At 34.2% G+C, this 57,671-nt stretch carries 60 protein-coding genes, 2 tRNA genes and 2 other annotated features (1 of these 64 cut by a window edge); of the genes, 16 read left to right on the forward strand and 46 right to left on the reverse strand.

The window, feature by feature from the left end:
* Positions 1-260: transposase (locus tag FC80_RS09670; protein ID WP_235807250.1), on the forward strand; the 260-nt coding region annotated here is incomplete at its 5' end.
* Positions 261-358: 98 nt separating this feature from the next.
* A complete protein-coding gene (locus tag FC80_RS09675; RefSeq protein WP_235807257.1) occupies positions 359-793 on the forward strand; it encodes a transposase in 435 nt (144 codons plus the stop codon).
* Positions 794-909: 116 nt separating this feature from the next.
* Here the strand turns inward: FC80_RS09675 and pyrE are convergent, their stop codons facing one another.
* From pyrE to lspA, 11 genes are all read right to left on the reverse strand, one after another.
* Positions 910-1,530 carry an orotate phosphoribosyltransferase gene (gene pyrE, locus FC80_RS06655; protein ID WP_057829368.1) on the reverse strand — a complete coding sequence of 207 codons (621 nt, stop codon included), beginning with the start codon at positions 1,528-1,530 and terminating at the stop codon, positions 910-912.
* Positions 1,530-2,246, reverse strand: coding sequence for an orotidine-5'-phosphate decarboxylase (gene pyrF, locus FC80_RS06660; RefSeq protein ID WP_057829369.1), 717 nt, complete (start codon positions 2,244-2,246; stop codon positions 1,530-1,532). Before pyrF ends, pyrE begins: the two co-directional genes overlap by 1 nt.
* The gene (locus tag FC80_RS06665; protein WP_057829370.1) at positions 2,246-3,178 is read right to left on the reverse strand and encodes a dihydroorotate dehydrogenase; all 933 of its coding nucleotides are present in this window, start codon (positions 3,176-3,178) and stop codon (positions 2,246-2,248) included. Before FC80_RS06665 ends, pyrF begins: the two co-directional genes overlap by 1 nt.
* Positions 3,179-3,243: 65 nt before the next feature.
* The gene (carB, locus tag FC80_RS06670) at positions 3,244-6,432 is read right to left on the reverse strand and encodes a carbamoyl-phosphate synthase large subunit (protein WP_057829371.1); all 3,189 of its coding nucleotides are present in this window, start codon (positions 6,430-6,432) and stop codon (positions 3,244-3,246) included.
* Entirely contained in the window at positions 6,425-7,510 is a 1,086-nt protein-coding gene (locus FC80_RS06675) for a carbamoyl phosphate synthase small subunit (RefSeq protein ID WP_057829372.1), read from the reverse strand. The genes carB and FC80_RS06675 overlap by 8 nt, the downstream gene beginning before the upstream one ends.
* A gap of 2 nt (positions 7,511-7,512) precedes the next feature.
* Positions 7,513-8,796, reverse strand: coding sequence for a dihydroorotase (locus FC80_RS06680; protein WP_057829373.1), 1,284 nt, complete (start codon positions 8,794-8,796; stop codon positions 7,513-7,515).
* 1 nt (position 8,797) lies between these two features.
* Complete coding sequence (locus FC80_RS06685) at positions 8,798-9,751, reverse strand: aspartate carbamoyltransferase catalytic subunit (RefSeq protein WP_057829374.1); 954 nt, start codon at positions 9,749-9,751, stop codon at positions 8,798-8,800.
* Between the two features lie 9 nt (positions 9,752-9,760).
* Positions 9,761-11,047 carry a solute carrier family 23 protein gene (locus tag FC80_RS06690; RefSeq protein ID WP_057829375.1) on the reverse strand — a complete coding sequence of 429 codons (1,287 nt, stop codon included), beginning with the start codon at positions 11,045-11,047 and terminating at the stop codon, positions 9,761-9,763.
* Positions 11,048-11,192: 145 nt separating this feature from the next.
* The gene (pyrR, locus tag FC80_RS06695; RefSeq protein WP_057829376.1) at positions 11,193-11,729 is read right to left on the reverse strand and encodes a bifunctional pyr operon transcriptional regulator/uracil phosphoribosyltransferase PyrR; all 537 of its coding nucleotides are present in this window, start codon (positions 11,727-11,729) and stop codon (positions 11,193-11,195) included.
* Positions 11,730-11,882: 153 nt separating this feature from the next.
* Positions 11,883-12,785, reverse strand: coding sequence for an RluA family pseudouridine synthase (locus FC80_RS06700; protein WP_057829608.1), 903 nt, complete (start codon positions 12,783-12,785; stop codon positions 11,883-11,885).
* Positions 12,778-13,224, reverse strand: a complete 447-nt coding sequence (lspA, locus tag FC80_RS06705) for a signal peptidase II (RefSeq protein ID WP_057829377.1) — start codon at positions 13,222-13,224, stop codon at positions 12,778-12,780. Before lspA ends, FC80_RS06700 begins: the two co-directional genes overlap by 8 nt.
* A 298-nt stretch (positions 13,225-13,522) precedes the next feature.
* Positions 13,523-13,761, forward strand: a binding site (T-box leader).
* A 62-nt stretch (positions 13,762-13,823) separates the two neighbouring features.
* Here lspA and FC80_RS06710 point away from each other — a divergent pair.
* From FC80_RS06710 to FC80_RS06720, 3 genes are read left to right on the forward strand one after another with little or no spacing between them, the layout of a single operon-like run.
* Positions 13,824-14,633: a homoserine O-acetyltransferase/O-succinyltransferase family protein gene (locus tag FC80_RS06710; RefSeq protein ID WP_057829378.1), complete on the forward strand. Its 810-nt coding sequence runs from the start codon at positions 13,824-13,826 to the stop codon at positions 14,631-14,633.
* A 5-nt stretch (positions 14,634-14,638) separates the two neighbouring features.
* Entirely contained in the window at positions 14,639-15,760 is a 1,122-nt protein-coding gene (locus FC80_RS06715; RefSeq protein ID WP_083486944.1) for a PLP-dependent transferase, read from the forward strand.
* Positions 15,761-15,776: 16 nt separating this feature from the next.
* Positions 15,777-16,922 carry a trans-sulfuration enzyme family protein gene (locus FC80_RS06720; protein WP_057829380.1) on the forward strand — a complete coding sequence of 382 codons (1,146 nt, stop codon included), beginning with the start codon at positions 15,777-15,779 and terminating at the stop codon, positions 16,920-16,922.
* A 177-nt stretch (positions 16,923-17,099) separates the two neighbouring features.
* Here FC80_RS06720 and FC80_RS06725 read toward each other — a convergent pair whose 3' ends face one another.
* Positions 17,100-17,678 (reverse strand): NADPH-dependent F420 reductase, encoded by a 579-nt coding sequence (locus tag FC80_RS06725; protein WP_187327442.1) that lies wholly within the window; start codon positions 17,676-17,678, stop codon positions 17,100-17,102.
* 102 nt (positions 17,679-17,780) lie between these two features.
* Positions 17,781-18,668 (reverse strand): GNAT family N-acetyltransferase, encoded by an 888-nt coding sequence (locus FC80_RS06730; protein WP_057829381.1) that lies wholly within the window; start codon positions 18,666-18,668, stop codon positions 17,781-17,783.
* Positions 18,669-18,866: 198 nt separating this feature from the next.
* Here FC80_RS06730 and FC80_RS06735 point away from each other — a divergent pair, with 198 nt between their 5' ends.
* From FC80_RS06735 to FC80_RS06755, 4 genes are all read left to right on the forward strand, one after another.
* Complete coding sequence (locus tag FC80_RS06735) at positions 18,867-19,541, forward strand: GIY-YIG nuclease family protein (RefSeq protein WP_057829610.1); 675 nt, start codon at positions 18,867-18,869, stop codon at positions 19,539-19,541.
* A gap of 33 nt (positions 19,542-19,574) precedes the next feature.
* On the forward strand, positions 19,575-20,156 hold the full coding sequence (locus FC80_RS06740) for a YiiX/YebB-like N1pC/P60 family cysteine hydrolase (protein WP_057829382.1): 582 nt from the start codon (positions 19,575-19,577) through the stop codon (positions 20,154-20,156).
* Between the two features lie 944 nt (positions 20,157-21,100).
* Positions 21,101-21,919 carry a nicotinamide riboside transporter PnuC gene (pnuC, locus tag FC80_RS06750; protein WP_057829384.1) on the forward strand — a complete coding sequence of 273 codons (819 nt, stop codon included), beginning with the start codon at positions 21,101-21,103 and terminating at the stop codon, positions 21,917-21,919.
* Positions 21,920-22,423: 504 nt separating this feature from the next.
* Positions 22,424-22,762 (forward strand): hypothetical protein, encoded by a 339-nt coding sequence (locus tag FC80_RS06755; protein WP_057829385.1) that lies wholly within the window; start codon positions 22,424-22,426, stop codon positions 22,760-22,762.
* Between the two features lie 191 nt (positions 22,763-22,953).
* Here FC80_RS06755 and FC80_RS06760 read toward each other — a convergent pair whose 3' ends face one another.
* Positions 22,954-23,391, reverse strand: coding sequence for an NUDIX hydrolase (locus FC80_RS06760; RefSeq protein WP_157055599.1), 438 nt, complete (start codon positions 23,389-23,391; stop codon positions 22,954-22,956).
* A 136-nt stretch (positions 23,392-23,527) separates the two neighbouring features.
* On the opposite strand from FC80_RS06760, the gene rpsN reads away from it, so the two are divergent.
* A complete protein-coding gene (gene rpsN, locus FC80_RS06765; protein ID WP_057829386.1) occupies positions 23,528-23,797 on the forward strand; it encodes a 30S ribosomal protein S14 in 270 nt (89 codons plus the stop codon).
* 88 nt (positions 23,798-23,885) lie between these two features.
* On the opposite strand, the gene map is transcribed toward rpsN, so the two are convergent.
* Both map and FC80_RS06775 read right to left on the reverse strand, forming a co-directional pair.
* Positions 23,886-24,686: a type I methionyl aminopeptidase gene (gene map / locus FC80_RS06770; RefSeq protein WP_057829387.1), complete on the reverse strand. Its 801-nt coding sequence runs from the start codon at positions 24,684-24,686 to the stop codon at positions 23,886-23,888.
* 5 nt (positions 24,687-24,691) lie between these two features.
* A complete protein-coding gene (locus tag FC80_RS06775) occupies positions 24,692-25,234 on the reverse strand; it encodes a GNAT family N-acetyltransferase (RefSeq protein ID WP_057829388.1) in 543 nt (180 codons plus the stop codon).
* A gap of 391 nt (positions 25,235-25,625) precedes the next feature.
* Between FC80_RS06775 and FC80_RS06780 the strand changes: the two genes are divergently transcribed.
* From FC80_RS06780 to FC80_RS09685, 4 genes are all read left to right on the forward strand, one after another.
* Positions 25,626-25,871 (forward strand): hypothetical protein, encoded by a 246-nt coding sequence (locus tag FC80_RS06780; protein WP_057829389.1) that lies wholly within the window; start codon positions 25,626-25,628, stop codon positions 25,869-25,871.
* 308 nt (positions 25,872-26,179) lie between these two features.
* On the forward strand, positions 26,180-26,929 hold the full coding sequence (locus tag FC80_RS06785) for a hypothetical protein (RefSeq protein ID WP_057829390.1): 750 nt from the start codon (positions 26,180-26,182) through the stop codon (positions 26,927-26,929).
* A gap of 60 nt (positions 26,930-26,989) precedes the next feature.
* On the forward strand, positions 26,990-27,961 hold the full coding sequence (locus FC80_RS06790) for a DUF3644 domain-containing protein (RefSeq protein WP_057829391.1): 972 nt from the start codon (positions 26,990-26,992) through the stop codon (positions 27,959-27,961).
* Positions 27,962-28,924: 963 nt separating this feature from the next.
* Positions 28,925-29,086: a hypothetical protein gene (locus FC80_RS09685; protein WP_235807262.1), complete on the forward strand. Its 162-nt coding sequence runs from the start codon at positions 28,925-28,927 to the stop codon at positions 29,084-29,086.
* 150 nt (positions 29,087-29,236) lie between these two features.
* Here FC80_RS09685 and FC80_RS06800 read toward each other — a convergent pair.
* The 4 genes from FC80_RS06800 to FC80_RS06815 all read right to left on the reverse strand — a co-directional run bounded on the left by FC80_RS06800 (position 29,237) and on the right by FC80_RS06815 (position 30,876).
* Positions 29,237-29,309 (reverse strand) — tRNA-Gln (locus FC80_RS06800).
* A 129-nt stretch (positions 29,310-29,438) separates the two neighbouring features.
* A tRNA-Glu gene (locus FC80_RS06805) sits at positions 29,439-29,511 on the reverse strand.
* A 238-nt stretch (positions 29,512-29,749) separates the two neighbouring features.
* Positions 29,750-30,277 carry a metallophosphoesterase gene (locus tag FC80_RS06810; protein ID WP_057829393.1) on the reverse strand — a complete coding sequence of 176 codons (528 nt, stop codon included), beginning with the start codon at positions 30,275-30,277 and terminating at the stop codon, positions 29,750-29,752.
* On the reverse strand, positions 30,277-30,876 hold the full coding sequence (locus tag FC80_RS06815) for an XTP/dITP diphosphatase (RefSeq protein ID WP_057829394.1): 600 nt from the start codon (positions 30,874-30,876) through the stop codon (positions 30,277-30,279). Before FC80_RS06815 ends, FC80_RS06810 begins: the two co-directional genes overlap by 1 nt.
* Positions 30,877-31,033: 157 nt before the next feature.
* On the opposite strand from FC80_RS06815, the gene FC80_RS06820 reads away from it, so the two are divergent.
* The gene (locus FC80_RS06820; RefSeq protein WP_057829395.1) at positions 31,034-31,522 is read left to right on the forward strand and encodes a YslB family protein; all 489 of its coding nucleotides are present in this window, start codon (positions 31,034-31,036) and stop codon (positions 31,520-31,522) included.
* Positions 31,523-31,651: 129 nt separating this feature from the next.
* On the opposite strand, the gene dltD is transcribed toward FC80_RS06820, so the two are convergent.
* From dltD to FC80_RS06910, 19 genes are all read right to left on the reverse strand, one after another.
* The gene (gene dltD, locus FC80_RS06825) at positions 31,652-32,899 is read right to left on the reverse strand and encodes a D-alanyl-lipoteichoic acid biosynthesis protein DltD (RefSeq protein ID WP_057829396.1); all 1,248 of its coding nucleotides are present in this window, start codon (positions 32,897-32,899) and stop codon (positions 31,652-31,654) included.
* Positions 32,896-33,129: a D-alanine--poly(phosphoribitol) ligase subunit DltC gene (dltC, locus tag FC80_RS06830; RefSeq protein ID WP_057829397.1), complete on the reverse strand. Its 234-nt coding sequence runs from the start codon at positions 33,127-33,129 to the stop codon at positions 32,896-32,898. The genes dltD and dltC overlap by 4 nt, the downstream gene beginning before the upstream one ends.
* A gap of 13 nt (positions 33,130-33,142) precedes the next feature.
* A complete protein-coding gene (gene dltB / locus FC80_RS06835) occupies positions 33,143-34,351 on the reverse strand; it encodes a D-alanyl-lipoteichoic acid biosynthesis protein DltB (RefSeq protein WP_057829398.1) in 1,209 nt (402 codons plus the stop codon).
* Positions 34,351-35,886: a D-alanine--poly(phosphoribitol) ligase subunit DltA gene (dltA, locus tag FC80_RS06840; protein ID WP_057829399.1), complete on the reverse strand. Its 1,536-nt coding sequence runs from the start codon at positions 35,884-35,886 to the stop codon at positions 34,351-34,353. Before dltA ends, dltB begins: the two co-directional genes overlap by 1 nt.
* A 9-nt stretch (positions 35,887-35,895) precedes the next feature.
* The gene (locus FC80_RS09420; RefSeq protein WP_083486945.1) at positions 35,896-36,045 is read right to left on the reverse strand and encodes a teichoic acid D-Ala incorporation-associated protein DltX; all 150 of its coding nucleotides are present in this window, start codon (positions 36,043-36,045) and stop codon (positions 35,896-35,898) included.
* A gap of 275 nt (positions 36,046-36,320) precedes the next feature.
* A complete protein-coding gene (locus FC80_RS06845) occupies positions 36,321-36,572 on the reverse strand; it encodes a PspC domain-containing protein (RefSeq protein WP_057829400.1) in 252 nt (83 codons plus the stop codon).
* A 14-nt stretch (positions 36,573-36,586) separates the two neighbouring features.
* Positions 36,587-37,519, reverse strand: a complete 933-nt coding sequence (locus FC80_RS06850) for a DUF4097 family beta strand repeat-containing protein (RefSeq protein WP_057829401.1) — start codon at positions 37,517-37,519, stop codon at positions 36,587-36,589.
* Complete coding sequence (locus tag FC80_RS06855) at positions 37,516-38,121, reverse strand: DUF1700 domain-containing protein (protein WP_057829402.1); 606 nt, start codon at positions 38,119-38,121, stop codon at positions 37,516-37,518. The genes FC80_RS06850 and FC80_RS06855 overlap by 4 nt, the downstream gene beginning before the upstream one ends.
* A 1-nt stretch (position 38,122) precedes the next feature.
* On the reverse strand, positions 38,123-38,443 hold the full coding sequence (locus FC80_RS06860) for a PadR family transcriptional regulator (protein WP_057829403.1): 321 nt from the start codon (positions 38,441-38,443) through the stop codon (positions 38,123-38,125).
* A 159-nt stretch (positions 38,444-38,602) separates the two neighbouring features.
* Positions 38,603-38,914 carry a thioredoxin gene (gene trxA / locus FC80_RS06865; protein ID WP_057829404.1) on the reverse strand — a complete coding sequence of 104 codons (312 nt, stop codon included), beginning with the start codon at positions 38,912-38,914 and terminating at the stop codon, positions 38,603-38,605.
* A 73-nt stretch (positions 38,915-38,987) separates the two neighbouring features.
* Positions 38,988-41,348, reverse strand: a complete 2,361-nt coding sequence (locus FC80_RS06870) for an endonuclease MutS2 (protein WP_057829405.1) — start codon at positions 41,346-41,348, stop codon at positions 38,988-38,990.
* Between the two features lie 12 nt (positions 41,349-41,360).
* A complete protein-coding gene (locus FC80_RS06875; RefSeq protein WP_083486947.1) occupies positions 41,361-41,906 on the reverse strand; it encodes a CvpA family protein in 546 nt (181 codons plus the stop codon).
* A gap of 10 nt (positions 41,907-41,916) precedes the next feature.
* Entirely contained in the window at positions 41,917-42,174 is a 258-nt protein-coding gene (zapA, locus tag FC80_RS06880) for a cell division protein ZapA (protein WP_057829406.1), read from the reverse strand.
* A gap of 242 nt (positions 42,175-42,416) precedes the next feature.
* On the reverse strand, positions 42,417-42,704 hold the full coding sequence (locus FC80_RS06885) for a DUF1292 domain-containing protein (protein ID WP_057829407.1): 288 nt from the start codon (positions 42,702-42,704) through the stop codon (positions 42,417-42,419).
* Positions 42,705-42,730: 26 nt separating this feature from the next.
* A complete protein-coding gene (ruvX, locus tag FC80_RS06890; RefSeq protein WP_187327443.1) occupies positions 42,731-43,156 on the reverse strand; it encodes a Holliday junction resolvase RuvX in 426 nt (141 codons plus the stop codon).
* Between the two features lie 11 nt (positions 43,157-43,167).
* Positions 43,168-43,428, reverse strand: a complete 261-nt coding sequence (locus FC80_RS06895; RefSeq protein WP_057829409.1) for an IreB family regulatory phosphoprotein — start codon at positions 43,426-43,428, stop codon at positions 43,168-43,170.
* Positions 43,429-43,700: 272 nt separating this feature from the next.
* Positions 43,701-44,402: a methionine ABC transporter permease gene (locus FC80_RS06900; protein WP_057829410.1), complete on the reverse strand. Its 702-nt coding sequence runs from the start codon at positions 44,400-44,402 to the stop codon at positions 43,701-43,703.
* Positions 44,395-45,474, reverse strand: coding sequence for a methionine ABC transporter ATP-binding protein (locus FC80_RS06905; RefSeq protein ID WP_057829411.1), 1,080 nt, complete (start codon positions 45,472-45,474; stop codon positions 44,395-44,397). The genes FC80_RS06900 and FC80_RS06905 overlap by 8 nt, the downstream gene beginning before the upstream one ends.
* A gap of 33 nt (positions 45,475-45,507) precedes the next feature.
* Positions 45,508-46,350, reverse strand: coding sequence for a MetQ/NlpA family ABC transporter substrate-binding protein (locus FC80_RS06910; protein ID WP_057829412.1), 843 nt, complete (start codon positions 46,348-46,350; stop codon positions 45,508-45,510).
* Between the two features lie 79 nt (positions 46,351-46,429).
* Positions 46,430-46,680: a binding site (T-box leader), on the reverse strand.
* A gap of 198 nt (positions 46,681-46,878) precedes the next feature.
* Between FC80_RS06910 and FC80_RS06915 the strand changes: the two genes are divergently transcribed.
* Entirely contained in the window at positions 46,879-47,997 is a 1,119-nt protein-coding gene (locus tag FC80_RS06915) for an alpha-hydroxy-acid oxidizing protein (protein WP_057829413.1), read from the forward strand.
* Between the two features lie 182 nt (positions 47,998-48,179).
* Here the strand turns inward: FC80_RS06915 and alaS are convergent, their stop codons facing one another.
* The 7 genes from alaS to fabI all read right to left on the reverse strand — a co-directional run.
* Positions 48,180-50,822, reverse strand: coding sequence for an alanine--tRNA ligase (gene alaS, locus FC80_RS06920; RefSeq protein ID WP_057829414.1), 2,643 nt, complete (start codon positions 50,820-50,822; stop codon positions 48,180-48,182).
* A 265-nt stretch (positions 50,823-51,087) separates the two neighbouring features.
* Positions 51,088-52,428: a DEAD/DEAH box helicase gene (locus FC80_RS06925; protein ID WP_057829415.1), complete on the reverse strand. Its 1,341-nt coding sequence runs from the start codon at positions 52,426-52,428 to the stop codon at positions 51,088-51,090.
* Positions 52,428-53,378 (reverse strand): DHH family phosphoesterase, encoded by a 951-nt coding sequence (locus FC80_RS06930; RefSeq protein WP_057829416.1) that lies wholly within the window; start codon positions 53,376-53,378, stop codon positions 52,428-52,430. The genes FC80_RS06925 and FC80_RS06930 overlap by 1 nt, the downstream gene beginning before the upstream one ends.
* An 11-nt stretch (positions 53,379-53,389) precedes the next feature.
* Positions 53,390-54,073 (reverse strand): metal-dependent hydrolase, encoded by a 684-nt coding sequence (locus tag FC80_RS06935; RefSeq protein ID WP_057829417.1) that lies wholly within the window; start codon positions 54,071-54,073, stop codon positions 53,390-53,392.
* Between the two features lie 73 nt (positions 54,074-54,146).
* Positions 54,147-55,232: a DNA polymerase IV gene (gene dinB, locus FC80_RS06940; protein WP_057829418.1), complete on the reverse strand. Its 1,086-nt coding sequence runs from the start codon at positions 55,230-55,232 to the stop codon at positions 54,147-54,149.
* A gap of 226 nt (positions 55,233-55,458) precedes the next feature.
* Positions 55,459-56,913, reverse strand: coding sequence for a glucose-6-phosphate dehydrogenase (gene zwf, locus FC80_RS06945; RefSeq protein ID WP_057829419.1), 1,455 nt, complete (start codon positions 56,911-56,913; stop codon positions 55,459-55,461).
* A 109-nt stretch (positions 56,914-57,022) separates the two neighbouring features.
* On the reverse strand, positions 57,023-57,671 hold the 3' portion of the coding sequence (gene fabI / locus FC80_RS06950) for an enoyl-ACP reductase FabI (RefSeq protein WP_083486948.1). It continues 110 nt past the right edge of the window; the window shows 649 of its 759 coding nt (coding positions 111-759); its start codon lies beyond the right edge, outside the window — the gene reads right to left on this strand; the stop codon is at positions 57,023-57,025.

Below are 57,671 nucleotides of genomic sequence, written 5' to 3' on the forward strand. Positions count from 1 at the left end.
TTAATCAAATAGTTGAAGACCTTAAAATTAATGATCCTTACATCTTTGGACGACCGCGTAAGTATGATCTGCGTGTACTTTTAAAATTAATTTTGTTTGCGTACACAAAAGGTATCTTTAGTAGTCGCCGTATTAATACGTTGGCAGAAGAGAATTTGGCAGCCCGTTGGCTGACACAAGAACAGGTTCCAGCCTACCAAACAATTTGTCGTTTTAGAATTTCAGATGAAGTTGAGAACTTGATTAATCATGTATTCTAAAACTAACCAAATATCTAAAACAAAACAATTTTATTGATCCACACGGAGTTAGATTTAGTTTTTATGCTTTCCATAAGCACAAAGACAAGTACGAGTTTATACGTGAATTTAAAGAGTATCAGGCAAACAAATACGATAACGATTTTCAGGTTGATAACTGGGCATTCACTAAAAGCGGAAAACCTCGTAAAATAAGTATTAATGGCACATGGGAATATTTCAAAGCTAAGGAACGAAAATTGCTTTCAAATCACCAAACCGGTTCAATTTACGGACGACGTAAAATAGACGTTGAATCAGTTTTTGGTGGATTGAAGGCTTGTTTGGGTTTCAAAAGATTTTCAGTTAGAGGCCTTGAAAAGGTAAAAAAAGAAGCTGGAATTGCCTTGATGGCAATGAACATTAGAAAATTGGTGGCGAAGGTTACCAACTATAACTGGTTTATAAACAAAAAGAAGAGATTAGTGAAAATCAAAGAACAATTTTCGCTAATCTCTTTTATTTTGAAGGACTTATGGCACAGCCCCAAATGACCTATAAATTATTTTACCACGCGTTAATTAATCTTCCATAATACCAAATTTTTCAAAGAGGTGTTTTCACATGAATTGGTCATTTAGAGGCAGTTACAGTTCAAAAAAATTACTTTCTAATCCAACCAATCTTTTGGATCTTCACGCCACTTATGTAATAAGTTACGATCTTCCTCAGTAATTTGGTTGTTTTGTGCAGCAACTTCAATCAATTCACTATAATTAGTCAATGTTACAAATGGAATATTAACCGCAGCAAAATTTATTTTTGCGGCCTCTAACTGATAACTAAAAATTCCGCAAACACCGATTACATCGGCACCTTCTTTTTGTGCAGCCTCAACCGCCTTTAACACACTGCCACCCGTTGATATTAGATCATCAATCAAAATCGTTTTTTGACCTTTTTCAACAACTCCTTCGATTTGTCGTCCTTGACCATGGTCTTTAGGCTTTGACCGAACATAAATCATTGGTAGATTCAATTCAGCAGCAATCCATGCAGCATGGGGGATACCTGCAGTCGCAGTTCCTGCAATTACCTGTGCTTCTGGGAAAAGATCTCGAATCAAATTAGCAATCCCCTGCGCAATTTCTTTTCGAATTTTTGGATAACTAATTGTTAGACGATTATCACAATAAATTGGGCTCTTAATACCACTCGCCCACGTAAATGGCTTATTAGGTGATAAGGTCACAGCATTGATTTCTAGTAAGTCCTTTGCTACTTGTTTCATTACTTTGCATCCTCCCATAACTTCTTAACCGTTTGATATGCACTAACTCGATCTTTAGCTTGCGTAATTGTTCTGCCTACAACAATTGCACTACTTTGATTTCTAGCAGCTTCATCTGGTGTCATTACACGTTTTTGATCCCCAACTTCTCCACCGGCTAGCCTTATTCCTGGTGTAACTCTTAAAAAATCATTACCTGTTTCTGCAAAAATTTCTTTGGATTCAAAGGCTGAACAAACAACACCATCCATTTCAGCTTTTTTCGCTATTTTTGCATAATGCAAAACACTTTTTTTCAATGGTACATCCACAAGTTGTTCATCTTTAAGCATCTTTTGATCTATCGATGTAAGCTGAGTAATTGCAAGTATTTTGGCACTTTCTTTTCCACTACTACCATCTAATAGTCCGTTTTTCGCGGCGCACATCATCTCAGTTCCTCCACTAGCATGAAGAGTAGTCAAATCTACTCCAATTTTGCCCAAAACACGCATTGCACTTTCAACAGTATGTGGAATATCATGACATTTTAAGTCTAAGAATACATCATGCCCTAACGATTTGATCTCACGTACCATATCCGCACCTTCACTATAATATAGCTCCATTCCGATTTTCACAAATAAATGTTCATCTTGTGGAAATGCAGCTAAAAATTTCATTGTTTCAATACGGTTTGGAAAATCCAACGCAATAATTGGTCGGTTAATTTTCATTAATGAGCACTCCTAACTTCTTTTATCAAATCTTGAAGACTACTGATTCCTAGCTCGTCCATCTTTGCAGGCAATTCATTAATAATATCAAGGCAAGCAGTTGGGTTACTAAAATGTGCTGTCCCGACTGAAACACAATGGGCACCTGCTAAGTACATCTCAATAACATCTTCAGGAGTTGTAATCCCACCTGAAGCAATAATTGGCAAGTCAACAACATGACTAACTTGATAAATCATTCTAACAGCGAGTGCTCTGATTGCTTTTCCGGACAAACCGCCAGTTCCATTACCCAAAACCGGTTGGCGAGTTTTTACATCAATTTTCATCCCAAGAACTGTATTAATCATACTTAATCCGTCGGCCCCAGCTGCTGCAACAGCCTGAGCCACCTCAACAATATCTGTGACATTAGGAGTTAGCTTTACATACACCGGAACATTTGTAACTGCCTTAACTGCTCTTGTTAGTTCACTTGCAACTTTAGGATTAGTTCCAAACAGCATCCCACCTTCATGTACATTAGGGCAAGAAATATTCAATTCTAGTGCATTAACTAAGCCTGAATCGCTTAGAGACTTAGCAACTGTAACATATTCTTCTTTAGTTGAACCCGCTATGCTTGCAATAAGCGGTAATGTTGGAACTTTAGCACGTAACGTTGGAATTTTTTCATCCAGAATAACCTTTAGTCCTGGATTTTTTAATCCTACCGAATTTAGCGCTCCATCTTCTAAAACATTTATTATGGGTGCTGGATTTCCAATTCGTTCATCCAGTGTTGCAGATTTTAAAATAATAGCACCTAGTAGATTTAAATCATATTTTGTCGCAAAACTATTATCGCCAAACCCAAAACAACCACTTGCAGGCATCACCGGATTTTTAAGTTCCAATCCCGGTAATGAAACAGCCAATCGCGCATCCACCATAGCAATACCACCCATTCATTTATTTTTTTTATTTTAAATTCTGTAATTTTAAAATAAATCTTGTTCTATCTAATTACATCAGTCGCAAACGTTCTGTTTTCCATCGCCCGTCCCAAAGCATCTGCCGTATTTAAAGAAGTTAGTAATGGAACATTATGTTCAATCGCGGTTTGTCTAATTGTAAATCCATCAGAAGTAACTTCTTGATCATGACTCATTGTATTAATCACAAGTTGTATCTTCCCTGCTTTAATAATATCAAGAATATCTAATTTTGAAGTTCCTTCTTGACCTATCTTATTGACAGTCATTACATGTAGTCCATTTTCTTTCAAGAATGCCGCCGTTCCATTTGTAGCGAAGAGTCGATAACCCACACGACTAAATCTTTGTGCCACAGGCAATACAATTTCTTTATCATTACTATCAATTGTTAATAAGACGTTACCATTCATTGGCAATTCCATTTTTGCACCCGCAAAAGCCTTCAATAGTGCTTTTTCAAAAGTATGGTCACTTCCCATTACCTCTCCTGTCGATTTCATTTCAGGTCCTAGATAACTGTCAACATCTTCAAGCTTACTAAATGAGAATACTGGAGCCTTCACATGTATTGTTTTACTTTCAGGATACAGGCCAGATTCAAATCCAAGTTCTTTAAGCGATTTGCCCAAAATTACTTTTGTGGCTACCTGTGCCATTTCAATCCCAGTAATTTTGCTTAAAAAAGGTACTGTTCGACTAGCTCTTGGATTAACTTCCAAAACATATGCTTCATTATCATGAATAATAAATTGAATATTCATAATTCCAACACACTTCAATGCAACTGCTAATTTTTTTGTTGCAGCAACAATTTGTTGTTTAATGCCATCACTGAATGATTGTGGAGGATACACTGCCATAGAATCTCCTGAATGGACACCTGCATGTTCAATATGTTCCATAATACCTGGCAATAAGACATCTGTTCCATCACAGATTGCGTCAACTTCACATTCAAGTCCTTCAAGGTAAGCATCAACTAAAATAGGATGATCAATTTCTGCCTTAGCATTATGCTCAAGATAGTTGCTAAGCTCAACTTCATTATTAACAATTTCCATTGCTCGTCCACCCAAAACATAGCTAGGTCTTACCAGCACTGGATAGCCGATTTCAGCCGCCGTCTTCACTACACCTTCTTGGGTTGTTGCAGTTTTTCCAACTGGTTGTTTAAGTTCTAAGTTATTAATAACCTGATCAAATAATTCTCGATCTTCTGCCCTGTCCAAATCTTCCACAGTTGTTCCAAGAATTTTAACACCATTTTCAACCAATCCTGCTGCCAAATTAATTGCTGTTTGTCCCCCAAATTGAACAATCACACCTAATGGTTTTTCTAATTCGATTACATTCAAAACATCTTCTAAGGTGAGTGGTTCAAAGTACAATTTGTCAGATACAGAAAAGTCTGTAGAAACCGTTTCTGGATTGCTGTTCATAACAATAGCTTCATATCCAAGCTTTTGAATAGCTTTGACACTGTGAACTGTCGCGTAATCAAATTCTACCCCTTGTCCGATTCGAATTGGCCCCGAACCAATTACAAGAATTGATTTTTTATCGGATGGGATACTCTCATTTTCCATATCATAGCTGCTATAAAAATATGGGGTATGTGATTCAAATTCTGCGGCACATGTATCTACCATTTTATACGTTGGTATTAATTTGCTAGCCTTACGAAAAGCTCTAACTTTTGCTTCGTTTGAATTCCACAATTTTGCAATTGTCATATCGCTAAACCCATAACGTTTTGCACTTTCTAAGACATCAATATTTTCAGGATTCTTGCAAATTTCAACCTCAAGTTCTGTGATATGTTTTAACAAATCAAGAAAGTAAATATTAATCTTAGTTAGTTCATGTAACTCTTCAAGCGAATAACCTCGTCTTAATGCTTCAGTTAGATAAAAAAGGCGATCGTCTTGAGCATGCATAATTTTTTCTTCAAGTTTCTGATCACTGGCAGTTCTTGCCTCATCAGAGAATAAATCTTTTTCGTCAATTTCAAGTGAACGTACAGCTTTTTGTAATGCCTCTTCAGCAGTCCGGCCAATTGCCATAACTTCTCCGGTTGCCTTCATCTGGGTGCCTAATTTACGATTTGCACGTGCAAACTTATCAAATGGCCAGCGTGGAATCTTTGCTACAACATAGTCTAATGCAGGTTCAAATTGTGCAAACGTTGTTCCAGTTACTGGATTTTTTATTTCATCAAGTGTTAATCCTACCGCAATTTTGGCAGCCATCTTAGCTATTGGGTAACCAGTCGCCTTTGATGCTAGTGCTGAGGAACGACTCACACGTGGATTAACTTCAATTACATTATAGTTAAAACTATTTGGATCTAAAGCTAATTGAACATTACACCCACCTTCGATTTTTAAAGCACTGATTAAACGCAAGGATACATCACGTAAAATTTGATATTCACGATCTGCTAATGTCTGCGTAGGTGCAAAAACAATTGAATCACCAGTATGAATTCCAACAGGATCAAAGTTTTCCATACTGCAAACGACCATTGTATTATCAGCATGGTCTCGCATAACCTCAAATTCAACTTCTTTGTATCCCATAATACTTTTTTCAATCAAACATTGTGTCACTGGTGACAAATCTAATCCATTTGCTGCAATCTGTGATAATTGTTCTTTGTTGTCACAAAGCCCTCCACCTGTTCCACCCATTGTAAATGCAGGTCGAACAATTACAGGATAACCAATTTTTTCAGCAAATTCCAAAGCTTCTTGCGTTGTATTAACTGTCTTTGAAGGTGGAATTGGTTCATTCAAATCATTCATTAATTTCTTAAAAAGTTCACGATCTTCTGCTTGATTGATAGCTGATAATTTTGTTCCTAGTAATTCGATTCCTAATTCATCCAAAATTCCATTTTCTGAAAGAGACATTGCCATATTAAGTCCCGTCTGTCCCCCAAGAGTAGGCAAAATTGCATCTGGGTATTCTTGTCGAATGATTCGTGAAACTGAATCTGTTGTAAGCGGTTCGATGTATACACGATCAGCAATTTCTGTATCGGTCATAATTGTTGCTGGATTGGAGTTAACTAAGACCACTTCGTAACCCTCTTCGCGCAGAGCCATACATGCTTGTGTTCCGGAATAATCAAACTCAGCTGCTTGACCAATAATAATTGGGCCAGAGCCAATTACCATGATTTTGTGAATATCGGTTCTCTTAGGCATTGTGTTCATCCTTTCTTGTATCAATCATATGCATAAAATCATCAAAAATGTCGACTGCATCATGTGGACCAGGTGCTGCATCTGGATGGAATTGAACACTAAACGCAGGATAATTCTTATGACGCAAACCTTCAACAGTCTCATCATTAATCTCGCGGTAAGTGATGTTCATTACATCATTATCAACTGATTTAGGATCAACTGCATAACCGTGATTTTGTGAGGTAAATGAAATTCTACCACTTGCGATTTCTCTAACAGGGTGATTGAATCCACGATGTCCAAACTTCATTTTGAAAGTATCAGCACCGTTTGCGAGTGCAAACAATTGATGTCCTAAACAGATTCCAAACAATGGCAATCTTTGTTCAACTTCTTTAATCATCTCAATTGCAGCAGGAAGTGACTTTGGATCTCCAGGTCCATTCGATAGCAACACTCCATCTGGATTTAACCTGAAAATATCTGTAGCAGTAGCATTATATGGCAATACAATTGTATTACAATCACGCTTTGCAAGCTCACGTAAAATACTATGTTTCAAGCCAAAGTCAATCACAACCACATTTCTTTTACTTCCGGGATTAGGATAAGGTTTGCTCGTTGAAACCTGTGCAACCAGATTTTCATTGACAACTGTTGCATTTAACTGTGAGAAAGAATGTTCAATATCTTCCACAGAATCAATTATTCGTCCCTTCATTGTGCCAGCATTACGTAATTTCTTGGTAAGTGCTCTAGTATCAATTCCAGTAATACCTGGAATATTCATCTGTGTTAAAAAATCTGCAAAACTACTTTGTTGTCTCCAATTACTTGATGTCCGTGCTAATTGATGACAAATAACGCCCTTACATCCTGGTTCGATTGATTCATAATCATCCAGATTCACTCCATAGTTACCAATCAATGGGTTTGTAAAAACCAATATCTGATTTGCAAATGATTGATCTGTAACAGCTTCTTGATAGCCTGTCATCCCTGTTGTGAAGACGACCTCACCTGTAGTGATAACATTTGCACCAAATCCTTCTCCTTTGAAGATACTACCATCTTCTAAAATCAAATAACGTTTCAAGTTCAGTCCTCCCTTTGATAAACACATTTACCATTAACAAATGTCATGATTGTTTTCCCATATACTTTTTCGCCTGTAAACGGCGTATTGGTACCCTTCGAAAGATAATCTTCTTCCTTTAGTTCATATTCCTGATTTAGATCAAAAACTACAATATCTGCTGGCTTGCCAATTAATAATTGCCCAGCATCGCTTATTTTGAAAGCTTTGGCTGGCTCAACACTCATTTTATCCAATAACTGTTCTAGTGACATTTTCCCTGTTTTTACAAAATGCGTGTATAACAATGTAAACGCAGTCTCACTACCGGTAATTCCAAATGAAGCTTGACACATTCCACCAATCTTTTCATCATGGCTATGAGGTGCATGATCAGTCGCAATCATATCGATTGTTCCATCTAGCAAACCTTTTAGTAACGCTTTTTTATCTTCTTTATCTCGTAGTGGTGGATTCATCTTGAAGTACGCATCATCTTTTGGAATATCTTCGTCGCTTAACAATAAATGGTGTGGAGCAACTTCACAAGTTACGTTAATTCCTTTTGACTTAGCAAGACGCATCAGTTCAACACTTTCTTTAGTTGATAAATGACAAGCATGATAGTGAACCCCTGTTTTTTGTGCAAGAATTAAATCTCTTGCTAATTGTGATGATTCACTCAAACCAAGCATTCCAGGTAGTTTCAGTTCGTGTGCACGTTCGCCTTCATTCATAACTCCTCCATAAAGTAAGGAATTATCTTCAATATGTTCAACCAAAGGCATATCAAGGCTTGCAGCTAGTTTCATTGCCTGATACATTGTACCTGCCGTTTGAACACCACTTCCATCGTTACTAAATGCAAATGCACCTGCAGCTTTCAAAGCAAGTAAATCATTGATTTTCTCACTTTTCAAGCCTTCCGTAATTGCTGCATATTGCTTAATGTTTACTACTCCATCTTTTTTATTTTTTTCAATTACTTTGGCTAACTTATCTGGTGTGTCGGGAACCGGGTCAAGATTTGCCATTGCACAAACTGTTGTAAAGCCACCATGAGCAGCCGCCTGGCTTCCAGTTTTAATTGTTTCTTTATACGTGAATCCAGGTTCTCTATAATGAACATGAACATCCACTAATCCAGGTGAAACGAGTTTTCCAGTAAGATCAAACTTTTTAATATCGCTAAGGAACATCCCTAATTCATGGCCAAAAGCTGCAATCTTCCCATCTTTGATAAGCAAATCCATTTTTTGGAGCTGACCCGCTTGATATACAAGCCCATTCTCAAGTAATAAATCCATTCTAGAACCCTCCTAAATGTCTACCTAAGATTACTGTTTCTAGCATTGCCATTCGCATATAGACGCCATTTTGCATTTGTTTAAAAAATCTTGACTTTGGTGCTTCAACCAACTCAGATGCCAATTCAACATCCCGATTAATTGGACCTGGGTGCATAATAATTGCATCTTCTTTCATTCGTTGATAACGATCAATTGTTAATCCGTACTGTTCATGGTATTTAACTGTACTAAAATTACTTTCCGTTTCATGTTCATGGCGTTCATGTTGAACGCGCAATAACATCACAACATCCATTTCATTTATAAGATCATCAATTGCCAAGTGTTGCCCATATTTTTCAAATTCATTGGTGTACCAATAATCAGGACCTGCAAAGAAAATCTGTGCACCAAGCTTTTTTAATAATTGCATATTGCTACGTGCAACTCGGGAATTAACTAAGTCGCCAATAATTGCAACTTTTAGCCCTTCAAAAGTTCCAAATTGCTCATAAATCGTCATCATATCAAGTAATGATTGCGATGGATGTTGCCCACTACCATCTCCTGCATTCACAATTCCCATATCCAGCTTTTGTGTTGAATTGAGTTTGATTAGTTCTTGATAATATTCATTTTTTTGGTGACGTATCACTGCTAAATTAACTCCAATAGCATCTAAAGAAAGTAAAGTGTCATAGAGAGTCTCGCCTTTTTTTACTGAACTTGTTGCTGGATCAAATGGAATTGTTCGTAATCCAAGCTTCCTTTCAGCCATTTCAAAGCTACAATGTGTTCTTGTACTATTTTCAAAAAACATATTGACTGCATAAATTGGTTGCGTAAAATGTGGTATCTGCCCACCATTTTTAAAATAAATTGCACGTTCAATCAATGTTTTAACTTGATCATTTTGTAGATCTTTGACTGTCACAAAGTGCTGTAACTTAACATGACTCCCGACCTCTAACATTCTTATCTCCTACCTTTCACTCAATGCTTTATCAGGAAGAACCAAATTCAAAACAATTCCAAAAACTGTTGCTAATGCGATACTTGTTAATTGGAATGTACCTAATTGTAAATAAGTACCACCAATGCCGATTACCAAGATTACTGAAGTAATAATTAAATTTCTTTTTAGCTCATAGTTTACTTTGTTATCTACCAAAATTCGCAAACCGTTTGAAGCAATCATTCCAAATAGCAAAAAGCTGATTCCGCCAATTACAGGGCTAGGGATAGAGTGAATCAAAGCACTTATTTTGCCTACAAAACTAAACAATACTGCAAAAATAGCAGCACCACCCAACACCCAGACACTGTGAACCCTTGTCATTGCAAGTACGCCAATATTTTCACCATAAGAAGTTGTTGGCGGACCCCCAAAAAAACCTGCGATAATAGATGAAAGTCCATCCCCGAATAATGTTCGATGTAATCCTGGATCTTTAAAAAAGTTGCGCTTCGTTAATTTATTTAATACCATCACATGACCCATATGTTCAGTCATCGTAACAAATGCGATTGGTGCCATTCCAATAATTGCTGCTGGGTACCATTTAAAATTATAATTGATAAACATTGCATCAAATGCTGGTAAAGAGAACCATTTTGCTTGTGCAACTGGTGTTAAATCGACTATTCCAGCTACAAGTGCCATGAGATAGCCACAAATAATTCCTAGCAACACGGGTATCATACTTGGAAACCCTTTAAGAAACATATTGAAGATAATCGTAATTAATAGTGTGAAAATGGCTACCAAAAAATATTTCAAATCATAATGAGTCCCATTCATCATTGCATCGGTTGCCGCAGTTGTTGCAATTGAGAGCCCAATCACAACAATAATGGGGCCAACAACAACAGGTGGTAAAACTCTGTCTACCCATTTGCTACCAAACCGGCTAACAATTAACGACACCACTAAGTAGACTAATCCTGCTGAAATCGCACCTTGAGCGACTGCTGGGTATCCAGCTGATTTCATTAAAACTTGCATAGTCCCAATAAATGCAAAACTTGAGCCTAAGTATGCTGGAATTTTTGCTTTAGTACATAATATATATATAAGTGTTCCAACACCTGAACTAAATAGTGCAATGCTTGGATTTATACCAACCAAAAGTGGTACGAGAACTGTCGCTCCAAACATCGTAAATAGATGTTGAATTGATAAAACAAGCCAATGACCAAATGCTGGCCGATCTTTTATATCTAGTAATGCTTCATCATTTCTAAACTCTTTTTGCTTATTTGAATCCATCTTTATTCTCCCCTTTTATACAAAAAAACCTGAATCTTGATTGATCCAGGTCGGCATAAGGTTAGGCCAAATCCATAAAAATTGTTATGGCTTTGACACTTCAACCTTTTTGCTCTCTCTGGAGTCAATTAAATGGTTGTCGCTATTAAATTTTTTCGATTTTGATTGAGTCTTTTTCATCAATTTCTTCAACTTCAACCGAAATCTGTTCATCAAGTGAAGTTGGAATATTCTTACCAACAAAATCTGCACGAATCGGTAATTCACGGTGTCCACGATCAACTAAAACAGCTAAATTAATTTTCTTTGGGCGTCCCTGATCCATCAATGCATCAAGTGCTGCACGAATTGTTCGTCCTGTAAATAAAACATCATCAATCAAGATAACCTGTTTTTCAGTGATATCAAAACCTAATTTAGCCGAATTAACAATTGGTTCATTCGTATTAGCAGCATCATGGCGATCATCACGGTATAGTGAAATATCAAGTTCACCAACAGGAACTGTGGCACCTTCAAGTTGCTGTAAACGTTGTGCAATTCTTTTTGCAAGGTAAATTCCTCGAGTCTTAATTCCAATAATCACTAAATCTTCGATACCTTTGTTTTTTTCAATAATCTCATAGGTCATTCGAGTCAGTGCACGTTTCATTGCCATTGAATCAACAACTTCTTTAGCCATTTTATCTTCTCCTTTTTGTTATTTGTCCAATAAAAAACCACCTAGCTACATAAGCTAAGTGGTAGACTTTGGTCTTTTTCCGAGTTCAATCAAGACACTGCCTTCTTAGCCTCACGGGACTATGTTTAAAGGACCTTTCTTTATATTAATCTACTAGAGCCCATCTTGTTTGTCAAGACGTTCTAATGTTTTTTTGAATATTTCTGGTAGTGGAACTTCAAAAACCAATTCTTTACCTGTTTTAGGGTGCTTGAATCCCAGTTTAGCTGCATGTAAAAATTGCCCATTGCCCTTAATTGTTTTTGCTGGTCCATACAATGGATCTCCTACTAGCGGATGGCCAATATACTTTAAGTGTACCCTAATTTGGTGGGTTCTCCCTGTTTCAAGAATGCACTTAATCAATGTATAATTTTGATATCGTTTAAGGACAGTAAAACGTGTCACTGCATTTCGTCCGCCAGCCACAACTGCTTGTTTTTTCCGATCCTTTGGTGAACGACCCAGTGGGGCATCAATTTTACCGCTATCTTCTTTAATAACCCCATGAACTAAAGCTGTATATTCCCTAATATTTGACTTTGCTTTTAGTTGTGCAGCCAAACTATGGTGTGCCTTGTCATTTTTTGCAACCATCAATAACCCAGAGGTATCCTTATCGATTCGGTGAACGATACCTGGTCGAAATTCACCATTAATTGTAGAGAGTGGGCTATGCGCTAAAAGTGCATTGACTAGTGTCTTATTGGGGTGACCAGGTGATGGATGTACTACCATGCCTTGTGGCTTATTAACTACCAAAACATCATCATCTTCATAAACAATGTCCAACAAAATATCTTCTGCTTGAACACTTATTTCTTTGACTGGTGGAATAATTAATTCAATTTGATCATTTTTCTTTACTTTGTAGTTAGGCTTTTCTATATTTTCATTAATTAAAATCGCACCATTAAGCAACCACTGTTTTAATTGCGATCTGGAATATTCAGGAAAAAGCAGAGTTAACACCTTATCCAACCTACCATTTTCGTCATTAATAATTTTCTTAGTCATTCTTTTCATCCCGCAACATTCCAATGATAATAATAACAACCCCAACTGAAAGAGCTGAGTCTGCTACATTAAAAATTGGAAAATTAATAAAATCAAGTTGTAACATATCAACAACGTAGCCTATTCTAATTCTGTCAACAAAATTGCCGAGTGTCCCACCTATCATTAAACTAATTCCAAGTGCATAAATCCAATTTTTCCTTAATTTTAAAAAAAGATATCCTAAAATACCCAAAGCTACAAGAGTAATCAAAAATAAAAACCATTTTTGACCAGTAAAGATATTCCAAGCAGCCCCATAATTTCTAATATGAGCAATTGATAAAATTGATGGAATAAACTGAACGCTATGGTCTAGCGGTATACTATTGACCACCAATAATTTTACCAATTGATCTAATAAAACAACTGCAAAAATCAAAAAGATATAAAGCGCCATTACATGTATCCTCGCTTTCGCTATGCTTCTGACATTTGCAGAAACAGTATATATAATCCTAAGCATTTATTATACAGCATTTAAACGAAACCTTAAACAGGTGTTTACTCAAAAATTGCTATCTAGTTTAGTTTTTCTTTTTTCGCTTTCTTATGTTATCAAACAATTAGTATAACTGTTATCAAAATACAATTAACTCCTCAAAATTTAACCTTCAATCGCAAAAAATATTTATTTTGAACTTTTTCTCAAAAAATCACTTGACCTTTTTTTAATTTAGTTTTAATCTAGATACTAATAAATGACGTTGAAAAGATAAGTAATATTTCAAGTGATATACAGAAAAGCCGATTATGTTGAGATTCGGTTATCATGCGGATACGAATATGGTCTTGGAGTTAAGGTAAGATGAGCATTTTGAGTTGTAAATCTTGCACGGGTACACCCGTTATAGTGTTCACGTATAGAATTCATTTTGTACGGTTGAGAGCTTCTTAGCTAAATCCGGGTGGTACCACGATAACTATCGTCCCGCAGTCTATTTTTTAGGCTGCGGGACTTTTTTTATAAAATTATAATCGATAAGGAGATTGTCAAACATGAGTAAAATTTTTATTTATAACGGATATTCTAAAAATACAAATGTCTCCCACCCCGAGGCACTGCAAGTATTATTACTCAATTTAATGCCAAATCGTGCAGAAACAGAACTCCAATTTATCTCATTATTGAAACAATCGCAAAGAGATATTGCACTTACCTTTTGTTTACCAAATACACATAACTTGAAAAATAATGCCGCAGAATCTCTTGAAAAATATTCAATGTTTAATGAAATACATGAAAATTATTATGATGCGTTAATTGTTACAGGTGCACCATTAGACCGTTTAGATTTTTCAGCTGTTGATTTTTGGAATGAATTTACTGAAATTTTAACTTGGCGTAAAACCCATGTGAGCCAAAGCCTTTTTGTTTGTTGGGGAGCTTATGCCGCGGGAAAAATTGATGGTATTTTCGAAGGAAAGCAACTTATCCAAAAAATTTCAGGGGTGTTCACCACTAATAACTTAACTATTCCACATTCTCGTTATTTTATCATTCCAATGAGTAATTCAATTGATGGAGATGTTATTGCTGGTAACGATGAGATTGGAGCTGCTTTGATAATAAACAAAGAATTAAATTCTACTTATTTAACTGGACACTTAGAATACCAAACAGAAACTCTCGCTCAAGAATATCAGCGTGATGTTGCTGCTAAACTTAACCCCCCAAAACCAAAAAATTATTTTAATACACAAAATCAACCTATCAATACTTGGAAAAAAACAGCAATCACTTTGTATCAACAGTGGATTAATAATGTCACCATCTTACAAACCTCATCTGTATCAGGAAAGGAATAAAAATTTTGGAAAAATATGAAATCGAAACACTTTTAGCTCAAGCTGGAAATCATAGCCAAGAAGACCCATATGGAACTGTCTCTACCCCCATTTATCTCTCATCTAACTTTCGACATGGCAAGTTATCCGATGTAGATCACTTTGATTATGAAAAACAATATGCATATTCAAGAATGGCAAATCCAACAAGAAAGGTTTTAGAACAAACACTTGCTTTGCTAGAAGAAGGTACACGAGCATTTGCACTTAGTTCAGGAATGGCAGCAATTCAATTAGTCTTTTCACTTTTTAAAAGTGGCGATGAAATCATCTCCACAGATGATTTGTATGGTGGCACATTTCGCTACTTTGATCACCTAAATGACCATTTTGGCCTTAACTTTTCTCAATGGAATGGTAAAGACATTGCTGATCTTAAAAAGCTAATTACTGCTAAAACTGTCGCAATTTGGATTGAAACTCCTTCAAATCCAACTATGAAAGAAGTTGATCTCGTAGCAATTGCAACTTTTATCCATAACATAAATTCTAATATCAAAATCATCGTGGATAATACTTTTTATACCCCAATTTATCAAAAGCCACTCACCTTAGGGGCTGACATTGTGGTTCATAGTGCAACAAAATATCTTTCTGGCCACAATGACCTTCTAGGTGGAGCAGTTGTTTGTAAAGGAACAGAACTTACTGAAAAACTGATTTTTAACTTCAACACAACAGGAGCAGTTCTTGATCCCTTTGATTCGTGGCTCCTATTACGAAGTCTTAAAACACTCCCATTAAGAATGCGACAACATACTGAAAATGCACAAGCTATTTTCAAGTTCTTGTCAACCTCTCCTGCAGTTTCTAAAGTGTTGTACCCTGGAGTTGGCGGTATGATTAGTTTTTATTTGAAAGATTCATCTAAATTAGCTACCTTCTTTGACAATTTAAAAATAATTTCATTTGCTGAAAGCCTCGGTGGTGTGGAATCACTAGTTACCTTACCCGCAAAACAGACCCATCATGATATGCCTATTGAACAAAGAGAGCATTTAGGAATTACTGATAATTTATTACGTCTTTCAGTAGGTTTAGAAAACAGCAAGGATTTAATCACAGAATTAAAAAAAGCATTGGAATAAAGGAGTCTTCTTAATAATGAGTAATTTCAATACACAACTAGTGCATGGGAAATCATGTAATGAAAATAAAACCGGATCAGTAAACCCACCTATCTATAATTCAACAACTTATGTCTATCCAAGTGTAAACTCTAAGGTGCGTTGGGACTATGCTCGCTCAGGAAATCCGACTCGTGAGTTCTTAGAAAATCAAATTGCAAATCTTGAAAATGGCGACAGAGGATTTGCTTTTTCTTCTGGTATGGCAGCAATTCATGCAGCTCTTTCAATTTTTTCGCCGGGCGATCATCTGATAATCGGTGATCAAATATATGGTGGTACCTTCAGATTATTCAATCAATTCTTTAAACGCTGGCACCTTGAATTTACAACTGTTGATACAAGAAACATCAGTGCAGTAGCAGCCGCAATTAAGCCCAATACCAAAGGAATCTATTTTGAGCCATTTACTAATCCCCTTCTTCAAGTCACAAGTGTCCGGGATATCGCAGAGATTGCACATAAAAACAACTTATTAGTAATTGTTGATAACACTTTCCTAACACCTTATTTACAGCAGCCACTAACTCTTGGGGCAGACATTGTTATTCATTCTGCTACAAAATATCTTGGTGGGCATTCAGATGTGATTGCAGGAATCGTGGTTACCAAAAATAAAGAGTTATCGGAGAGAATATATTTTTCGCAAAATGCTATTGGCAGTGTACTTTCTCCCAGTGATTCGAATCTAATTCGTAGAGGAATACAAACTCTCAGTGTCCGCTTAGATCGGCAATTATTAAATACGCAAAAAATTGTTAATTTTCTTGAAAAAAGAAATGAAATAAAGAAAATAAATTACCCTGGGATTAAAGGAACTCCAGGCTACAAAATTGCTTCCTCTGAATGTTCCGGATTTGGAGCTGTTTTGTCTTTTGAGGTCCAAAATATTGATGTTATTAATTTTGTAAACAACATGAATCTCTTTCAACTAGCTGTGAGCCTTGGTGCAGTTGAAAGTCTTGTTGAATTACCTTCAAAAATGTCCCATGCTGAACTTTCTTCTACTGAACAATTAAAATGTGGCATCTCACCTAATCTTGTTCGCTTAGCGATTGGAATCGAGGATGCAGTTGACTTAATTGCAGATTTAGAGCAAGCATTGGAGCACGCTAAAATCTAAGTTGATTACTAATTAACTAAAAATTCACCGAATCTTTTAACCATCCAATTTTTATTTGCAAACAAAAGAGGTTGAATCAGAAAAATATTTTTTGATTCAGCCCCTTTATTTTTTGAATAATTTATTTGGCACTCATTAACGCAAATTATTGTCTTATTTCAAAACTTTCTTCTTTAATTACTCTATTATCCCAAAGCCACCTGTCCAACTAATATTTTCATTAGCTGCAAGTGTCATTTGTAAAAATCCGACAGCTTCTAATTCATGTGCACGTTTAAGTCCCCCAGCATCAATAACTTTGAGCCCACTTCCATCCAATGCTGCAACAATTGCCGATTTTGCATTATCAAAATCTGATGCCAATAATACAGTCGTCGTTATCTTTGATTCACCCACTTCTTTAGATAACAATGTCCCAGCAAAGTTCGTATTAAATCCCTTAACAATTTGAATACCAGGTACTTTATCTGCTAATTGTTCTGCTGCTGAACTACCAATTGGTACAACAAGTTCATCCCATGTCTCAAAGTTTAGCGGATTAGTAATATCAATCACAATTTTGTCTGCTAATTTATCTGCTTGTTTTGTAACAATTTCTAATGCTGCCGTATAAGGTACAGCAAGAACAACAATATCACCAATGTCACCGACCGTATCAGTTGATCCAATATAACTAACCTTATTGTCTGCTTTAACGAAATTATCGCCGATTGCTTTACCCATGTTTCCCTTACCAAAAATTGTAACATTCACCATTTGAAGAACCTCCCCTAAAATTTATACACAGTTTTATTTAGTACAATTATAAGGTAGAACCAAATTCTAAAAAAAGCAAAAACTCTTTCTCGCCTATTATGATTAATTTACTTCAGACAAATAATAAACTTTTGATTCTATCTCGAAGCCTAATTTTTTATACAAATGAAACGCTGCTGTATTTGATCCATCCACAGCTAAAACAAAAGTCTTTTGACTTTCCTTGCTTTCTTCAAAATATTCAACAATTGCTGTAATAAAAGTCCTCGCAAATCCTTTGTTACGAAAATTTTTCGCAATAAAAAGCCCGTATAAATAATATTCTTCTTTCGAACTTATATCAATTGAGCAACAACCAACAGCTGAATCTTTAAAAAGCAATACAAAATTCCTATTATTTTTATCTGCTAATCCCATTGTTAAATACGTCTGTGCTTCTTTTGCTGACGAATCCGGAAATGCTTCAATATAAATCGGAACAATCGCTAAGATATCACTTTTTTCAAGTGACCTAATTTTCAAGTCTTTTTGTATTTTTTCAAGTCTCTGACTTTTTTGACTCAACCTCATTTGATATTCAGGTTCAGGATCCGCTAACAAACAGAGTTTATTTAAAAAAAGTGGATTAGCATCTAAAAATCCACCCTCAGAAATAAACTCCCATTGCTTATATCCATATTCACGTAAAATAGCTCTTCCAATTTGCCACAATTTTGTTCCAATTCCTTGTTTCCGCATCTTCGGTGAAACTATTAAGAAAACATCGACTGATTCATTTGGTTCTCCATCTGCATAGAGCATCAAAAAGCCAATCATCTTTTCATTTTCTCTAGCAACTATAAATGCTGGCATGTCAGGGTAATAGTTGAACTGATTACTAAGATATGGATCTTTTTTTGTATTATCAAACTTGTGTACTTCATCAACTAGACATTTTATTTCTTCTTTTTGTTTATCCGTAAGACTTTTGAATTTATCGTAACTAACCATTTATGTTTGACCTTTCAAAATTAAAAATTATATTAGTATCTTAACAAAATCTTTGCTAACAGTCTAATCTGTTTTTCATATTTATCATGTTATAATTAATTTAAAGTTGAAAAAAGAAAACACATACATACAATTCTAACCAACATTTTTGGGTGGTTAGTATCCATTTGATTTCAAACACAAAGGATTGTGAAAAAAATGAATGAAACTGACAATGAACGGGGCTACATATATGCACTAGAAAATAAATCATTTTCCGGATATATAAAAATCGGACAAACAAAAAATCTTGAACACCGACTTTTTCAATTCAATAGCACTGGTATTCCAGATGGTAAACCGACACTTCTCCTTTTTGCAGTGTACATCAAAAATTACAAAAAAGCAGAACGTATTTTACATAAGACGCTTTCTGATAAAAGGGAAAGCTCTTCAAAAGAATATTTCAAAGCAACATATAATCAAGTTAAAAGTGCCTTTTCGCTTTTAACATTTAATGACCCTACTGCAGAGATGATTAGACCCGAAATCTATAATTCTAAAATAACTGGAAAAAAATACAAAGTTGTCACACGCAAAATTGGAACTAGGCCTAATCGGACATTTAAATATCTAAGTATTCCTGCTGGAGCCAGACTCGTTTTCAAAGAGAGTCCAAAATTAGTTGTCACCGTTCTAGACGAAAAAAATCATGTTTTATGCCGGTGTGGCAAAAAGCACTCCCTTTCACGTGCTGCAATTTGCTGTTATGATTATTATCATAAGTTACCAGAAAACGAAAGTGGAAAAGATAGAAATGGATTTGCTTGGTTTAAGTACAATGATGTATTGCTTTCTGATATTAAACCAATGGTAAACCAGGAATTTGACTAATTAAACTACTGTGGAGGGGGTATCCTCTTTAAGATGAATAATCATTTTACTTCAATATTGAAAAACGGCGATTTGTTATTTGTACATTGTAATGATGAGCAATTCTCACAAGTAATCGCCCAAAGTACAGCTGAATTTTCAACTAAAGAAAACTTAACTAGAAACTATACGCATGTCGCAATATTGGAAAAGAAATTATCAGAATTATTTGTGCTTCATGCCGTTCCAAAAAAAGGATGCATTAGACAGCCATTAATTGAATTCTTAAAAGAAAATGACAATGTTGATGTTTATCGTTTAAAAAAAGAAAAAATTGACTTTAAAAACGTAATACGACATGCAAAAAAATTATTAGGTAATCCATACAACGATAGTTTTATTGCGGAACAGCCTGGCTATTATTGTTCCGAATTTATTTGTGCACTCTTTTCTGATATTTTCATACAAACGCCTATGACTTTTGGATCAAAAAACACAATTTTACCCGAATGGCATAACTATTACAAAAACTTAAATTTGCCAATTCCAAATGGATTACCTGGATCAAGTCCTAATTCACTAATCAAACAGAACTTAACTAATTTTGTTACAAGCATTCCTCCTTTCTTTTCGTAGTTTTTTAACGTAGCTATGCGACCTAAAATTGAATATTTGTGTTAAAAATGTTATAGTTTAATCAGATGAATCTATTAAGAATTATTGCTATAGGAGGCTAGAATGTTAGCTTTATTATTGTTCACACTTGTAATTACTATCTTTTTCTGTCTAATTATTTTTTTTATTACTGCTTACCTAAAAAAGACTTCATGGGGACCATTGGTGATTTGTATAATTTCGCTTACCTTTTTATTGTTCAGTCTCTCTTTAGTTTGTCGTTCGAACACGACTACCCAAATTACATATAGTAAAAAAGAAGTTCGGCAATTAGGGACTTTGCAAACTGTTAATCTTACGACGAAAATGAAACCCAGCAAAACAAGACAAGTTAATACACCCTACATGCGTGGCAGTGTAAGTAATTTCAATTCATTGTCACCCCTGAGTTTTTATCAAAAACAAAAAAAGCTTAATAATAGTAAATCAACTCAAATTAAAAATGATTTTAATATTATCACATACCAATTGAAGAATTCGAAATGATTAACGAATAAAGCAAATTGTATTTATGTAATATTAGTTCAAGTCTTAACTGATTTTCATCAGTTAAGGCTTGAACTTTTTTATATTTGAATTAAATTCAAAAAAATAGACCTATAGGGAATGTTATAGGTCTACTATAAAAACAAATTGGTTGTGAAAAAATTAATTTGTATTAATGACTGCCAATTCATTTTATATACTCATTTTATAATATTTTAGAAATAAATAAAGTTGTACAAAATGAAAAAATTCACAAAAAAAATATTTAGTTACAGTTAACCAACGACAAAACTCAAACAGTTAATTAAAAATTTGACTATGTGTCAAGACAGGGGTAAAATCTCTTACAGTGATTGTATGATTAAACAGCGTTGCGTCCGAACACGGCTGTCTAAAAACAACTAAGGAGATTTTTAATTATGAAAAATGTTTCAAATTTTTATAAGGAACCTAATAATCAGCCATCTTCATCACACGAAAGTTTTTCCCACAACTTTAGCGAAGCACTCTTTCAAGTTTTTAATTTACAAAGAAACGTCTTGGAGCTTAAAACATTACGTAAAACAACTAAAGTTATGATGTCCATCATGCTAGTTGCAACAGTTGCTTCTTTTATTTTTGGTAATGATTTCACTTTTTCTGGCTGGATTGGTCTCATAACTGGAATTGCTGTCGTGTTGAACTTGATTCTTGTTGATCAAGGCAGATTAACGAATTATAGTTGGGGTGTTCTAGGATGTGTTGTTTGGTTGATAATTGCCATCAATAATCGCCTAATTGGCGACATTGCATCACAATCATTTTACCTAGTGATGCAATTTGTTGGGCTTTATGTTTGGCACAATCAAATCAACAAACAATCGACAAAAAATGAATTAACTTCTCGCAGTTTTACATGGTTGAGTGGCCTATTCTGGTTAATCGTGACCTTCATCATTTATTTTATCGTACTATTTTTTAGTAAAAGATTAAATGGCACCCAGATTTATCTTGATGCTACCCTTTTACCTCTTGGTATTGTCGGTCAAGTCTTAATGACTTATGGCTATCGTTCTCAATGGATTGCTTGGATTACTTTAGATATAGTAAATGTAATCATTTGGTTTAACCAATTAAAAATTGTTAGTCCTGCATCTAGTTCAATGTTTGTTCTTCAAATTATCATGTTAATAAATTCATTATATGGTATTTATCTTTGGTACTTCGGTCAAAAAGACTCTACTGTAAAAGCAAACTAGCAATTGGAAAGAATCATAAAATTCAATATCAAATAACCGTGACTTGAAACCACACTATCATATAATCACTTCACTAATTCACTTTTAGCAATTTTAAAATAGCAAAATTCGATAATAAAGACTGAATCAAATTATTTTTTTGATTTGGTTTTTTTTATAATTAACTTCTTCGAAAAAAATTGATAACAAAAACCTCTTCTTTTCCTCTAAAAAAATTTAATGCTTTTATGTTTCACTGTAAAAATTTGATACTTTTTTATTAAGGTATACATCTTCATAAAACTATTGTAATATTTTAATAAAAGGGGAATAGTTTTAATGAAGCAAATTATAAAAATCATCTTGAAAGTAATTAATTGGATAATTAATATAATCACCTTGCTCTTAGCTTTTATAAAAAAGCCCTGGGAACTATAATGATTTCTTTATTTTACAACTAAACTTATGTCCAATTAATTGAAGACACTAAAAGCTAGAACATACTTTACTAGGGGGATAATTTTTATGCAAGAATACGAAAATACTGTACCACCTGAAATCAAGGGTTGGAACTGGGGAGCATTTATGTATAATATTTTTTGGGGAATTGGGAATAAAACCTACTTACCACTTTTATGTCTGATTCCAATTTTTAATATTATTTGGATTTTTGTTTGTGGTTTCAAAGGAAATGAATGGGCATGGCAAAAAGGCAATTACGAAGATATTGCAACTTTTAAAGCTGTGCAAAAAACTTGGAACCTTGCTGGTCTCGTCCAATTTATTATAGCAATCGTCGTATTTGCCTTATATATTGGCACTCTCGTACTTATCTATTCGACTATAACGAACGGATCATATTAATTTCTAAAAAATATAGATATATCCACATTCTATACAGATTCAAAAACTTATTAGCCCCAGTACTAATTGACAACAATCAATTAATGCTAGAGCTTTTTATTTTACACTAAAGTCAACCCCTTTAGCTTAACTTTTTCTAACCGATAACGTATTCTAATTAAACTAAAATTTTGCCCGCAGCAATTTGCTGCTTAACATACAAGTAGCATTTCTTTATTTTGCTGATTGAACAAGGGTGGTAATTTATCCAAAGCAAAGTATTTCAAATCAAGTGTTTCTTCACTTCTTTCTTCTAATAACTTTCCACCAATTTGTTTAACCAAAAATAACTGTGAAATAACCTGTGCTACATCTCCATTAGGGTATTCCGTTAAATCATTATCAAATGTTCCTAAAAGAGAAATAATTGAAACATCTAACCCGCTATCTTCTTTAACTTCGCGTACACAGGCCTGCGCAAAAGTTTCTCCAAATTCCAAATATCCCCCCGGTAAACTCCAATCATTAGAATCTACCCGAAGATTTAATAAAACTTCTTTTCTCTCATTTAAAATAACACCACCGGCCGCATTTAAGATAATTGGTGTATGTCCAACAAAATTTCTAATCATTTGAATATAATTAGCCACAAGTTATGTCTCCTTTTTAATGTGCTTTTATACTTGTTATTAATAATAATAAAAATCAAAACTTTACAAAACAAAAAAAATCCTTATACTTAATTAAATAGTATTAATTACTATTTATACGAAAGGAAGCTACACTATGGCAAAAAAATCAAAAATTCAAAAAGAATTAAAACTTCAAAAAACTGTTATGCATTATGCAAAACAACGAGCTACACTGCTTGCTAACCATGATTATGAAGGACTAAGTCAACTTCCAAGAAATGCATCACCTACACGATTGCATAATCGTGATAGACTTGATGGCCGCCCACATGCATATATGCGTAAATTTGGAGTTTCCAGAATTAACTTTAGAACCCTTGCACATAATGGCCAAATACCGGGTATAAAAAAAGCAAGCTGGTAATAAAACTATATTTTAAGCACCCTAAAATGACATTGTTTCTAACTTTTTCATAGGTGCTTTTTTTATTTTTCTTATGAGCTAAACTTGTCTACAACAAATATTTACTATCACCTGTAGGATCTTGCGAAGTTAATATCTTTGGCCCATCCTTAGTAATTGCCACTGTGTGTTCAAATTGGGCTGACAAGCTATGATCAGCTGTTACAAAAGATATCCAATCATCTTTGACATCATAGCGATCAGCAATTCTCCAATCACCACCTGCATTAACCATTGGCTCAATTGTAATCACCATTCCCTCACGTAATCGTGTTCCCTTATGTGGGCGACCATAATGCAATATATCTGGTCCATCTTCATGAACTGAAGGCCCTATGCCATGTCCAATTAAATCTTTAACATCCCCCATATGATTTTGTACTTCTACGTACTCTTGGATTGCGTGTCCAATATCACCCACTCTGTTACCAACTTGTGCTTGCTCAATTCCTAGATACAAACTTTTCTTTGCAACATGCAATAATTTATTAATTTTCGGAGTACTCTCTCCAATTACATAAGTCCAAGCAGAATCACTTTGATAGCCATGCCAATTTACGCAAAAATCTACGGTCACTACATCGCTATTTTGTAGCTTAAGTCCTTTACGTGGAATTGCGTGGGCGACTTCATCATTTATACTAATGCAAGTTGCATATTTGTAGCCATCTACACCTTTTTCTGAAGCAGTCGCATCTTGGGACTGAATATATTGATCAACAAATTCTTCAATTTCCCAACAGTCCATCCCCACGTGCAACTTTTCTTTTAATTTTTTATGTGTATCAGCAAGAATTGCACCTGACTTGGCCATTCCTTCGATTTCACGTGCTGATTTTAAATTAACCATTGTGTTTATATATTCTCCTTTTTAAAATTATAATAGAAATAAATATCCTGCTTTCCTTTTTGGGAGGTTTGCTCATAGACCATCGTGTTAAGTCCACCGATTTCAAATCCATAATTCAGATAAAACAAGCAGGCACCTAAATTATTATTTTGACCAATCGTCCATAATCCGTGATAACCCTTTTTCTTAGCAATAGTTTCCACTTTTTTTAATAATTGTCGTGCAACATTTTTTCTACGATATTTTTTACAAACTTTTAAATCTAGCAAATATAGCATTTTATTCCAGTTGTATTCAAAAATTGCTAACCCAACAATTACATTTTCTTCAAATACACCAATCGCAAATCCCTTCTTATTAATCTTGCTTAGTTCATAATTTTCATCAGGAAAAGTTTGCTCAAAAATATTTTGTAACTCATATTCTTTAACTTCGTAATTCCATCCATTCAAATCTCTGCTGACAATAAGCTCTCCAAATATCTTAAATGGTTCATTTTTTAGCTGTAAAGGTTCGCTATTTTGTTCATTTAATATTTTGAAATCCATTTTATAGCTCCTTTCAATATTACTGAGCTGATTTTAAAATAAGTTAATCCTTTAAAAATTTTTCTTTATACCGTTACTTAACTCATTACCATAAGCAATACCACTGCGGTAGCAGAAATAATTCCAATAATTGACCTCTTAACAAATTCCTGCTTCTCTAACATTTACTTTAAAAACGCAATCTATATTTTCGAGCTATTATTTAAGAGGTTTTCTTTTCTCAAAAAGTATTTGACTTTTAGAATCCTATTTCTTAATACTACTCTTTTTTGTGCAATTAGAACATAATTGCTGTTTAAATTTATCTATTACTATCTTCGGCTTGTTTAGCAGTATAATAATGCAGTACAACAAATGTTAGTGTTATTTTATTTGTAAGGGAGAGTACAACTTGACTAACGAAAAAAGAGCAAAATTGCTGTTTCAATTAACTACATTGGAACAATTACATATTTTAAAGGACAATGACTCTACTGATGTTTATATTGTAGAGAGCGAATTTTCAAAACTTACAAGTATTTTGAATTTTCTTGGCAGCATCGGAAGTTATTTTGAATATTCACCTGTTACTGATGAGTACAACAAACTTATAGAGTTTCATATCATAATACATGATTATGTTTGCTCAAAATTTTAATTGATAATTACTTTATTCAATTATCTTAATTTCTAGTTTAAGATTAACAACAACTATAACAAATCAGTTCTGATTAAATACTTACATAAAAAAACTTTACCAATCGTATATTTAAATTACAACTTTTGTAATTCAATCTTCAACAAAAGTATAGAGACATAAACAGGCCTTAATTTCTTGAATCAATGCGAAGTCAAGATTAGGGCTTTTTTTCATCCAACCTTATTTTCAAATTTTTTATTTTTTACATATATTATATTTCAAAATTTATTTTCCATGGTATTATTTACTTAATTTGGGGGGGTTTTATGAAAAAGTTGTTGCAATTCAATATTAAAGATACCGAAAAACATAAAATTGATACAAATAAACTTATAAAAGAAGTGGTTGAATACAACGGTAAAGATTTTCTATTTGATGGCTTGAGCAATTCTGAAATAAAAGAAGAATACTATGATGAAAAAATATATCAGTTAGACAAATATCAAATTAACACGATATCTGATATAAAATTATCCAAACAAGATGACCATTATAGCATCGTCATTTCAATTGAAGGTATAGAAAATTTTTTTACAATTGGATCAGTTCCGCAATCACTTACATTGAAAATTGATAACTTATTAGAAGGTTCTGACATTAAATGTGAGATTGTAATGATGGGCGGAAAATACAAAAAAGTTATTGTAAATGATGATGGCTCTGAAGTCGTCAAAAGTTTCAGAGAGCCAATTTTATTTAGCCTATCAATTTATGAACGTCCCGCTATTCCAACAGGATATTCTCAAATCGGATATGAAGACATTAATGAGAAACATATTGACTATTTCTGCCCAAATTGTAAAGAAAAGCTTTCAGGAAAAAGAAACTGCTTAACCTGTGGTCTTGAAATCTTCTATCCTGGAGAAAAACACCCTAAGACTACTTCGGAAAAAATAATTGAGACTAGCAATAAAATTTCTATAGCTGGAGACTCGGTGCAAAGTTTTGGTAATTCTATGATTTTGGGTTGTACTATTCCAATCATCATAATAATACTAATAATGTTGTTGTTTTAATTACTACGTCCAAAACTGATGACCTTAAAAGCTGAAAAAATTACTGGAGATAATTATATTATGGAGAACTTATCAAAGCGGCTTATTGACAAGAGCATCGAAGCATTTATAATGGGCATCGAAATTTATAATAAACCAACCATTCATTACCGTATCGAAGGATTTTCTTTTTTCGTAATTAATGCATGGGAATTAATGCTGAAGGCTGAACTACTTAATCGTAATGAGAGTATTTATTTTAAAAATGATCCTAGCCGTACATTAAGTGCTTCTGGTGTAGTTAACAAAATATATACAGATAAAAATACCCGTATACGCTTGAATCTTGAAAAAATTATTGATCTTAGAAATATAAGTACTCATTATATTACAGAAGATTATGAAGTGAAGTATGCACCTCTTTTTCAAGCCTGTGTATTAAATTTTATTAGTGAGATTAATAAGTTCCATAAAGTGGACATTACTAAATATATCCCACAAAATTTTTTAACTGTTTCAGCTAACTATGCGCCTCTTTCTAATGAAGAAATCAAATTAAAATATAGTCCTGAAATTGCCGAAAAATTTATTAAACAAGCTAATGAGATTGATGTTCTCAGCCATGAGTTTGACTCTGATAAATTTTCAATTAATATAAAACAGAATCTATATATAACCAAGAAGAAAAGTGATGCTGATTTTACAGTAAAGGTAGATATGGCATCTGATAATCAAGTATCCTTAGTTAAAGAATTAAAAGACCCATCAAATACACATAAATACTCATACAACAGCGTAATAACTGCAGTAAATATTCGTTTAAATAATAAAAATATTAAACTTGATTATTCAAAAGGTTTTAATCAGTATATTTTAAAACTAGTTATTGATTTTTATAGTATTAAGAAAAATGAACTGTATGCCTATGAACATGTCATTGGCAATCAACAAATCTATACATACTCCCAACAATTCATAGACTTCATTGTTTCTGAAATAAAACAAAATCCATCAAAGTTTGTTGAGAGTTTACGGAGCAACAAAAAAAGATAACCCCAGGCACATAGGATTGCTCAATACTATCTGTAATAGTACCTACCCCATTATGGGACCCAGTGTTATTCCTTCTCAAGTTATCTTGTGTATATTCTAACGCATTCCAATATTTATAGTCAATCATTTATAATCAATTGCTTCAATTCTTTTTTTCAAAAAAACATCCCCCACTCGCCAAAGTAAAAGATATGTCTCACTGTTTATACAGGGCAACTACACCCTTTATTTGTACTTAGAAGGGAGTTGATGTCTAACAGCAAGTTCTCTCTAAAATAAATCACTTGTCGCCAGTAAATCGTTAATAATTGGTTCAACAAGCCTTTAAAGAACTACAAACGGTTCTTCAACAATATCAAAAATATTTTTGAATATGCTGTGCGTTTAAAGCTGCTTACTGATGACCCCACTAAAGCGGTTATAAAACCTAGTGCCAGACATCAAAAGGTAAAAACAAGAAATGACAAAGACATGTACTACACTCGTGAAGAATTAAAGAGATTTTTAGAGTGTTTGTATGATTCAGATAATTATCAAGGATATACCTTCTTTAGGCTACTTGCATTTACTGGTATGCGTAAGGGGGGGAGCTCTCGCCTTAACTTGGTCCGACGTCGATTTTAGAACGGGACAGATAAGAATCAATAAAACACAGTCCAATGGTTACAATAATCATTTAGTAATTCAATCAACTAAAACATCAGCTAGTGATAGAACTATTTTCATTGATTCAAAATCACTTGATATTTTAAAGAATTGGCAAAGGTTACAGCGCAAAGAGTTGTTACAGTATGGATTTAACTCTTTGAATAAAAAACGGCTTGTTTTCTCCTCAAAGAATAACACAATGCATAATCCTAATAAACCTCGTGTTTGGGCAGTCAGGGTGACACAAAGCTATGACTTAAAACGCATCCCCGTACACGGATTTAGACATACCTATGCAACGCTAGTTATTCAAGGTTGCTGCCACCTAAAGAGTTACAAGCACAACTTGGCCACAGTGATATTAAAACTACACTAGATATTTATACTTCTGTAACTGATCAGCAACGAGAAAATACACCTGAAAAATTCACTGCTTTTGTTAATTTTGATTCTATGCAACCTAGATTTGTTGCATGAGTCTCTAGTGTCACTACTATAAAGGCGTCTTGGAGACAATTCCATGCAACATAAAGATGTAAAAACATACGAAACGTTACGAACATAAAAAATAAAAATGGTGGTAAATCAACGTTTTACGAAGATTTACCACCATTTACTAACCTATAATTGGGCATACAGGGCTCGAACCTGTACATTGCGGATTCAGAGTCCGCTGCCTTACCAATTTGGCGAATGCCCAATAACTAAAAACCAACTATCAAATACTAATACTTATGTATTTAATTGTCAATATATGTATGAAAGATGTTCTTGACAAAAATAATAGCCCATCTTCTAATCTGATGGACATGTACTTTGCCACAACATATCACCCGTACGGGGATCGAACCCGTAACTCCGCCTTGAGAGGGCGACGTCTTAACCAATTTGACCAACGGGCAAAATACTCTTATTATTATACATTCATTTCAAAATAAGTCAATACTATTTTTTTGAGAAAAATTGAAGATAGCAGCAGCATACAAAAAGAATAAGACAGTAACCGACACATAAAATTATTACTATATCAACTAACTGACTATCTAGAGCTTTCCGAGATATCATCAGTAAAACCGTGGTTACGCTCCATCTTAGTAATCGAACATATAGTTCTCGTAATTGAACATTCATTGTATGAGTTTAACTTCTTTGGTAATCAACTTGCAAACTAGGAATCGGCTCAAAATCACGATTATAGAATTGTACTTTAATATTTTTTTCATCCGCTTCAATAATCGCATAGGTTCCACCAATGTAACTATATTTTCCTCTTGGGAAACCTATGCTTCCTGGGTTCAAAAATAGACATCCATTAATCATTTCCGCTCCCAACTGATGGGTGTGTCCAAAAAAGGCAAAATCTGCATTATTCTCTTTTGCTAACAAGCCAATTGAATTCAACCCGCTTGAAACACCGTATAGATGTCCATGTGTCACTAAAATTGTTTCTCCTGCTAGCTTTACAACTTCCTTTTCTAAAAATCTAGAATCAAAATCACAATTTCCTTTTACTACATGAAAAATTTTAAAAAGTTCATCATCAGGTTCTAGTTCTGAATCACCGCAATGAAATAATACATCGACTTTGTTCGCATATTTTGCCAAAAGGTCTGCCAAAATTTCACGTTCCCCATGACTATCACTCACAACTAACATTTTCGTACTCATTATTCATCAATCCACCAATCATCAAATTTTTCATCTAGTTTCTTTATTGCTTGCCCACGATGGCTGATTTCATTTTTTTCATCTGGTGTTAATTCTGCAAAAGTCTTCCCTAAATTTGGCAAATAAAATAGTGGATCATATCCAAAGCCATCTCTTCCGCGTAACTTTCTTAATATTTCTCCGCTAACTTCACCTTCTACAATAAGTGGAGCTTTATCTACTCGCGTAACAACTAGCGACGTATGAAAAGTTGCCGTCCTTTTTCCATTTGGAACTGTTAGCAACTTCTGCAATAATTTCTCATTGTTCTTTTCATCGTCATGATCACCTGCATATCTGGCTGAATATATCCCAGGTTCTCCTAAAAGAGCATCCACCATCAAGCCAGAATCATCTGCCACTACAGTTGCTTGTAGGGCATTAGTTAACGATTGTGCTTTAATTAACGCATTTTCAGTAAAGGTCTTTCCACTCTCAATTATTTCCGGAATATCATCCAATTCACTTAACGTCACCACTTTAAAGTCTCTCGGCTCAAAAAAAGCTCTAAATTCACGTGCTTTTCCCTCATTTTTTGTTGCAATCAATATTTTCTTCATGATTCCCCACCATTATTCATAATTTCAATAAACTAATTATACAAATAAAATCACTTTGTAGCAAAAGCTTTGTTATTATTTAAATTTAAATTAGTTCCGCATTTTTCTACTAATTCAATGTATAATTAATAGTAGATTGAATCAAAGGAGAATCATCATGGACGCAAATAAATATCTAGAATTGTCACAAAAAAAGGAATTGGTAAATACTTTAGGGTATGAAATTATGCGTGATATTCTAATTCCTGAGTTGATTGGAGATAATCATAATATATTATATTGGGCCGGAAAACGTCTTGCTCGTGAAATTTTTCTCGCGAAAGATGAAGACTTACCTATTTTTTTTTCAGAAACCGGATGGGGAGACCTTAAGCGAACTAAGAGTAACGAAAAACAACAATTTTTCGAATTAAATGGACCAATAGTTCAATTGCGCGCAACAACAATTGACAATCCTGATTTTTTATTAGAAGCTGGTTTTCTGGCAGAGACAATTCAATTACAAAGTGGCTTTGTATCCGAATGTATCGTAAAAGAAATCAAGCAAAAAAAAGGTGAGGTCATATTACTTGTCCAAATTGATATTTCTGACCCTATTGATGTGGCACTTATTCCCGAAAAAGAACCATTACATTTTATTCAATAATTAAACTTAACAAAATTTTTTACAAAAAAGGATCAGATCAAAATAATTTTTGACCTGATCTTTTTCTATAATTTTCATATCACATATAAATATGTGTACTACCTGAATAAACTCCACATCGTGACTAAATTAATATGACATATTTTGCCATTTTTTCGTATAAAAATAATTATTTATTTTATAATGCGGATTACTTTGTTTCTTTGTTAAGAAAGGATTTACATATTGATCGACTGCCAACCATCCTCTCCATCCAAGATGTATCGTATCTTGCATAAAGTAAGGCTGAGTCCCCTCATTTGTCAAATTGGCAATATGCGTAAATCCTTGTGAATTAAGCTGGTAAGTAATTTTTTTATCAAATTTCTGAATCATTGCCATTGACAATCCAGTATAATTTGCCCATTTTTGATTAATTGGTGGAATAATAAACAAGACATTCGTATGATGTTTAGCAAATTCATTTAAAACAAGTTGAAAATCAGAATATTCTACTGATTTAATATAACTAAAGTGCTTTTGCTCTTGTGCCAATCTCTTATAAACTGGTTTGATCTTATGGTCCCAAAAATGATTATCAATTCCAAACCGGTTATTTGTTGTATTGGCTTCACCTAACTGAAAACCAACTCGATCCAATTTAACTATATCATATTTTTTTGGTAATTCCTTTTCTCTTTGTTTAATTAGATTCTCTCGATTGTTCAATGAAATTGTCGAAAAGAGCTGATCTTCACGATCAAGTTCATTTTTCACCAGATGTAAATATATCTTCTGAAAGCTCGTCAAATGTTGCCCTGCCGCAATTCTTAAAACACTATCATCAATCACATCAGTCGAATCCTTGGGATTTAGTGCCAATAATCTTTCAGCAGCAAATCGATCCTCTTCAGTAGATTTTGCTTTCAACAACCAGTTTACAATTTCCGGACGTGGATAAAAATAATTGAAGGCCGCAGGATCAATCCCACCTTTAACAAACCACTGCGGAGATATAATAAAGACCGCCTTTTTGTGATTTAATTCATTCCCGAATCCTTGCATTTGCCAAAATTGAGTAATTGATTGCGTACCAGCCGTTCCCAAAAGAAACGGACGATAACTGCGATGATATTTTTGTGCTAGAACAGAAGGATGTAATGCATCAATTCTAGAAAGTTCAGATGAACCAAAGAACGGCACGTAATTTTCCTTAAATGCTGCTTTTTTTACCGCCATTCCTTTAAATACTTGCGCTGATTGCGACAATGCCGCTTTTTGGATTATGCTTTGGGAGATTTTATCTGGCCTGAATGGGGAAAACAAGAACCCGATAATAATCAAAGCAGCACAAACAATTGGTCCAAAGATTAAAAATAATCTTTTTTTTACGCTCATGCCTGTAAAGATTCAACTTTCGCAATTATCTTATTAGGAGTTTCCCATTCACTACGTTCAAATTCCGAAACTGGTACATCAATGTTACACTGAGATTGCAATTCTAATAAAAGTTGAACGGTTGCCATCGAGTCTAATAATCCCGTATCAAACAGGTTAACATCAAGATTCTTAGCTACCTCTTCACTACCAGTTAAATCTTGTAAAATTTCAATAATTTGTTCTTTCATTATAAAGACTCCTTTATTTCATTATATGATGTACTAACATTGTGTTTAAAAACCCAGAAAAAATCAAAAAGCTAAAGCAAACAATATTGAAGGTCAAAAAAACTGCAAACATTTTAGTAAAACGATTACTTGGGATCTGATCACGATGTTTCTTCTTAAATCGTAACCACATATCACAAATAATAATTGCACATGCATGGAATAACCCATAAACAATGTAATACCACGTTACACCATGCCAAAATCCCATGATGAGGAAAAGTGTCAGATACCCTAAATTTGCAATTGTAATCTTACTCTTAATAAGTTTTTTCTTCATGATGAAAAACACAAGACGCATATAAATATAGTCCCTGAACCAAAAAGAAAGCGTCATATGCCATCTGTTCCAAAATTCCTTGATATTAGGTGCACTAAATGGTTTATTAAAGTTCATTGGTGTTGCAATTCCCATAATATAACTAGTTCCTACTGCAAATAAGCTATATCCTGCAAAGTCAAAAAATAAATCCATTGAATAAACATACATATAAGCAACTAGCCACCATGAAATGCCTCCATGTGCCAATGCATTTTGACCAACTTGTGGCAATAATATCGTACCAAAGAAATATGCGATAAAGAATTTATAAACAAACCCTAGAAAGATATACCAAACTCCTTTTTCAAGCATATCCAAATACTTCTTTTGTGGCAATTTTTTGTCATAATCACCTAGAAATCTACGATAACGATCAATAGGACCTGAAGATATTGTTGGAAAGAATAGTAGAAATTCGACTGTTTGTCGCAGTTTAAATTCTTTAATCGCTCCATCACGAATTTCCATAATCATTCCTACTATTTTAAACGTAATGTAGCTAATTCCCAAAAAGCCAATTATTGAGGCCTTCCCGCCATATACTGCTGGTGTTATTTTAACTATTACCAACGGAATAATTGCAACTATCACTGCTATATAAAATATCCATGAAACATTCGCACGTTTTCGATATTCATAATAAATTTTTATGAGAATAACTTCCAAGACAACATATATAATTAACGCAATTCCTTGATGCCACTTTATTCCACCAAATGATAATAGTAAAAAAGCTACAGTACTAATTGATTGATACCAATGTAATTTTTTCTCATATAAATTTGCAATAATAATTGGTATTAATGCTAGTGTAATAAACAAAAAATACGTTGGGTTCTGATAAGGTTGCATGTTAATCATTAGCAATTAACCTCGTGCAAAATTTTCTTACGGTCAACTTTACCATTATTGGTTAGAGGTAAGGAATCCACATAAACGAATTTTTGCGGAATCATATAAGGCATCATCAAAGTTGTCAATTCCTCTTTGATTGCTTTTGTTAATGAAAAATCAGATGGATAATCGTTTTCCTTAGCAACAACGTAAGCTACAATCTGTGAAACTTTGTGATTTACATCATACTTGGGAGCACAAGTGGCTTGCTTAATTAATGAAACTTGTCCCAAGTGATGATCGACCTCTTCTAATTCAATTCTAAAGCCATGCAATTTAACTTGGAAATCAACTCGTCCATGATAAAGTAATTGTCCTTCATCATTAATTTCAGCTAAATCTCCAGTCCTATATGCAAATTTTCCTTGAAACTTCACAAATGCATTTGCAGTTTTTTCAGGGTTATTTAAGTAGCCCTTTGAAACACTTGGCCCAATAATCAATAACTCTCCAGCATTGTTATTTGGCAAAACATCCAAATTTTCATCAACTACTATTAATTCTGTATCTTCTTTTGCTAGTCCGATTGGTAGACGAGAATAATTTTTCAAAATTGTTTCATTGACTTCTACTTGACTTACTGCAACCGTCGCTTCTGTTGGCCCATAAGTATTATAAATACTTGCCTTACTAAACCGTTCATGTAATTGTTGAGCTGTTTTTTTAGTCAATTCTTCACCACAGAATAAAAAGTGTGTTAATTCAGGATATTCCTCTTCATTGAAGTTCTTATCAAGCAAACAAATATCCATAAATGAAGGTGTTGAAACCCAAATATTCAATTCCATTCGTGGTAAGCATTCAAACAATTCTTTAAAATTATCAGTGACCTTCTTAGGTAATGCAGCTAATCTACCACCTTGAGTTAGTGCTGGATATATTGACATAACTGATAAGTCAAATGAGTATGCGGCTTGTGCTAAGAATGTTTTTCCTGCAACAATCCCAAAATCTGATTTCATCCAGCTTAAAAAGCTTTGTAAATTATTAACACTTATTTGAACACCTTTTGGCATACCTGTCGTCCCTGATGTGAAAATGATATAAAAAACATCATCTCCTTTTATTTGATACTGTTTTACATCAAATACGCTCGGTTCACTTTCCAAAATTCCTTCAAGCATCTGCTTGCTAATTAAAGGCACATCCTCTTTTAAAACAAGTGGAAAACTTTCAATCGCAATACAGGCAACCGGCTGAGAAATTTCCATAATTTGCATAATTCTTTCTTTAGGTGATTCGCTATCTACTGGTATATATGAGTGTCCTGCTTTAACAATTGCCAAAAATGTTGCAATCATCTCAAATGTTTGACCGCCATAAACTAAAATTGGTGCCTTTTTTTGTAAATTCAATCCAACAAGATATTGTGCAATCTTATCAGAATATTCTTTTAATTCTTTATATGTCTTGGTATCTCCCAAATAATCATAAACAACTCGATCTGGAGTCATTTCCGCCCACTTATCAATCTGTTGAATAATGTCCACTGCAAAATACATCTCCCTCTTTTAAAACTCATTGTAAATAAAGTGTGGTCCATTTATGCCACTATAACTAAAGAGGTATATTAACCCCATCATAATTGCAGCATAAAAAATTGTTTTTAAAACGAATAGAGTGACTTCATTCTTTAAAAACCGACTTTTAAGTAACTTCAAAATTTTTGCCACCCCCAAAAATTGAAATAATGTCACACTTCTTTATAATTACAATTCATATTATTTTCAATTTTTAATCATCAAATAGTCATAAATTGTACATATACAATCATTACATCTCTTGGCAGTTGTTACAAGACCTTTTCATATAAGATTTCTTAAAGAACTTGTAAAATTGTCTTAAATTTGTAACAAAATTGTAAAATATAGTCAATGATACAGATATTTGTAAGTGAAAGCGAGTTGCATTAAAATTTTTTTAGCCTGACATCCATTTATTTACTTTTTTTGTCTCTAAATTCACCTTCAATAATATCATTATCAGCATCCCTGTCATTTTTATCGGGCATAACTGCTGCAGCAACAAAGTAGGTGATTATGCCAAAGAAAAATTGTCCTGGAAATATTATTAGAATTGCACCAATAATTCGTGTAATTGCTTTGTCCCAATTAAAATATTCGGCAATTCCTCCTAAAACTCCTAAAAAAATATGATCATTTGATTTAACTAGTTGCTTATTTTTCATTTCAATCCATCCCCCTATTTGATTTCGTTATCTCCAGAATTATTATTTAAAATAATGTGATTGCTCGTTTTCCCTTGAGTATTATAGTCAGAACCAACATTTTTTCCTAAATAAGTATTGTCCCCGTCTTCATTATGCATCCCTATCAAAATATCCGTATTTTTCTTCAACTTAACTTCATTATCTCCATCACTATTTGTTACATTCAACTTATGTAAAACTTTCAAGTTATTTGCAGTGAAATCACCTTCTTGAAGTTTAAAATTTACGTCATTTACAATGATGTCATTTACATCAATATCACCATTTGCATTTATAATCGTCGTTTTGTTTAACTGACTATCCTTAAGCATCAGATCACCATCTTCCATTATGATAAATCCTTGCTTTATTTTATTGTGATTAATGATGCCAATATCTCCATCTTGATTATTGATTTTTAAATAATCAATCTGATTTTCCGCCAACGCTATATCCCCATCCCCACTGCTCAAATTCATTCGTTTGATTTTCATATTCTCTGCTTTGAAATTACCAAAGCCAATATCCCCACTGAATTCTTGAAGATTGCTATCTGTGGGAACAGTTATAATTACTTGTTCATTAGTGGAATTTGAAATAGTAATATTCACCCCATGTGGTTTGTGTTCATCAATTGAAAGAAGGTCATCCTTAATTTTAACAGTCGGCTGATCTTTTTTCTCACCTTGATAGACTACCCCAAATTTAGTACCCTTTTTTACTATGATATTCAAGTCTCCATTTACACTGACTTTTGAAAATTTAATATTTTTAACCAACATAACTTTCCGCTTACTATCCTTTAAGAAACCAATCTCCCAATTCTTTGCGTTGATTAGATTCTCACCGTTATTTAGATAGGCATAACCTGTAAGAAGCAATCCAACGATCAACATCATAAATCCAACTAAGATTGACTTTTTCATAATTTTGTATCCTTTCGCTGCCTATTTCTAAACTTTTGATAAAGATAGCTTACTAAATTTGCTACCACTTGTAGAATTTCCTTACTCATCCAATAAATAATCGGCCATAATATTAGCAAAAGACCTGAAATTACAAATCCTGTACCAAAATAAAAGATACCCGTATAAAAATTTTTCAAAATATTAGTTAATCCAAAGTAAAATGATGTTACTCCCCCAATAATCAATCCACCAAACAATCCAATAACAAAAACAACAATTGAAATTATCATACATAACAATCCAAGTAAGATAACAGCACCAATTCCAAGAGTCATGGGTGCCGATAAAACGGCCAAAATTATAAGTCCAATCATCTTCGAATTTGAACGAACTGTTTTCATTTTATTGTTATTTAATCGATCTTCTTTTACTGAATAATCAGCCATAATTCTAAACGCTAAATGCTTGGGCGTACCAAGTTTATCTACAATTTGTTGTCTTGATACTAGTCCAGCATCTGCAATATACTCACTATAATAAGCAACTGCGTCCTGTTTATCAGCATCATTTAAGTTAGATAAAAAATCCACTAGTTCCCTTAAATACTGTTCACTTTCCACTTTATTCTTCCTTTCTTCCCCCAAAAAAGATCTGATCCAAGCTATATTTATAATTACTCCAAATTTCTTTAATGGCCGCTAAATGCTTACTCCCTTCTTCAGTAATCTGATAATATCTACGATTTCTTCCTTGAAATGGTTGATCATATGTAGTCAAAAAACCTTTCTTTTGAAGACGTCGTAAAACCGGATACATCGTTGATTCAGATATTTCAATTGCTGCTTGCATATCTTGTGTTAGAGCATATCCATAATAATCATTTTGAGCCAACAACGCGAGAACCATCCCGTCCAATAAGTCAGCTGAAATCTTAATTTTCATTGTTGGACCTCCAAATGTATTTCATTTCAAATAATATTATACACCGTATAATATTATTAACAATATAACTGTTTAAATTCAATAAAAAAACTAGATCAAGATTATCTTCTGATCTAGCTCTTAAATATTCAAAAATAATGTAATTGATGTGCTACTAAATTAGATATACTGTTCTAGCTTTGCTTGTAACTGTTCTTTTGGATGGTATCCAACCAAGGTATCAACAACCTCACCATCTTTTTTTATAAGCAACGTTGGAATACTCATAATCCCAAATTCACTAGCCACTGCTTGATTTTGATCTACATCAACTTTTGTAAATGAAATCTTGTCACCCATCTCTTCATCTAATTGCTCTACAACAGGGGATTGCATCCGACAAGGACCACACCAAGTTGCCCAAAAATCAGTTAATGTAACCCCTGTACTTGTTTCTTTTTCAAATGTTGCATCTGTTAATTCTTTTACCATTGCAATTACCTCCTACTTTCTTTTTGTAAGTAAATAATAACAGATTATGCAAAAAATGCAATAATTCTGCCCTCTATTTTAAATATACTATAGTTGATCCATTTCCACCCGCATTTGGAGCTGAAAATTTAAAACTTTTTACAACCCGACTCTGTGCTAAAAAGTCTGTAATGCCTTGCCTTAAAGCTCCAGTACCTTTGCCATGAATAATTGTCACACTCGCATAGCCTGCTAACACTGCAGCATCTAGGTATCTATCAGCTTTCACTAAAGCTTCTTCATATCTTTCACCTCGTAAATCAAGCGTTGGTGAAACATGTACAGCCCCAACACTTTTAACGCTCGTTCGAATTGCCTTTTTCGAATTTTCTTCGACCTTAATTTTCTCTAATTCTGCTTCTTGAACCTTCATCTTCAAAATTCCAAGCTGGACTTCCCATTCATGTTCACCTGCCTTGCGCAGTAACACTCCACGTTGACCATAAGATTTTACTAGCACATCATCGTTTGGTTTAAATGCTTGCTGCTGTTTAGCTCGTCTCAAAACTCGATTTTTTCTCAAATTTGTTGGTTGTTCTAACTTATTTAGCTGTGCCTTAGCCTCAATCAGTTCATTTTCTTTGATAGATTTGCCCGAATTTAAACGCATTTGCCGTAACTGTGTAATTATCTTTTCAGCTTTTTGTGTTGCCTGTTCCACAATTTCATTTGACCTTTTACGTGCATTATCTAGCAGTTGTTCTCTTTGATTTGCTAATTCCTCATATTTTTTTTCTAAATCATGATGCAACTTTTGAGATTCTTCGAGATTTTGATGAACCTCAATTGATTCTTCTTCAACTTGATGACGCTTTGAAACCAAATCCTGAATCATATCATTCAGATCTTGATTTTGTCCAGCAGTCAATTGTTTGGCCTGCATTACAATAACTTCTTCTAAGCCCAATCTTTTTGAAATTTCTAAAGCGTTACTTCGGCCAGGGATTCCTAATAAAAGACGATATGTTGGTCGCAAGCTCTCAACATCAAATTCCATGCTGGCATTAATTGTTTGTGGGCGCTCAAAACCATAAGCCTTAAGCTCAGGATAATGAGTTGTGGCTATCACATAACTTCCCTTTGAACCAACGTAATCAAGAATTGAAATTGCAAGAGCTGCACCTTCTTGAGGATCAGTACCTGCACCAAGTTCATCAAATAGGACTAATGCCTTTTCATCAATTTCAGCTAAAATATCAACAATATTTGTCATATGTGATGAAAAAGTACTTAGACTTTGTTCAATTGACTGTTCATCTCCAATATCTGCAAAAATATCCGAAAAAATCCCAATTCGACTTTCTTCAAATGCTGGAATAAACAACCCTGCTTGCCCCATTAATTGTATCAAGCCAAGGGTTTTAAGGGTAATTGTCTTTCCACCTGTATTGGGCCCAGTAACAACAATCGCCTTATAATCGTCGCCTAACATAATATCGTTTTTAACTGCTTTTTTCATATCTAACAAAGGATGCCATCCTTGTCGTAAATAAACCTTATTTTCCAAAGAAAGCATTGGTTCAGTAGCATTAATTTGTTTAGCATATTTCGCCTTCGCATTAATAAAGTCAAAAATTCCAAGAAGGTGGGCATTTTGCCGAATTTCTGCTGTATAAGGTGCAATTAGTTCAGAAAGTTCACGTAATATCCTTGCTATTTCTTCTTTCTCATTTGCCTGTTGTTGTTTTAAATGATTATTTAAATCAACAATTTGTCTTGGCTCTATAAATAATGTCTGACCTGAAGCACTTTGATCGTGCACAACACCACCAAAATGATTACGATACTCTTGTTTTACAGGAATAACATATCGATCATTTCTAATAGTGACTACTGCATCACTCAGATATTTGGAAGAAGTCCCATGGATCAAAACATTTAGTTGGTCTCTTAACTGTCCCTCTATAGAAGTAATAGATTTCCTAATACCTGCCAGTGTAGCAGAAGCTTCATCGGTAACATGACCATCACCTTCAATTGATAGTAATAACCGTTTGTTTAATGTTGGTAAGACTTGCAAATCATCAGCTAGTTCATCTAACGTAGTAAGCTTAATTGCCGCATCATCAAGTTTGACAAAGAAATCTCTAACTTCATTGGTAGCTCTTAAGATTTTACTTATCGCTGCTAATTCCTTTCCATTCAAAGTTGCATTAATATCCAATCTCTTTAAGGATTGCGAAATATCTGCTAACTTTGGAACGGGAATTCCACCTTTTACCCTTAAAATATCAACTCCATCTTTTGTTTGTGCAATCTGATGACTAACTTCATCAAGGTCACTACTAGGTTCGAGTGATACTACTCTTTTTTTACCCATTGGAGTACCCACAAAAGATAATAAATTATTCTTAACTTTGTCAAACTCTAAAGTTTTCAAAGTTTTACTATTCAAAAAATCTCCCCCCTAAACACTACTATCATTTTCTTGCAGCCAGTTTTTCAAATTTTGTGACATTACTGGTGTTTTTTGTAAAATAAACTGAGCCACAGTTGACCCATAAACATTTTGCCTTACATCCACTGTCGGCCAAGATTGCATAATAATCAAGGCAACAAAAATAATTAAATAGCTTAATATACTCGACACTAGCCCACCTGCCAAAGCATTAAGTTGCCCGAGTACAGGAATTTTTCTTATTAAATTCAGTGTCTTAACCACTCGATAAAGTATCAGACCACCAACAATTAGAATTAACCAGTACGCCAGTCCATAATAAAATGTAGAACTACCACTCAAACTACCTTGATCTGCATTCCAAGTTACCGACCCTTGACTAAAAGTCTCTACTATTTGTTCTAACCAATTTCCAAATATTCCTGCAAAATTATGCGCAATAAAAAATAAAATAATTAAACTAATTAATTTGAGTAACATTATTAACAATCCACGATGCATCCCATAGATAAAGGCACAAATGAGTATCACAATAATAATCAAAGATAAAGCCATTAAAAATCACCTACTTTTCATGTGAATCTAACAAGTTTTGTAATTCTTCTACTTTTTCTTCTTTATATAGTTGATCTGAAACAGCATTGATTGCAAGTAAAACAGCAGCTCTTTCTTTACTCAAGTTGGGCATCATTTCCCTTATTTCTTCAAATTGTTCTTCAACAATTTTTACAACAGTATTCATATGATCACTAGTACTATTCCCAATGATTGTATAGTCTTCGCCCGCAATTTTCACTCTAAACCGGCGCTTTTCATCAGACATGTATATTCCTCCTAATTTGAGTTATATGAGTTTAATTTTAGCATATTTTTATACTATAAACTTGGTTAAAAGTTAAATTTTGGCTTAAATTCTGACTTGATAAAGAATAATTTCAGATAAAAAAAACCAAATCAATACTCGATTGTATGATTCAGTCTCTTCGTGTCCTTTTTAAATTATGAAATCTTAAAAACAATTAGTACTTCTTGAGGTAGGGGACAGATAAAATTATGATTAACAATTTATTGCATGTTTTCATCATTCAAAAAAGTATCTAAAACTCCCTCGACCATATCCCATTCTTCATCACTTTCAATATCGTGTAACTCAGCATCAGATGCTTCGCCATTTTCATCAGGATCAAATGAAAATGCTAAGACATCAACTTGTTCCTCGGGTTGAGTTCCAGCAGGAATTAACAGAATGTACGATTTTTCATAATCATCTGATTCAAATGTAAACAAAACTTCATACAGAGTTTCATTTCCATTTTCATCAACTAAGGTCATTAAGTTATCATTTTCTTTCATAATACACTACCTCATATCTTTAATTTTTATTTGTCTAAAAGTGGGCCTTTTCTATCCAGATAATTTTGTAAAATTAATCCTGCTGCTAATTTATCAATAACTTTCTTTCTTTTTTTTCGAGAAGTATCTGCTTGTTCTACTAACATTCTCTCTGCTGCCACAGTCGTCAGTCTTTCATCTTGAAAATCAACTGGCAAGCCAAAAGTTCTTTTTAATAATTCTCCGTAATTTTGTGAAGCTACTACTCTTGGACCAGAAGTATTATTCATATTTTTAGGCAGTCCTAATACAAAACCACTGACTTCATATTGCTCAACAAGTTCTTTCACTCGTTCAATTCCAAATTCTTCGTCCATCTCATTGATGGGAATTATTTCTATTCCTTGGGCAGTCCATCCTAATAAATCGCTAACTGCAACCCCAACTGTCCTTGAGCCTACATCTAGCCCCATTAGCCTAACCACTATTTCTCCTCCTTGTGAAGATAAAATCGAACTAATTCCTCAACTATCTCATCGCGTTCGTGTTTTCTAATTAAGTTACGTGCATCATTTAATCTTGGAATGTACGCAGGATCTCCCGAAAGAAGATACCCTACAATTTGATTTATTGGATTATAACCTTTTTCTTCTAAAGCTTGGTAAACAGTTACCAAAGTTTCATGCACATCTTTTTTATGATTATCACCAAAATCAAAATACATTGTCTTATCTAATGAACTCATCGCAAGCACCTCCGCATGCATAACCTACTACTATTTTACTAAAGAAAAAAGATTGTCACAATCAAAACACGTGCTTGTAATGATACCGTAATCTTTTTGTTAAATTTTTAATTATCTTGCTCTTCATCATAACAAGATAACTCTACCCTTTCAAGTAAAAATAAAGAGTTGGACCACTAAATCTAGGTCGCAACTCCTTATTTATTATATGAAAAATTAATTAAATTAATCTGTAATTGACTGTTAATTTCTGCTTAATTCCGCTAGAATAACTAAACAACTTTATGATTAAATACCTTTGCCAAGAAATCTCCAACTAATTGGATTATTAGAACAATTATTAACACTAAGAAAGTAGCTACAAAGGTAATATCATTAGCAAATCTTCCATATCCATAGGAAATTGCCATATTACCAAGGCCTCCTGCACCGATTGCACCAGCCATCGCGGTTAACCCAACAAGACTGATTAAAGTTACTGTTGTCACACGAATCAACTCAGAACGAGCCTCTCTTAGGTAAACATCGAAAACAATATCCCAAAAAGTTGCACCAACAGATTGTGCAGCTTCAATTATTCCATGATCCACACTTTTTAAAGCAACTTGAACTTGACGAGCATAAAAAGGAAATAACCCCAAAGATAAAGGTACAAGAGCTCCTAAAATACCAATTTGAGTACCAACAATCAAATTAGTAACGGGGGCTATAAATGCCAATAAGATAATAAATGGAATTGCTCTAAAAACAGAAACAATCTTGTCGAATATTCCGAAAACTGTCTTATTAGGTGAAATTCCATCTATATCAGTTAAGACCAGTCCCACACCAAAAACTAAACCGAGTATACCACCAAAAATTGCGGGCCAGAAAATCATATAGAGTGTTTCACCAATTGCAGGTAACCAACCGCCATCACCAGTCCAACCTTGAGCCACAACATTTGGAAAATACTTTGCAAATAGTTCAACCATTTTTTTGCACCTCATGTTCCTCAATATTTTTAATAATAACTTCTTGTTTTTCTAAATAGTCTAATGCTTTTTTGCGATTATCTTCTGTGCCCTTTAAAATAACAAAGAGTGTCCCAATTGGTGTCTTTCCTAAAACTTCAATATTGCTATATATAATATTCGCCTCTACATTGAAATCTCGATAGAGCTTAACTAAGATTGGTTCACTAACTTTTGATCCCATATAAATTAATTGCACTAATCTTTCATCATCAGCTAATTTTCCCAGTTCATACTCTTTCAAGGTCGCTATTGCCTTGGTTGAACCCCCTCCAAGAAATTCCCTGGTCAACTTCTCTTTTGCATTTGTAAAAATCGAAATCAAATCTCCTCGTTCAATAATTTGACCATCTTCCATTACAGCTATTTTATTTGCAATTCGTTTAACTGCATCCATTTCATGGGTAATTAATACAACTGTTAAACCTAATTCCTTATTAATTTTTTGCAACAAATCCAGAATCTGAATTGTGTTTTTGGGATCTAAAGCTGAAGTTCCTTCGTCTGAGATTAAAATATCCGGATCGTTAGCCAATGCCCTAGCAATCGCAACTCTTTGTTGTTGTCCCCCAGATAATTGTGTAGGATATGCATCGGCCTTTTCTGATAACCCAACAAGATCAAGTAATTTTTGCGCTTTTATTGTGATATTTTTTTCTTTTAAATTACTATGTTTTAAAGCGAAGGCAACATTTTGAATTACTGTTTGTTCATTAAGCAAGTTGAAGTGTTGAAAAATCATTCCTATCTTACGTCTTCTTGCGCGCAATTTTTTTGCACTAATAATTTTTTCATCAGCAGAATTTTTCTCAAACAAAACTTCACCGTTGACTTCAACCCTACCAGAAGTAGGCTTTTGCAACAAGTTAATTACACGTACTAAAGTTGACTTTCCCGCGCCAGAATATCCCACAATTCCATATATATCACCTTTTTCAACACTTAAAGTTACATCTTTAACCGCATTAACTTGCTTTTCTTTTTGTGTAAACGTAACATTGACCTTTTCTAATCTAATCGCTTCAACAGACATATATTCTTAGCCTCCTACTCAATAACAAAGTAATTATTTTAATTTAATATCCCAAGCAGCAATCTCAGCTGTACCGTATTGTTTCTTAATAGTTTGCTTGGTTTTTGCTGTTTCATATGCTTTGACAACATCTTTATATTCTTGCTTGTTCTTATCTTTTTTATTTGCAGCAATTATATTGATCCATTGCTCTGAATCTTTATTAACTGGTTCTACATAAATTGCAGATTTATAGTTAATCTTTGCAGCCTGTGCGTAATTCGTATTAATAACAGCTGCTGTTACATCTGATAATGAACGAGCAGTTTGACTTGCATCTAATTCTTTAATTTGCAAATGTTTTGGATTCTTTGCAATTGACTTAACGGTTGCCAAGGATGTATTTTTCTTAAGTGTGATTAACCCAGCATTTTTTAGAAGGAACAAAGCACGTGATTCATTTGTGGCATCATTTGGAACAGAAATTGTTGCCCCATCAGGAATATCCTTAACTTTTTTTACTTTATCTGAATATAAACGAATTGGCGTAATTACCGTCTTACCAATGGCAACAATGCTTGTCTTATTAGCCTTATTCCAAGCATTTAAAAAAGCATAATGTTGGAAAGCATTTAAATCAACGTCTCCATTTGATAATGCCTTATTAGGTTGCGTATAATCAGTAAATTTCTTGAATTTCAAGGTAATATTATATTTAGATTTTGCAGTTTTTGAGACTTCTTTCCAAATTGCATCATCTTGCTTAACACCTGCCATTATCCCAATTGTAACAGTTTTATTAGTAGATTTTTTTTGTCCCCCACCAAAACTAAAGTAGCCTACAATTGCAATTACAACGACAACGATTGCCCAAATGATAATATTTTTTTTCTTCATAATAAAATACACTCCTTTTTTACTATTATTAATTAATTTTGCGAATCATTATAATCGAATAAAAAAAGCCCGTCCTCATAAAAAGGACGAGCATGTCGTGGTACCACCTTAGTTTGTGATAATAAATATCACCTCAGCAAGTTGCCAAAATAGCCTCTAGAAAGCCATAATACAACCTTGCACTTGTAACGTCTGCAACCACGTCAACGGCTCAAATTTCACCGTCACCATTCCGAGTCCATCTTCCAAAATATTTTGTCTCACTTCTTCACACCAACCAGAAGCTCTCTGAGAAACTCAATTCTGTACTCTACTCTTCAAGATGTTTTCATTCGATTATTAATTCTATAGACATTATTCTAATCGAATCTTTATTTTTGTCAAGCAAAAAATTTTAAAAAATGTTTTTTTAATTTCAATTTTCTTACTCTCTACTTTAAAATACTTTGAAATCTTTATTGACAACTTTTTTTTTATAATATAAGCTCTTATAAAATTAACAATTAAGATTACAAAGGAGCTATTAATATGTCATATAGCATTAATTCGGCAGAAAAAAAATTAAGCATCATAAATCTTTTTGATCTAGAAGAAAAGTTTCAAAAATCAATGCAACAAAGCAACCATGAAAAAGAAGCAGATTTTATTCTAGGAGGCGCCGGAAGTGAATATACGTTGCGTCACAATATCTCGGATTTTGATGATTGGGAAATAGTTCCCAGTGTTATGCATGGACTTTGTGAAGATGATGGTGTAACTACTACAAAAATTTTTGATATTGACTTAAAAACGCCAATTATTGTATCACCAAGTGCCGCACATGGATTAGTTCACAAATCAGCAGAATTGGGAACAATTAAAGGAACTTTTAATGCTGGCAGCTTAATGACTGTTTCAACCTTTAGCAATGAACTTCTTAAAGACATTCATGAATCATCTCCCAATGCTCCCTGGTTTTATCAATTTAGCATGGATCAAAATGAAAAACTGAGTGATTTTTTGTTGCATGAAGCTGTCACACAAGGAGCAAAAGCAATTGTTGTAGGTGTATTCGGTGCAAGTTTTGGACGCCGTGAGCGCGATATACGTAATAATTTTGACTTTGATCCAGACTTACCTTTTCGCCAGTTAGCAGCCTTTCCTGACTATCCCAAAAATCTTGATATCTTAAAAGTTAATGGCCGTACACGTGATATTTCACCCAAAGAAATTGCAGTGATCAAAAAGAAAACAGGTCTGCCTGTCTTGATTAAAGGAATTCAAACAGGTGAAGATGCAATTCGTGCAATTGAATTTGGTGCTGATGGTATTTGGATTTCAAACACTGGTGGTCGCCAACTAGATGGAATTCGCTCAACCATTAATGCCCTTCCAGAGATTGCTAAAGCTGTAAATAAACGCGTTCCTATCGTATTTGATAGCGGTATTCGTCGTGGCCAACAAGTTTTTAAAGCTTTGGCACTAGGTGCTGATCTTATTGCTATTGGACGAGCACCACTATATGGCCTACATTTTGGCGGTCACAAGGGAGTTACTTCTGTTTTAGCTCAGCTCCAAGTTGAACTACTAAACACAATGTTGCTTTCAGGAATTACAACTATTGACGAAATTAAACAAAATGCAAGATTAGTTAGAACTAATCGTTAATTTAATTATATTTTAACCACATAAGACACTTTTATATTTGGTTCATACAAAAAAACGACCTTCAAATGTTAGATTTTGTTCTAACACTTTGTGATCGTTTTTTTCATTAGAAATGAACCTTTTTTGCAATTAAAATTCAAAGTAAAAAATATGCTCATTTTTTAGTTGCTATTGTAATTGCTTTATTTTTCTAATATTTTTTTTGCCTTTTCTAAAGCTTGCGCGATTCCAGCCGGATTTTTACCACCTGCTTGTGCCATATCTGGGCGTCCACCGCCACCGCCACCTACAAGAGGGGCAATTTCTTTAATGAGCTCCCCAGCTTTAATTCCGGCTTTGATTGCACTAGGAACAACTGCTGCAATTAGATTAACTTTACCATCACTTGTAGCAGTTGCTAACACTAACACATCAGAAATTTGTTTTTCTTTCCATTGATCTGCCAATTGGCGTAGTTGTTCCATCCCTGAAACTTTGACCTTAGCAGCAATGATTGAAAATCCACCAATTTTTTCAACATTAGAAAAGATGTCAGCTGCTTGTTGACTAGCAAATTTAGCTTCTAGTGAACCCTTTTGTTGCTCCAAGTTTTTAATCTCTATCTGTAAAGCTTCCACTTTGTGCGGTATTTCTTTAATTTGGGTAATCTTTAGTTGAGTTGCAACTTCTTGTAGCAATTTATTTTTTTGTTCCATAAATTCGAAAGCTTCGCGCGAAGTCACTGCTTCAATCCTACGTACTCCAGCACCTACTCCAGATTCAGCAACAATCTTGAATAGCCCAAGTTCACCTGTATTAACAGCATGGTTACCCCCACAAAATTCCATTGAGTAATCGCCAATTTGTACAACACGAACCAAATCTCCATACTTTTCTGAAAAAAGTGCAATTGCTCCAAGTTTTTTTGCCGACTCTAGATCAGTTTCTACAGTCGTAACTTGTAAGTTAGCCCAAATTTTCTCATTAACAATTTGTTCAACTTTTTGTAAATCTTCTGGTGTAACAGAGCCTAAATTTGTGAAATCAAAACGTAAATATGTTGGTTCAACTAAAGAACCAGCTTGGTGTGTATGCTCCCCTAAAACGTCACGTAAAGCTTGATCAAGTAAATGTGTTGCAGTATGGTTCTTGCGTACTTCGTTATGAAATGCATCGTCCACTATTAATTTGTATTCGTTTCCTACAGAAATTGGGCGTAAAATTTCTACAGTATGCATATTTTGACCATTTGGTGCATGTTGGACATCTGTAACTTTTGCAACAATATTACCGTTCTCATCTTCAATTATTCCTTGATCAGCAACTTGTCCACCCATCTCGGCATAAAATGGAGTTTCAGAAAAAATTAAATCAGCTTTACCATCTTTAGCAACTTTGCTTAATTTATCACCAAAAATAATATCTTTTAACACTGCATTTGTAACTAATTTTTCATATCCGACATACTTACTCTCAGTCTTAATATCAGTTAATAATGCGTTTTGAACTCCCATTGATTTCGCATTACTTCGTGCTGCTCGTGCACGTTCTTTTTGTTGTTTCATCTGATCTTCAAATTCTGCTTCATCCACAACTAAATCTTGCTCTTTTGCATATTCAGTCGTTAATTCAAGTGGAAATCCATACGTATCATAAAGTTTGAAAGCAATTTTTCCAGATAATTTACTTGCTTTATTTTTTTTAGCCTGAGCAATCATCTCATTCAAAAGCTGTAACCCATCTTTTAAAGTTTCATTAAAGCGATCTTCTTCCATTCTGACAACTTTAGCGATAAATTCTGCCTGCTCCAATACTTCAGGGTAATGTGACTGCATGATTTGCCCAACAATTGCTACCAGTTTATATAAGAAAGCATCTTGAATTCCCAAATTTTGCCCATGCATCACTGCTCTTCTTATTAGTCGTCGAATAACATAACCTCGTCCCTCATTAGAAGGAAGAGCGCCATCACCAATTGCAAAAGTAACTGCACGAATATGATCCGCAATCACTTTAAATGACACATCAGTAGCAGCTTCATCGCCATATACAACCCCATTGCCCAACTCCTGAGCCTTTTTTATTAATGGCATAAATAAATCTGTCTCAAAATTAGTACGCGCATTTTGGAAAACTGAAACAACGCGCTCTAATCCCATCCCCGTATCAATGTTCTTATGTGGTAAGGGCTCGTATGTTCCGTCTGGCTTATGATTAAATTCAGAAAAAACAATATTCCAAATTTCAAGATAACGTTCATTTTCGCCTCCAGGATAACTTTCAGGATCGTCTTCAGCAAGGTTGTTAAATGCTTGCCCACGATCATAAAAAATTTCTGAATCGGGTCCACTAGGTCCTTCACCAATATCCCAAAAATTATCTTCAACTTCAAAAATATGACTTTCAGGTAATTTTACCTCTTCAAGCCAAATTTTTTTCGCCTGTGTATCTTTGGGATAAACAGTCACATAAAGTTTCTCAGGATCCATATCAAACCATTCTGGACTAGTCAATAGTTCCCAAGCCCATGTAATTGCCTCTTCTTTAAAATAATCACCTACTGAAAAGTTACCAAGCATCTCAAATAACGTATGATGTCTTGCTGTATGCCCAACATTTTCAATATCATTAGTCCTAATACTTTTTTGTGAACTAGTAATCCGTGGATTTTTCGGCACAACTGAACCATCAAAAAACTTCTTCATTGTGGCAACTCCAGAATTAATCCAAAGTAACGTTGGGTCATCATGTGGGACAAGCGGTGCACTTTGCATCACCTCATGTCCCTTACTCTTAAAGAAATCTAGATACATTTGTCTAATTTGTGCACTGGATAATTGTTTCATATCTTCCCTTTCCTTTCAAAAGCAATAAAAACACCGTTGCTAGTAAGGACGCTTTTAGCGCGGTACCACCTTACTTGCAACGATGCTTGTCGTCTACCTCTTTAGGCTCGATAACGTTGAGCAAACGTAAAAATACTGAACTCAATCAGGGAGCATCTACCTTACTAGCCGAGTTTTTCCACCAACCAAACTCTCTCTTTTGACTGTTAAAAATAGATATATCCTGAAACACTAAAAGTATAGCTAAAAGGCCATGAAAAGTCAATTAGTGTTTTTTGCGTTCTTCTCTTAGTTTTTGACGTCGTGTAACTTTACGATCTTGTTGTTCTTGACGTTTAATTGCTCGTTTAATTTTGTTCTTATAACCTGGTTTCCTTTTTATCTTCTCTTTTTTCACCATGCTTGCAAGTCGACCATCGAGTTTATCCTTTTTAACATGCCTTTTCTCTCGCCGATCACGATCATAAGAATCAACTATTTCATCGTCTTTTAGTGCCTTAGGTTTAAATTTAACTCCTAATTCTTCAAGCTGTGCAATTTTTTCATCATCACTTGGTGCATAAAGCGTAATAGCAATCCCACTCATCCCATTACGTCCTGTTCTACCAACACGATGAATAAAAAACTCTAGATCATCAGGAATATCATCATTAATAATATGAGACACACCTTCTATATCAATCCCTCGAGCAGCAAGGTCAGTTGCCACAACATATTGGTAATCAAGATTTTGTACATCTCTCATCACACGTTTTCGTTCTCTTGGTTCAATTCCACCATGTATCTTAGCAACTCTTAATCCTTGAGCTCTTAAATAATCAGTTAAATCATCAGCTCTTGTCTTGGTATTCGTGAAAATCAAAGCGAGATATGGCTGCCCCATCGTTAACAATTTATAGATTAAAGCATTGCGGTCTCGTCCCTTAGTAGATAAAAGCCAATTGTCAATTGTCGGACTGATGATATTTTTATTTTCTACAACCTCTACGACAGGTGATTGCATGTATTTTTTTAAAAAGGGCTTCAATTTTTCTGGAATTGTTGCAGAAAAGACTAGCATTTGCAAGTTCGACGGCAAACTTGAAGCAATTGCGTCAACTTCCTTTAAGAATCCTAAATCTAGCGTCATATCTGCTTCATCAACCACCAAAAAATGGGCCTTATGAATATCCAATGCTCCGCCTTTAACTAAATCAAGTACCCGCCCTGGAGTCCCAATGACAATTTGTGGTTGTCTATGAGCCAACTTCTCAATTTGTCGTTGCTTATCTGTACCACCAACATAATTGGCAGCATAAATTTTTTGTTCTGGATATTCCGCTATGATTTGCTTGGTCGCTTCATATATCTGGTACGCTAATTCACGACTTGGTGTAGTGATTACCGCCTGGACTTCTTCAATTGTTGAATCAAGTGCATCCAATATTGGCAACAAAAATGTATGAGTCTTTCCACTGCCTGTTTGAGATTGTCCAACAACACTCCTACCATCTTTAATAAGTGGTATCAATCTTTGTTGAACTTCAGTTGGTGTAGTGAAATTAATTTTCTCTAAAGCCTGATTAATATAATCAGTAAAACCAAATTGTTTAAATGTTTCGTTCATTATTCTTCTCCTGTATAACTTGCTGCAATAGCATCAAGTTTCTTGATATAATCAGGAATTTGCTGGCCATCTGGCATAAATGCCCCACTTGCTAATGGATGTCCCCCACCACCATATTCTTTAGCTAACTCATTAATTACTGGTGCTTTTGAGCGAATTCTCAGTCTATAAGAACCATCTTTTTGCTGTACAAGCACTGTCCAACATTTAACACCAACAACCTTACCAATCAACGGTACAATCGGTGCTGTGCTTGCATCTTTTAAATCAAATTGCTGCATTACTTCATTGTTCAAGATAATGTAAGCTGCCCCATTTACAGTTAACTCCATATGTTCGTAAACATAAGCTGCTAATTTTGCAACTGGGAACTCAATACTATCTAATCTTCTATTAATTTTGGCTGCATCAAAATCGTGTTGAATCAATTGGGATGCCACCTTCAATGTATGGGCACTTGTTGCATCATACATAAATCTACCTGTATCCCCAACAATTCCAGCATAAAGCATTCGCGCTGCATTGTCTGTGATTTTAAGATTCGTTGCATTCGCAAAATCTACAATTATTTCAGAACAACTTGAGGCTTGAGTATTAACCCAACAAGGACTTCCATATGGATCTTCATTAGGATGATGATCAATTTTAATTAAGGCTTTACCATTAATATAGCGCTTATCATCAACACGAGGTTGGTTCGCCGTATCAGTTACAATGACTAATGCATCACTATATACCTCATCTTCAATTTCTTCTGGTTCTGAAATCCAAGATAACCCCTTTACACTTTCTCCAACTTGATAAATTTTTTTTCCTGGAAAGTTATCCCTCAAAATTGTTGCCAATCCACATTGGGAGCCATAGGCATCAGGATCAGGTCGCTGATGTCTATGAATAATAATTTTATCGAATTTTTTTATTTTTTCCAATATTTCTTGCTCAATAGACATTTAATTTCCCCTTATAATTCAAAACTCTCGCCAATTTCAATACCTATACCTACACCGTTATCCAATTGTGCAAGATACTGATTGGGATCTTGTTTGATGGCAGGGAAAGTATTGAAATGGATTGGCAAAACATGCTTTGCTTGCACAAATTGTGCTGCAATTACTGCATCTTCAATTCCCATCGTAAAATGATCTCCAATTGGTAAAAAGGCTAAATCTACGCCCTCTCCGTGATTAATTAACTTCATATCAGAAAAAAGTGCCGTATCTCCAGCGTTATATAACACTTTGCCATCAATATGCAATTCAAAACCAGCTGCTACACCCAAAGTTCTTGGAAGTGCACCCTCAATTGGCAAAGCTGCTGTGTGCCATGCTGGAACTAATTTGAACTTTCCAAAATCCGTGAGGAATGAACCACCAAAATTCAACCCTTCTGCAGGAATACCATTTTCGTTTAAATAAGCTGCTAGATCTGTAATAGCAATCACTTTTGCATCAGTTTTTTTGGCAATTTCAATTGTATCACCAAGATGATCATAGTGTGCATGTGTTACCAGAATGTAATCTGGATGACAATTTGCGATTGTCAAATCAGTCAGGTCATTTCCTGTAATAAAAGGATCAATTAAAATGTTTGTTTGATTTTTAGTGGTTATTTCAATAATAGAATGCCCATGCCATGTAATTTTCATAATTTGATTCTCCTTATCTAAAATCTGTTATTACGTTTAGTATACCGATAAAATGAAATAAACACAAAGAGCGTTATTCTTTCCAAAGTGGTAACTCAATATTTTCATACTGCAATGAAGTAAGATTTGTCATAGTCATTCCGAGTAAACGAACATCAATTTCATTTTGAATTTCCTCAAAAAGTTGTAAAGCATGAAATACAAATACTTCTTGATCATTTTGATAAAAATTATCTAATGTTCTTCTTTTAGTGACAGTTTCAAAATTACTATTACGGACTTTAATCACAATCGTCTTTCCATGCAATTGTTTTTTATGCAATTGTGCAACCAATAACCGTGCCAAATAATTAAACATATCTTCAATTTCAGTTATATTTTTCAATGCTTGACCAAAAGTTCGTTCGTTTCCAAGCGATTTTTGCTTTCTTTCCCATTCAACAACTCGATTATCAACTCCTCTTACATGTTGATAAAATAATGCACCCATCTTCCCAAAATCGGCAATCAATTCAAGCTCTGTTTTTTTTAATAAATCTTTACCTACATCAATCTTTAAAGAATGCATTTTTTTAGCAGTTTTCACACCTACACCCCGAAACTTCTCAATTGGTAATGGCGTAAGAAACGAGAAAACATCTTCTTCTTTAATCAGTGTAGTACCGGCAGGCTTATTATAATCAGATGCCATTTTTGCAAGAAATTTATTATAAGAAATACCAGTTGAAGATGTCAAATTAGTTTTCATAAAGATTTCTTGCTGTATCATTTTAGCAATAAGAAGTGGATTACCAATATTTTTCTTATTTTGAGTGACATCAAGGTAAGCTTCGTCAAATGCCACAGGTTCAATAATATCCGTATATTCATGAAAAATCTGATGAATCTGAGCCGAAACTGCACGGTATTTTTTAAAATTTGGCGTCACAAAAACTGCATCTGGACAAAGCTGCATAGCTTTTTGTGCACTCATTGCAGAGTGTATTCCCATTCTTCGGGCAACATAATTAGCTGTAGCTACAACCCCCGTTCCACCAGTATGACGTGGGTTCTTAGCAATAACCACTGCCCTATTTCTTATTTTAGGATTATCTCGCATTTCAATTGAAGCATAAAAGGCATCCATATCAACATGAATAATTTTTCTTTTCTCTGTCATCTATCTAATTACTTCCATTAGCTATTAGTCTAATCATATTTTACTAGAACAAACGTTCGATTTCAAGATAGTAATGCCACTGACTTCAAAAAATACATACGTCTACACTTTAGCAACTTGGAAAACGTCAAACAAAAAGAGCCCTAATCATAAAGCAATCAGAACTCTAATTTCGATATATCATCGTACTAGCAAAAAAATTAATTATCAAAAACTAACAATTATTTTATTCACCATCAAATACCCACTGGTGTCCATCTCTTTCTAGTAATTCTTCAGACTCTCTAGGTCCCATAGAACCACACGGATATTCTGCTAAATTCCCATTGCCATCATCCCATGCTTTACGAATTGAATCCACAAACTTCCATGCATATGCAACTTCTTCCCAGTGTGCAAAATTAGTTGCATCACCTAGTAACGCATCCAATAATAGCTTTTCATAAGCCTCTGGTACAACAACATTTTCATTATTCAACTGCAACTCCATCAAACTTGGAACAAGGTCAAAACCTTGGCCAATCTTCTTAATGTTAGTCTGTAAAAAGACTTTTCCTTCAGGTTCAACATTAATTGTTAGAATATTACGTCCCAGTTTTTTTGAATCAAAGAAGCTAGTCTCCATTTCTTTGAAAGAAATATCAATTCTTGTCGTCTTCTTAGTTAGTCGCTTACCTGTTCGAATATATATAGGAACACCCGAGAAATTTTCATTGTTAACAAATAATTTTCCAGCAACAAAGGTTTCAGTTGTTGAATCATTTGCAATTTCATTTTCCTGAAGATACCCAATTTGGCCATCACCTGCGCTATATTGTGCCCTAACAAAATTCTCTGCAACTTTTACAGCTGAATATTTTTTCAATGACTTAAGTGCATATATCTTTTCACGCCTAATATCCGATTCAGAATACGAAGCTGGCATATTCATCGTCAACAATGAAATGATTTGTAAAATATGATTTTGAACCATATCACGCAAAGCACCGGCTGTTTCATAATATCCCGCTCGTTCTTCAACACCTAATGCCTCGCTAAGTGTAATCTGAATATTGTCAATGTAACGATTATTCCAAACAGCTCTAAAAAGATTATTACTAAACCGTAGTGCCATAATATTTTGAATCATTTCTTTACCCAGATAATGATCAATTCTAAAAAAATCTTCTTCTGGAAAATATTTACTAATTGAATCATTTAGATCTTTAGCAGATTCAAAATCACGTCCAAACGGTTTTTCGACAATTACTCGATTATACCCTTTTGTTGTCACAATTTTTTGTGATTTAAGATGCTGTGCAATAGTTCCAAAAAAACGCGGTGACATTGCCAAATAAAATAATCGATTACCCTCAATTTGGTATTTTTCATCTAATTTCTCAGCAAGTTTACGCAAAGTTACATAATGTTCTGTATCATTGACATTATGCGATTGATAATAAAAATGTGACGCAAATTCAGCGCCTAAGCTAACAGCCGCCTCATCGCCTTCAATAGCTTCTTTAACAACTTCTTGTAAATGTTCATCTGACCATGGACGCCTTGCAGTGCCAATTATTGCAAAATTATCTTTTAATATTCCTTTTTTGTAGAGCTGAAAAAGTGAAGGGTAAAGTTTCCTTTTTGCAAGATCACCAGTTCCACCAAAAATAATAAAGAGCGCTTTTTGTTCAATTTCCATAATAGCTAGCACCACTTTCATCTATACTTGTTGTATTCATTATTAGTGTACTTGCAATTTTTTGATAAAACAAGTCTTCAGCAACTTTTTAGAATCATTAACACAGAATTTAAATAAGGTGCACACCCTTATCAACATAGATTGTGTCCCCCACTACACCTGTTGCAAGATCACTAACCAAAAAAGTTGCTGCTCCACCAACTTCACTTGTAGTAACAGATTTACCATCAACGGTCCTTTCTTCTGAAAGACGCAACAAATCGCCATGATCCTTAACACCGGTAACTGCAAGGGTTTTGATCGCACCTGCAGAAATAGCATTAACACGCACTCCATATTTAGCCATGTCTCTTGCTAAATACCGAACATTTGCCTCAAGCGCAGCCTTCGCAACACCCATCACATTATAATTAGGAATCGCTCTTTCTGAACCAAAATAAGTCAATGTGACAATGCTAGCGGGATTATTTAGAATTGCAACTCCATATTTAGCAACTGCAATCAATGAAAAAGCAGAAATGTCCTGTGCTAAGGCATACCCCTCACGACTAGAATTCATAATATCTCCAGCAAGTTCTTCTTTATTCGCATATGCAATTGCATGCACAATTCCATCAATTTTACCAAATCTTTGGTCAATAATATTGAAGGCATTTTCAATGCTTGAATCACTTGCAACATCACATTCAATCAGACGTTGCTCATCTGGTATCAACCGTAATAAACTCTTCTTCAGACGCTCATTTTGATATGTAAAT

It is taken from the genome of Liquorilactobacillus cacaonum DSM 21116 (assembly GCF_001436735.1).
GTDB classification, from domain to species: domain Bacteria; phylum Bacillota; class Bacilli; order Lactobacillales; family Lactobacillaceae; genus Liquorilactobacillus; species Liquorilactobacillus cacaonum.

Coding starts and splice junctions, on each gene's coding strand:
- pyrE (WP_057829368.1), bottom strand. CDS start 1,530: ATGAAACAAGTAGCAAAGGACTTACTAGAAATCAATGCTGTGACCTTA.
- pyrF (WP_057829369.1), bottom strand. CDS start 2,246: ATGAAAATTAACCGACCAATTATTGCGTTGGATTTTCCAAACCGTATT.
- FC80_RS06665 (WP_057829370.1), bottom strand. CDS start 3,178: ATGGTGGATGCGCGATTGGCTGTTTCATTACCGGGATTGGAACTTAAA.
- carB (WP_057829371.1), bottom strand. CDS start 6,432: ATGCCTAAGAGAACCGATATTCACAAAATCATGGTAATTGGCTCTGGC.
- FC80_RS06680 (WP_057829373.1), bottom strand. CDS start 8,796: ATGGATTTATTACTTGAGAATGGGCTTGTATATCAAGCGGGTCAGCTC.
- FC80_RS06685 (WP_057829374.1), bottom strand. CDS start 9,751: ATGTTAGAGGTCGGGAGTCATGTTAAGTTACAGCACTTTGTGACAGTC.
- FC80_RS06690 (WP_057829375.1), bottom strand. CDS start 11,047: ATGGATTCAAATAAGCAAAAAGAGTTTAGAAATGATGAAGCATTACTA.
- pyrR (WP_057829376.1), bottom strand. CDS start 11,729: ATGGCTAAAGAAGTTGTTGATTCAATGGCAATGAAACGTGCACTGACT.
- FC80_RS06700 (WP_057829608.1), bottom strand. CDS start 12,785: ATGACTAAGAAAATTATTAATGACGAAAATGGTAGGTTGGATAAGGTG.
- lspA (WP_057829377.1), bottom strand. CDS start 13,224: ATGGCGCTTTATATCTTTTTGATTTTTGCAGTTGTTTTATTAGATCAA.
- FC80_RS06710 (WP_057829378.1), top strand. CDS start 13,824: ATGAGTAAAATTTTTATTTATAACGGATATTCTAAAAATACAAATGTC.
- FC80_RS06720 (WP_057829380.1), top strand. CDS start 15,777: ATGAGTAATTTCAATACACAACTAGTGCATGGGAAATCATGTAATGAA.
- FC80_RS06725 (WP_187327442.1), bottom strand. CDS start 17,678: ATGGTGAATGTTACAATTTTTGGTAAGGGAAACATGGGTAAAGCAATC.
- FC80_RS06730 (WP_057829381.1), bottom strand. CDS start 18,668: ATGGTTAGTTACGATAAATTCAAAAGTCTTACGGATAAACAAAAAGAA.
- FC80_RS06735 (WP_057829610.1), top strand. CDS start 18,867: ATGAATGAAACTGACAATGAACGGGGCTACATATATGCACTAGAAAAT.
- FC80_RS06740 (WP_057829382.1), top strand. CDS start 19,575: ATGAATAATCATTTTACTTCAATATTGAAAAACGGCGATTTGTTATTT.
- pnuC (WP_057829384.1), top strand. CDS start 21,101: ATGAAAAATGTTTCAAATTTTTATAAGGAACCTAATAATCAGCCATCT.
- FC80_RS06755 (WP_057829385.1), top strand. CDS start 22,424: ATGCAAGAATACGAAAATACTGTACCACCTGAAATCAAGGGTTGGAAC.
- rpsN (WP_057829386.1), top strand. CDS start 23,528: ATGGCAAAAAAATCAAAAATTCAAAAAGAATTAAAACTTCAAAAAACT.
- map (WP_057829387.1), bottom strand. CDS start 24,686: ATGGTTAATTTAAAATCAGCACGTGAAATCGAAGGAATGGCCAAGTCA.
- FC80_RS06775 (WP_057829388.1), bottom strand. CDS start 25,234: ATGGATTTCAAAATATTAAATGAACAAAATAGCGAACCTTTACAGCTA.
- FC80_RS06785 (WP_057829390.1), top strand. CDS start 26,180: ATGAAAAAGTTGTTGCAATTCAATATTAAAGATACCGAAAAACATAAA.
- FC80_RS06790 (WP_057829391.1), top strand. CDS start 26,990: ATGGAGAACTTATCAAAGCGGCTTATTGACAAGAGCATCGAAGCATTT.
- FC80_RS06810 (WP_057829393.1), bottom strand. CDS start 30,277: ATGAGTACGAAAATGTTAGTTGTGAGTGATAGTCATGGGGAACGTGAA.
- FC80_RS06815 (WP_057829394.1), bottom strand. CDS start 30,876: ATGAAGAAAATATTGATTGCAACAAAAAATGAGGGAAAAGCACGTGAA.
- FC80_RS06820 (WP_057829395.1), top strand. CDS start 31,034: ATGGACGCAAATAAATATCTAGAATTGTCACAAAAAAAGGAATTGGTA.
- dltD (WP_057829396.1), bottom strand. CDS start 32,899: ATGAGCGTAAAAAAAAGATTATTTTTAATCTTTGGACCAATTGTTTGT.
- dltC (WP_057829397.1), bottom strand. CDS start 33,129: ATGAAAGAACAAATTATTGAAATTTTACAAGATTTAACTGGTAGTGAA.
- dltB (WP_057829398.1), bottom strand. CDS start 34,351: ATGATTAACATGCAACCTTATCAGAACCCAACGTATTTTTTGTTTATT.
- dltA (WP_057829399.1), bottom strand. CDS start 35,886: ATGTATTTTGCAGTGGACATTATTCAACAGATTGATAAGTGGGCGGAA.
- FC80_RS06845 (WP_057829400.1), bottom strand. CDS start 36,572: ATGAAAAATAAGCAACTAGTTAAATCAAATGATCATATTTTTTTAGGA.
- FC80_RS06850 (WP_057829401.1), bottom strand. CDS start 37,519: ATGAAAAAGTCAATCTTAGTTGGATTTATGATGTTGATCGTTGGATTG.
- FC80_RS06860 (WP_057829403.1), bottom strand. CDS start 38,443: ATGAAAATTAAGATTTCAGCTGACTTATTGGACGGGATGGTTCTCGCG.
- trxA (WP_057829404.1), bottom strand. CDS start 38,914: ATGGTAAAAGAATTAACAGATGCAACATTTGAAAAAGAAACAAGTACA.
- FC80_RS06875 (WP_083486947.1), bottom strand. CDS start 41,906: ATGGCTTTATCTTTGATTATTATTGTGATACTCATTTGTGCCTTTATC.
- zapA (WP_057829406.1), bottom strand. CDS start 42,174: ATGTCTGATGAAAAGCGCCGGTTTAGAGTGAAAATTGCGGGCGAAGAC.
- FC80_RS06885 (WP_057829407.1), bottom strand. CDS start 42,704: ATGAAAGAAAATGATAACTTAATGACCTTAGTTGATGAAAATGGAAAT.
- ruvX (WP_187327443.1), bottom strand. CDS start 43,156: ATGGGGCTAGATGTAGGCTCAAGGACAGTTGGGGTTGCAGTTAGCGAT.
- FC80_RS06895 (WP_057829409.1), bottom strand. CDS start 43,428: ATGAGTTCATTAGATAAGACAATGTATTTTGATTTTGGTGATAATCAT.
- FC80_RS06900 (WP_057829410.1), bottom strand. CDS start 44,402: ATGGTTGAACTATTTGCAAAGTATTTTCCAAATGTTGTGGCTCAAGGT.
- FC80_RS06905 (WP_057829411.1), bottom strand. CDS start 45,474: ATGTCTGTTGAAGCGATTAGATTAGAAAAGGTCAATGTTACGTTTACA.
- FC80_RS06910 (WP_057829412.1), bottom strand. CDS start 46,350: ATGAAGAAAAAAAATATTATCATTTGGGCAATCGTTGTCGTTGTAATT.
- FC80_RS06915 (WP_057829413.1), top strand. CDS start 46,879: ATGTCATATAGCATTAATTCGGCAGAAAAAAAATTAAGCATCATAAAT.
- alaS (WP_057829414.1), bottom strand. CDS start 50,822: ATGAAACAATTATCCAGTGCACAAATTAGACAAATGTATCTAGATTTC.
- FC80_RS06925 (WP_057829415.1), bottom strand. CDS start 52,428: ATGAACGAAACATTTAAACAATTTGGTTTTACTGATTATATTAATCAG.
- FC80_RS06930 (WP_057829416.1), bottom strand. CDS start 53,378: ATGTCTATTGAGCAAGAAATATTGGAAAAAATAAAAAAATTCGATAAA.
- FC80_RS06935 (WP_057829417.1), bottom strand. CDS start 54,073: ATGAAAATTACATGGCATGGGCATTCTATTATTGAAATAACCACTAAA.
- dinB (WP_057829418.1), bottom strand. CDS start 55,232: ATGACAGAGAAAAGAAAAATTATTCATGTTGATATGGATGCCTTTTAT.
- zwf (WP_057829419.1), bottom strand. CDS start 56,913: ATGGAAATTGAACAAAAAGCGCTCTTTATTATTTTTGGTGGAACTGGT.